Genomic DNA, 57,671 nt, shown 5'->3' with positions numbered 1-57,671 from the left:
CTCCTGCGCATGGCGGTTGCGGCGGCTTTCGTGGTGACGGCGTCGGTCGTCGCCGAGCGCTTCGGTCCTGTGATCGGCGCGCTGGTCGCGACCCTGCCGGTTTCGGCCGGTCCCTCCTACGTTTTCCTCGCGCTCGATCACGACGCGGCCTTCATCGCGCAGAGTGCGCTGGCGAGCCTGCCGGTCAATGCCGCGACGATCGTTCTCGCACTCACCTATGTCGTGCTGGCGCAGCGACATGGCCTTCTCGTCAGTTGTGGATGCGCAGTCGCGGTCTGGATCGTGCTTGCATCGATCATCCGCCAATTCGACTGGTCCCTCGCCGCGGGGCTTGCGGCCAATCTGATCGCGTTCGGCGTCTGCATACCGCTGCTCGCGGGCTATCGTCATGTGAAGATGCCGCTGGTGACGCGCCGTTGGTACGATGTGCCGATGCGCGCTGCGCTGGTCGCAACTCTCGTTGCCATCGTGGTCTCGACATCGAGCTGGGTTGGTCCCCGCATCAGCGGCATCATCGCACTGTATCCAGTGGTGTTCTCCAGTATCATGGTGATCCTGCATCCGCGCATCGGCGGACGGCCGACCGCCGCCGTGTTTGCCAACTCCGCCTGGGGCCTGCTCGGATTCGGCATGGCCATCGCTGTGCTGCACGTTGCAGTCGTATGGTTCGGCTCCGCCGTCGGGTTGTGCCTCGCGCTCGCGACCTGCGTCATCTGGAATTTGACGCTGTGGGCGAGGAGTCGCTGATCGTTGCGTGCGACCGACTCACTCGGCGAGGCCCGCGCTGCTGATATCCGATGAGGATGTTAGAAGTTTATTCGAACTTGTTGCTTACATTGACCTTGGCAATTCCCGTCCAGCGTTCAGTACGTCCGTTTGCGGTCCGTAAGTCTACGGAGCGCCTTTGCACAACCGGGTTGATACGGAGATACTATGTTCAAGCGCAAGTCGAATTCCGACGCATTGACGTTGATGGCGACCAAGGTGGTGAGTGCCAATGTGATGGTCGCGGATAACGACCTCAACATCGTCTACATGAACAATGCCGTCACGGATTTGCTCCGCGAGGCGGAGACAGATCTCAAGAAGGAGCTGCCGCATTTCAATGTGAACACGCTCGTCGGCACCAACATCGACGTGTTCCACAAGAACCCCCAACATCAGCGCCGGATGCTCGCGAGCCTCAGCACGGTGCATCGTGCGATGATCCAGATCGGTGAACGGAAGTTCGATCTCGTCGCAACGCCCGTGAAGAACGAGGACGGCAGCCGCGCCGGAATCGTGGTGGAATGGTCCGATGCCTCGATCCGCCTCCGGAACCTCGACTTTGGCGCGCAGGTGGCAGCTGCGAGCCGTTCGCAGGCGGTCATCGAGTTCAACATGGACGGCACGATCATCACCGCCAACGCCAACTTCCTCGGCGCGCTCGGCTATTCGCTCGACGAGATCAAGGGCAAGCACCACAGCATGTTCGTCGAGCCCAAAGAGCGCGACGGTGCCGCCTACCGCGAGTTCTGGGCCGCGCTCAACCGCGGTGAATACCAGGCTGCCGAATACAAGCGTATCGGCAAGGGCGGCAGGGAAGTCTGGATCCAGGCCTCATACAATCCGGTCTTCGACGAGAAGGGCAAGCCCTTCAAGGTCGTGAAGTTCGCGACCGATGTCTCCGCGCAGAAGCTGAAGAACGCCGATCTCGCCGGTCAGATCGCGGCGATCGACAAGGCCCAGGCCGTCATCGAATTCAACATGGACGGCACGATCATCACCGCCAACGCCAATTTCCTCGGCGCGCTCGGCTATTCGCTGGCCGAGATCAAGGGCAAGCATCACAGCATGTTCGTCGAGGCCTCAGAGCGCGACGGTTCCCGCTATCGCGAGTTCTGGGCCGCACTCAATCGCGGCGAGTACCAGGCGGCCGAATACAAGCGCATCGGCAAGGGCGGCAAGGAGGTCTACATCCAGGCCTCCTACAATCCGATCCTCGATCTCAACGGCAAGCCGTTCAAGGTGGTGAAATACGCCACCGACGTGACCAAACAGGTCCTTGTCCGCATGGGCAACGAACGCGTCCGCGGCATGATGGAATCGGTTGCTGCCGGCTCCGAGGAGCTCAATGCGTCGGTACGGGAGATTTCCGAGGCGATGACCAAATCGCGCGAAACCGCGATGAGCGCGGTCGAGCAGGTGTCTTCGGCCGATGCGCAGGCCCAGCGTCTCACCGAAGCCGCGCAGGCGATGAGCGGCATCGTCGAGATGATCAACAACATCACGGGGCAGATCAACCTGCTCGCGCTCAACGCCACGATCGAGTCCGCGCGCGCCGGTGAAGCAGGCCGCGGCTTTGCAGTGGTCGCATCCGAGGTGAAGAGCCTCGCCAACCAGGCCAAGCAGGCCACCGACAAGATCGGCGAGGAGATTGGCAGCCTCAACAGCATTTCCAGCGATGTCGTCAGCGCGCTTGGTTCGATCAAGCAGGCGATCAACAATGTCAGCGAGTACGTGACGTCGACGGCCGCGGCGATCGAGGAACAGAGCACGGTGACGAACGAGATGTCGACCAGCATGCAGCGCGCCGCCGCGGAAGCCGCGGCGATGGCGGCGCGGGCTTGACCTTGCATAGGTAGCCCGCATGAGCGAAGCGACATGCGGGAACAAACCTCCCGGATGTCGTTGCCCTCATCCGGGCTTCAGCACGATTACGGCTTCGGCAGCTTGGCCTTCAGGGCATAGAGCGCATCGAGCGCCTCGCGCGGCGACATCTCGTCGGGGTGAAGCGCCTTCACCGCCTCCATGAGCTGCTCGGCTTCGCTCGGCGGCGCGGCCTCCGCGGCGGCGCGCGAGGGGACTGCGAACAGCGGCAGGTCGTCCATCAGCGCGCGCGCTGTCTGGCCGCGATCCTGTGCCTCCAGCTTGGACAGCACCGATTTGGCGCGCGTGATCACCGCCGGCGGCAGGCCGGCGAGCTTGGCGACCTGGATGCCGTAGGAGCGGTCGGCCGAGCCCGGCAGCACCTCGTGCAGGAACACGACGTTCCCCTGCCATTCCTTGACGCGCACGGTGGCGTTGAACATCCGCGGCAGCTTGGCCGCCAGCGCGGTTAGCTCGTGATAATGCGTGGCGAACAATGTGCGGCAGCGATTGCTCTCGTGCAGATGCTCGATTGCGGCCCACGCGATCGAAAGGCCGTCGAAGGTAGCGGTGCCGCGGCCGATCTCGTCGAGGATCACGAGCGAGCGCTCGCCGGCCTGGTTGAGGATGGCCGCGGTCTCGACCATCTCCACCATGAAGGTCGAACGGCCGCGGGCGAGATCGTCGGCGGCGCCGACGCGCGAGAACAGGCGATCGACGATGCCGATCCGCGCGCGGGTGGCCGGCACGAAGCTGCCGATCTGAGCCATCAAGGCAATCAGCGCATTCTGGCGCAGGAAGGTCGACTTACCCGCCATGTTCGGACCGGTCAGCAGCCAGAGCTGACCGGACTTCTGCGCTGGCGCAGGCGACAGATCGCAGGCATTCGCAATGAACGGCTCGCCGTTGCGCTTCAGGGCCTGCTCCACCACCGGATGACGGCCGGCTTCGATGGCGAAGCTGAGCGAGCCATCGACCTCGGGCCGCACATAGTTCTCGTCGACTGCCAGCTTGGCCAGCGAGGTCGCGACGTCGAGCAGCGCAAACCCTTGCGCCGCCGCGCGCAGATCGTCGCTGATCGCGAGCGCCCTGGCGCAGAGCCGCTCGAAGATCTCGAGCTCGAGCCCGAGCGCGCGGTCGCCGGCATTGGCGATCTTGGCCTCGATCTCGCCGAGCTCGGAGGTGGTGAAGCGCACCTGTCCCGCCAGGGTCTGGCGGTGGATGAAGGTGGCGTTCAGCGGCGCCGACATCAGCTTGTCGCCATGCTGGGCGGTGACCTCGACGAAATAGCCGAGCACGTTGTTGTGGCGGATCTTGAGGCCCTTCACGCCGGTGTCGTCGGCGTAGCGCGCCTGCATCGAGGCCACCACCAGGCGCGAGGCGTCGCGCAGGTTGCGCGCCTCATCCAGTGCCGGTTCGTAGCCCTGGCGCACGAAGCCGCCGTCGCGCTTGATCAGCGGCAGCTGCTCGTCGAGTGCGCCGGCGAATTCGGATGCGAGAGCGCGCGACGGCCTCTGCAGCGCCGCCATCACCGCTGCGATCTCCTGCGGCGGTCGATCCAGTTCGGAGAGCCGGGCCAGGACCTGGTCCGCAGCGATGATGCCGTCGCGAATGCCGGCGAGGTCGCGCGGTCCGCCGCGGCCGACCGAGAGCCGGGCCAGCGCGCGCGCAATGTCGGGTGCGCCGCGCAGGATGCTGCGAATGTCCTCGCGCGCGGCGGAATCGGCCACGAAGGCCCTGACCGCGTCGAGCCTCCGCGCGATCGCCGGCGCATCCGTCAGCGGGGCCGCCAGGCGCTGAGCCAGCAGGCGCGAGCCGGCCGAGGTCACCGTGCAGTCGATCGCGTCGAGCAGCGAACCACGGCGCTCGCCGGCGAGGGTCCGCGTCAGCTCGAGATTGGCGCGGGTGGCCGGGTCGATCGCCATGGTCGCGCCCGAGGCTTCGCGCGCGGGCGGCGACAGCGGCGGATGCTTGCCGACCTGGGTACGATCGACGTAGGTGACGGCGGCGGCCGCGGCGGTGGCTTCCAGGCGCGTGAGCTGGGAGAGCCCGTCCATGGTTGCGACGGCGAAGTAGTCGCACAGCCGCTTCTCGGCCGTCGCACCGTCGAAGACGTCGCGGGTCAACGGCGTCACCGCCGGCAGCTCGCGCAACGTCTGGCCGAGCTCGTTGTCGTTGTAGAGCGCGTCGGTGACGATCGCCTCGTTCGGGTTGATGCGCGCCAGCGTCGCCGCAAGCTCGCCGCTGGAGCATTCGGTGACCATGAATTCGGCGGTCGATATGTCGATCCAGGCGAGGCCAAAGCGGTCGCCGCCGGCCGAGGAACGGGCGCGCGCGATCGCCAGCAGATAATTGTTGGCGCGCGCGTCGAGCAGCGTGTCCTCGGTCAGCGTGCCCGGCGTGACCAGCCGCACCACGCCGCGGCGCACGACGCTCTTGTTGCCGCGCGCTTTCGCCGCGGCCGGATCCTCGGTCTGCTCGCAGACGGCGACGCGGTGACCGGCCGAGATCAGGCGGTGCAGATAATCCTCGGAGCGCTCGACCGGCACGCCGCACATCGGAATGTCGGCGCCCTGATGCTTGCCGCGCTTGGTCAATACGATGCCGAGCGTCTTCGAGGCGATCTCGGCGTCCTCGAAGAACAGCTCGTAGAAGTCGCCCATCCGGTAAAACAAGAGGAGGCCCTGATGCGCCGCCTTGATCTCCAGGTACTGTTCCATCATCGGCGTGACGCGCGCGGCTGCTTCGGCCTGCGGCGCGGGCGCGGATTCGGCCTCTTGGGCGGAGATGGGCTGCTGTATCGTCATGAGCGGCGCAACCTACAAAATTTCGCCACCTGCTCCTATCGCTTTGGCCGGCAAGGGGAGGTTTTCCACGTTGTCCGCATCGCGGTATGCGCGGCCTGTGTGCGCGTCCCCCGGAACATGCGGGCATCAGTCAATTGACCTGCCGCGGGCACCCTCCTAAAACTCCGCCGACATTGAAGAATTTGGCCGAACCGCGGCATTCAGGGAGAACAACGATGCGTGACGTCTTTATCTGCGATGCCGTCCGGACCCCGATCGGCCGCTTCGGCGGCTCGCTCGCCAAGGTGCGGGCCGACGATCTCGCCGCAGCCCCGATCAAGGCGCTGATGGCCAAGCACCCCAACCTCGACTGGGCGCAGGTGGACGAGGTGTTCTTCGGCTGCGCCAACCAGGCCGGCGAGGACAACCGCAACGTCGCGCGCATGGCGCTCCTGCTCGCAGGTCTGCCGGATTCAGTTCCCGGCCAGACCCTGAACCGGCTCTGCGCCTCCGGCCTCGATGCCGTCGGCGCTGCGGGGCGCGCGATCCGCTCCGGCGAGATCGAGCTCGCGATCGCGGGCGGCGTCGAGTCGATGACCCGCGCTCCCTTCGTGATGGGCAAGGCGCAGGAAGCTTTCTCGCGTTCGGCTGAGATCTTCGACACCACCATCGGCTGGCGCTTCATCAATCCGCTGCTGAAGGCGCAATACGGCGTCGACGCGATGCCGGAGACCGGGGAGAACGTCGCCGAGGAATTCCAGGTTTCCCGCGCCGACCAGGATGCCTTCGCCATCCGCTCGCAGCAGCGCGCGGGTGCGGCGATCACGGCCGGCTATTTCGCCGAGGAGATCACGCCGATCACGATCCCCGGCGGCAAGGCCGGCCCCATCACCATCGACCAGGATGAGCATCCGCGTCCCGAGACCACGCTGGAAGGCCTCGCCAAGCTGAAGCCGATCGTGCGCAATCCCGGCACGGTCACCGCCGGCAACGCCTCCGGCGTCAATGACGGCGCCGCCGCGATGATCCTCGCGTCCGAAGCTGCGGTGAAGAAGCACGGCCTGACGCCGCGCGCGCGCATTCTTGGCCTTGCCTCGGCCGGCGTGCCGCCGCGCATCATGGGCATCGGCCCCGTGCCGGCCACCCGCAAGCTGATGGAGCGCCTCGGCAAGAAGATCAGCGATTTCGACCTGATCGAGCTTAACGAAGCCTTCGCCTCGCAGGGTATCGCATGCCTGCGCCAGCTCGGCGTCAAGGACGATGCCGATTTCGTCAATCCGCATGGCGGCGCCATCGCGCTCGGCCATCCGCTCGGCATGAGCGGCGCGCGGCTCGCCCTCACGGCGGTTCACGGCATGGAAAAGCGTGGCGGCAAGCTGGCGCTCGCCACCATGTGCGTCGGCGTGGGCCAGGGCGTCGCGGTCGCGATCGAGAAGCTGAACTGACCGGGCGCGAAGCGTCCGCCCCGTCCATCTGACGTCATGCCCGGGCTTGTCCCGGGCATGCACGTTCTCGGCGCCCCGGGAACATCGTGGATATGGCCGGACAAGCCCGGCCATGACGGAAGCAGGGAACCGACGCGCTCGAAACCCGCTTCCCCCAATTAGTTATATCCTATAATGATCGGCGAAAGCGCTGACCGGCCGGATTACAATGGCCGGGGAGGAGTTCGCCATGACCTTCATCTACCCCACGGACAGCAACAAGGCGCATCCGCTGCCGCTGTCGCCCGATTACAAGAGCTCGATCAAGCGCGCGCCGAACAAGCCCCTGATCCCGATGCGCCACACGCTCTCGGAGCTGACCGGCCCGGTCTACGGCCACGAGACCGTGCGCGACGGCGACAACGACCTCACCCGCCAGCACGCGGGCGAGCCGCTGGGTGAGCGCATCATCGTCCATGGCCATGTCCGCGACGAGGATGGCCGCGGCGTGCCGCACTCCTTGGTCGAGATCTGGCAGGCCAATTCCTGCGGCCGCTATGTCCATGTCCGTGACCAGCATCCGGCGCCGCTCGATCCGAACTTCACCGGGGCGGGCCGTACCGTGAGCGATGCTTCCGGCTACTACCGCTTCGTCACCATCAAGCCCGGCGCCTATCCCTGGGGCAATCACCACAACGCCTGGCGGCCCGCACACATCCATCTCTCGGTGTTCGGCTATTCCTTCGTCACGCGGCTCGTGACGCAGATGTATTTCCCGAACGATCCCTTGTTCCCCTTCGACCCGATCTTCAATTCGGTCCCGGATGAGAAGGCGCGGGCGCGGATGGTCTCTTCGTTCGATCTCGAGAACACCAAGCCCGAATGGGCGCTGTGCTACCGCTTTGACGTCGTGCTGCGCGGCAAGAACGCCACCCCCATGGAGAATCACTAAGTGCACGAGTCTGTGAAGCCCGACGGGATCACCCCATCGCAGACGGTCGGTCCGTTCTTCAAGTACGGCCTGACGCCCAACGGCGAATACGCGTGGAACGACGCGTTCACTAATTCAACGCTGACCCCGGACGTCTCAGGCGACCGCATCCGCATCGAGGGCCGTGTGTTCGACGGCGACGGCGTCGCCGTGCCGGATTGCATGCTGGAGATCTGGCAGCCGGATGCGCAGGGTCGCTTCGCCGATCCCCAGGACAAGCGTGCGCTGCCGAATGCGAGCTTCCGCGGCTTTGCCCGCTGCGGCACCGACAAGGATGGCAACTACGCGTTCGAGACCATCAAGCCGGGCGCTGTGCCGGATCCCGACGGCAAGCCGCAGGCGCCGCATATTCTGCTTGCGGTGTTCGGCCGCGGCATGCTCAGGCATCTCTACACCCGCATCTATTTCAGCGACGAGGCCGGCAACGCTGCCGATCCCGTGCTGGCGCTGGTGCCGACTGACCGCCGGGCCACGCTCACTGCCGTACGCGAAGCCGGCAAGCCGGTCTACCGGCTCGACCTGCACCTTCAGGGCGAGAACGAGACGGTGTTCTTCGACGTGTAACTCGTCGCGTGCCGCTGACGCGAGTCGGCGGGCACGCGCGCTTCCAGCGCAGTGCGCGTGGCAGGCATCCCATCTGTGCTCTCGCCTGTGTGTCAGCCTTGCTGACCAAACAGCGATCGTTCAGTGCTTTGCTGCCCGTAGTTTTGCGGAGCTTTTCGTCGACGTCCTTTCGAAAGGGCAATCCCGTATTTACGATGTTGATCTAGGCTCCTCGCGGTTTCGGCGCGAGCCCTGGAATATTTCATGAAGTTTCGTCTCTCGTTGTCCTCTGCGATCATTGCATTCGGCATCGTTCTGGCCCTCGGTTTCGCGGCCGTGGTCTCCACCAGCCTTTACACCTTGAAAGAACTCAAGGTCGGCGGCCCGCTCTATTCCGACATCAAGCTCGGCAACGACCTCATCGCCGACATCCTGCCGCCGCCGGAATACATCATCGAGGCTTACCTCGAGGCCACCCTCGCGATGCGTGAGCCGGATCAACTGGCCGCGCATGGCGAGCGCCTAGTCCAGCTCCGCAAGGATTACGACGAGCGCAAGGCGTTCTGGGTCTCCTCCAGTCTCACGGAGGACCTCAAGACCACGCTGGTGTCGAAGTCCGATGAGCAGGTGCAGAAATTCTGGAAAGCATCCGACCAGCTGCTGCCGGCGCTCAAGGCCAAGGACGCGGCTGCGTCCGAGCGCATCTATGCCCAGCTCAAGGACGCCTACACTGCGCATCGCGCCGTGATCGACAGCATCGTCGAGAGCGCCAACAAGCGGAATGCCGCCATGGAGAAGCTGGCCGCGGACCGCGACAGCTCGATGCTCTATATCCTCCTTGGCGTCTCCGTAGCCGTCCTCGGCTTCATTGCCGCTGGCCTGCTCGGCGTTGCCCTCGGTGTCGTGCGCCCGATCGTGCGAATGACCGACACGATGCAGAAGCTTGCGACCGGTGATCTCGCCGCCGACATTCCATTCGCGCGCCGCCAGGACGAGGTCGGCTCGATGGCGGGCGCGCTCCTGGTGTTCAAGCAGGCGGCTATCGAGAATTCCCGCCTGCGCCAGGAACAGTTGCGGCAGGAGCAGGAGGCGGCGCTTGCCAAGCGCGCCGCCCTGCACCAGATGGCCGAAACCGTGGAGCGCGAGACCGGCCGCTCGGTCGACACTGCGGGCGCGGCGACGCAAGGCGTCGAGCGGGCCGCGTCCAGCCTGTCCGAGATTGCGAAATCGCTCTCGGCGCAGTCGCAGGCGGTCGCGGCGGCCTCGACGCAGGCCCTCGGCAGCTCGCAAGCCGTCTCGGCGGCGGCCGAGGAATTGAGCGCCTCGATCCGCGAGATCGCAAGCCAGGTCGCACGGACCAGCACCGTCACCAAATCGGCGGTCGCCGGGCGCGAGCAGGCGCGCTCGACCATTCAGGCGCTGGCGGGATCGGTGAAGAGGATCGCGGAGGTTTCCGACCTGATCGGCGGCATCGCAGGCCAGACCAACCTCCTCGCGCTCAACGCCACGATCGAGGCGGCGCGCGCCGGCGAAGCGGGCCGCGGTTTCGCGGTGGTTGCCGCCGAGGTGAAATCCCTGTCCGACCAGACCGCCAAATCCACCGAGGAGATCGGGCGGCTGATTGCCGAGATCCAGACCTCGACGCAGGCCGCAGTCGACGCCGTGGAGGCCATGGGAGGCCACATCGTCGAGATCGACGGTGTCGCGACCTCGGTCGCCGCCGCGATGGAGGAGCAGGACGCCGCGACGCGGGAGATCACGCGGTCGATTTCCGAATCGGCGTCCGCTGCCAAAGAGGTCTCGGCCAAGATCGGCGATGTCAGCCGCGATGCTGCCTCCGTCAACGAGCGCGCCGCGGAGGTCAGGCAGGCGATCGCCGGGATGGCGGCCAATCTCGAACAGCTGCGGTCGGTCGTCGTCAGTACCGTGCGCGACTCGACCGCGGCGGCCTGAGCCCGGCGGCAACTCGGCCGCTGGTGCCCGGGAGCGTGATTGTGCAGTATGGCGAGGGACAGGGGCATCATGGTTCATGACATCTCCACAATTGCCGGCGGTCGTTGAGCCCGCCCAACTGACGGCCGCCCTGCGCAGGGGCGGCGTGCTGGACGCAGGCGCCGTGCGCGAGGTGAAGGTGCTGCATCAACGCGACACCGTCGTCTCACACATCATCCGTCTCGGCCTGCGCTATGTCGGCGAATCCGCCGGCGCCCCGCATTCGCTGATCGTGAAAATCCCCAATTCCGCGTTCGCGCAGACGCTCGCAGATGGCGGCCGGCGCGAAGTGGACTACTACACCCGGCTCGCACCAAGAATGCCGCCTGGGCTCGTGCCGCGCTGCTTCGACGGACATTTCGACGAGCAGAACCTCGCCTGGCATCTCCTGCTCGAAGATCTCACCGACAGCCATGCGACCGCGGGGCAATGGCCGCTGCCGCCGTCGCGCGATCAGGCGGTCGCGATCGTCACCACGCTCGCACGCTGGCATGCGGCATGGTGGGACCATCCCGACCTCGGCGACACCGTCGGCACGTTTGCGAGCGCCGGGGACAGCGCGGAGCGCATGGAGGCCTTCGCCGGCCACTACGATCGTTTCGCCGACCTGCTCGGCGATCGCCTCAGCGAAGAACGCCGCATCCTCTACCGACGTCTCATCGATCGATCGGACGGGCTGTCCCAGCGCTACCACTCACGCCGTCATCTCAGCATCACCCATGGCGATGCCCATGTCTGGAACTTCCTGCTGCCACGCGCAGGTGTTGCCGACACCGTGCGGATCTTCGACTTCGATCTCTGGAGCATCAACGTTCCGACCCACGACCTCGCCTACATGATCGCGATGCATTGGTATCCGGAGCGCCGGCAGGCGCTCGAACGCCCGCTGCTCAGTCTCTACCATGACACGCTGATCGAGAGCGGCATCACCGGCTATACGCGCGGCGCGCTCGATCGCGATTATCGCTGGGCGGTGCTTTGGCAGATCACGCGGCCGGTCTGGCAGTGGAGCATCAACATCCCGCCGGGGATCTGGTGGAATAATCTGGAGAGGGTGTTTGCGGCAGTGGACGATCTAGGCTGCGAGGAGATGCTGGGCTGATCCATCGTGCCCGGACGTTGCGCAGCACTCCCGGCGATGCCAAGCATCGTCCGGTGTGATGCCCTGCTGAGCCGGGGCCTGGACTCAACAGCAGAATGCGTGTCGGTCCTGCGGCGCATCGCTACGCGCTGCGCCGTGTCCGCGACACCAGGCCGCGCGAAGCCTGCCTACTCGATCACCGCGTGCTCCGGTCCCGCCGCCTGCTTGCGCAGGGTGGCCTTGGTCGAGCCGATCAGCAAGGCGAGCGGCAGGGTGCAGAGGACGAAGATCATCACCAACTGGTAATCGTGGGAGAAGGCGATGATCTGCGCCTGCACGTTGACCATCCTGTCGGCCATGGCGCGGCCGGTGTCGGTGGACAGATTGATCAGGCCGCTGACGCCGGGCATCTGGAGTGCGTGGTTGAAGGGGTTGATGTGCTCGGACAGGATCGCGTAGGTCCACCGCGTGCCCTGCGTCAGTTGCGCGATCACGATGGAAATGCCGACCGAGCTTGCGACGTTGCGCATCAGCGTCAACATCGCGGTGCCGTCGGTCCGGAGTTCGTTCGACAGGGTCAGGAACGCCACCGTCGAGAGCGGCACGAAGACGAGGCCGAAGCCGAAGCCCTGGATGACGCTGACGGTGACGATCTCCGGCACCTGGGTCAGGTCGGTCCAGCCGGTCATCTGAAACAGCGAGCCCGCGGTCAGCGTCAGCCCGGCGACGATCAGCGTGCGTGCCTCGAAATAGCGCATCATGCGGCCGACCAGCATCATGGCGAAGAAGGTGCCGAGCCCCCGGCTCGCCAGCAGCAGGCCGGCGGTGATGATGGGGTAGCCGATCACGTTTTGCATGTAGGGCGAGGCCAGCGCCATGGTCGAGAACAGCACGAGCCCCATCACGATCATGAACACGCAGCCGGTGACGAAATTGCGATCCCGGAACAGTGCGAAGCGGATGAACGGGGTCGAGGTCGTGAAGGAGTGCGCGAGGAAGAAATAGAAGGCGGCGGCCGAGACGATGAACTCCGCCACGATCTCGTTCGATTCAAGCCAGCCCAATTGCTCGCCTCGGTCGAGCGCGAGTTGGAGCGCGCCGATCGCGACCGCCAGCGCGGCGAAGCCGAACCAGTCGAATTTGAGGCTGAAATCCTTCCTGGTCTCGTCCATGAAGACGATCAGCCCGAGCACGGTGATGATCCCGAACGGCAGGTTGACGAAGAACACCCAGTGCCAGGAATAGGTCTCGGTGAGCCAGGCTCCCAGCGACGGTCCCATGATCGGACCCATCATCACGCCCATGCCCCAGATCGCCATCGCCTTGGCGCGTTCCTGGAGCGTGTAATAGTCGAGCATGACCGATTGCGACAGCGGCACCAGCGCCGCGCCGAACACGCCCTGCAGCAGGCGGAACAGCACCATCTGGTTGATGTCCTGCGCGAGGCCGCACAGCACCGACGCCATGGTGAAGCCGGCCGAGCAGATGATGAAGATGCGCTTGCGGCCGAAGCGATTGGCGATCCAGCCGACCGGCGCCGTCATGATCGCGGCGGCGACGATGTAGGAGGTCAGCACCCAGTTGATCTGGTCCTGCGAGGCGGACAGCGTGCCCTGCATGTAGGGGAGGGCGACATTGGCGATGGTCGTGTCGAGCGCCTGCATGATGGTCGCGGTCATGGCGCAGATCGTCACCATGTTGCGGCGCAGGCCGGGGACCATCAGGCTGGCATTGGCGTCGGACATCGGATCGGTCCTGTCGCAGTCTCTGGCTCAGTCTTTGTCGCCGTCCTGGCCCGCGGTCGCCGACAGGCCGAACAGGCCCGCCAGCGAGCGCTTGTGGCCGGTGTCGATGGTGGCGTAGACGCTCATGCCGGCCTTCAGCTTCCGCACATGCCTGTCGGTCTCGTCGAAATAGATGCGGATCGGCACGCGCTGCACCACCTTGACGAAATTGCCCGTGGCGTTCTGCGGCGGCAGGATCGCGAATTGCGCGCCGGTGCCGGGCGAGAGCGAGCCGATCTTGCCCTTGAAGACGTGGTTCGGGAACGCGTCCACGACGAGCGTCACCGGCTGTCCCTCGGTTACGTAAGTGAGATCGCTCTCCTTCGGATTGGCATCGACCCAGGGATGGGCGACGTCGATGATGGAGAACACCGGCGTGCCGGCGGGCACATAGCGCCCGAGCTGAATCTGCTCGACCTGCGTCGCCACGCCATCCATCGGCGCGCGCAAGACGGTGTGGTCCAGGTTGCGCTGCGCGTCATCCAGCTTGGCTTTCGCCTGAGCGTAGGCCGGGAATTGCTCGAGCGGCAGGTCAGGGTTGCCGAGCAGTTGTGTTTTGGCGTTGGAGAGCTGCTGCCTGATGTATTGCGCCTGCGCCCCGGCGGTGACCAGTGCATTCGATGCGTTGTCGAGATCGAGCTGCGAGCCGAAATTGTTCTTCACCAGCGCCTGCTTGCGCTCGACGTCGCGCTGCTTCAGATCGATGCCCTGCTGGGCCAGATTGAGCATGTCGCCGTAGATCTTGATGTTGGCGACCAGGTTGTCATAGGTCGTGCGCGCCTGTGCCAGCTGTGCCTTGGCCTCCTCCACCGCCAGGCGGAACGGAACTGGGTCGATCTCGAACAGTTCGTCTCCCCGCTTGACCGACTGGCCTTCCTTCACGACGACCTTCAGGACCTTGCCGGAGATATCCGGCGTCACCAGCACCTTCTGCGCGCCGACATAGGCATCGTCGGTGCCGACATAGCGTCCGCCATTGAGATAAAACGCGAGGCCGCCGGTGGCGACGACGATTGGTAGCACCACCAGGAGCAGGAAGCGGCGGTAACGCCGCAGGCCCGCGACGAGGCGGCGGCGCGGATCGGTGCCCGCCTTCTTGGCTGGTTTGGCGTTGTCGGTCTTCTGTTCGGTCTGGAACTTGAGGACTTGATCAGCCATAGCGCTGCTCCTTGCGCGCCTGTTCCGCACCGCTGGTCTGGATTGCGGTCCGCACGTTTTCCTTGATGGCTTCGAGCTGAGTGAGAAGGCGATGGGCGTCGGCCGGCGTAATGCCGTCGAGCGCGTTGGCCGTAAGCTCGGACTTCAGCCCGCTCATCCGGCCAAGCAATTGGCGGCCGGCCTTCTTGAGATAGAGGCGCTTGACGCGGCGGTCCGAAGCATCGCTGCGGCGCTCGATCCAGTCATTGTCGCAGAGCTTGTCGATCAGCCGCGTCAGCGTGATCGGCTGCATTTCGAGCAAATCGGCGAGCTCGGATTGCTTCATGCCCTCGCTGCGCTCGACCTTGGCGAGCACCGCCCATTGCGCGCGGGTGATGCCGAAGCGCGAGGCCTCCTTGTCCGCATAGACGCGCAGCAGACGGTAGAGCTCACCGAGCGTGAACAGGAAGTTCTGGTCGACCGACCCTCGGGTCATGAGCTTCATCTCCAATAAGCAACGAATATCATAAGCAAGCTTATGATTTTTTCATGGCTGATTAGCAGGTGGCTGTCCCGCAATGCCAGCATGGCTGGCAGCCGCTGCCAGGGTGGTGCTTTGGGTTCCCCGGATGAAATGCTAGAAGTCGGCCACATGACCCTCGCAAAGCCGGCATTTCCCGCGCCCGATCACGATCACCGCCGCTGCACCGCGGATGCACTGGCGCATGCCGAGGCGGTGTGCGAGCAGCGTGCGCAGAAATTCACGCCAATTCGCCGTCAGGTGCTGGGGGCGCTGCTCTCCAGCCACCGGCCGCTCGGCGCCTATGAGGTGATCGACGAACTCGCCAAGTCGATGGCGCGGCCGGCGCCGATCACGGTCTACCGTGCCCTCGACTTCCTGATGGCCAACGGCCTTGTGCACCGCATCGAAAGCCGCAACGCCTACCTCGCCTGCGCTGCCCACGACCACGACACGACCTCGGCGGTGGCGTTCCTGATCTGCGAGCGCTGTGGCCTGGTCGGCGAGATCTCGTCGGCGCCCTTCGCCAAGGACCTCAACGCCGCCGCGCGCAGTTCAGGCTTCGCTCCCAAATTGTCCGTGGTGGAGATCACGGGCGTCTGCACGCATTGCCAGAAAACTGACTAGAGCAACAACGGCGCGAAGCCGGATTTCGGGAAGACATGCCCTCGCCACAAGCCCTAACGTCCGCCGCACGTCCCCTCAGTGCCGGCGCCATCGCCCTGATGCTCATGCTGTGCCTGACCTGGGGGTTCAACCAGATCGCGGTGAAGCTGGTGCTGCCCGACATTCCGCCGATGCTCCAGGCCACCATCCGCTCGATGGGCGCGCTGCCGGTGCTGTTCATCATTGGCACCCTGCGTGGCGTCAATTTCTTCGAACGTGACGGCACCTGGAAGCCCGGCCTGATCGCCGGGCTGATGTTCGGCATCGAGTTTGTGCTGATCTTCCAGGGCCTGCGCTTCACGTCCGCTTCGCGCGCGGTGGTATTCCTCTACACGGCGCCGTTCTTCGTGGCGCTCGGCTCCTATCAAGTGCTTGGCGAACGTCTTGGCGCCTCGCAATGGCTGGGATTGGCCATCAGCTTTGCGGGCGTCGCGCTCGCTATCGGCGTGCCGCAGCCCAATGTCGATGCGCATGTTCTGCTCGGCGACCTCATGATCGTCGGCGGTGCCGCGCTGTGGGCTGCGACCACGCTGGTCGCCAAGGGCACGCGGCTGCGCTTCGCCGCGCCGGAGAAGGCGCTGGGCTACCAGGTTGCCACCTCGATCCCGATTCTGGGAGCGGCGGCCTGGCTGTTTGGCGAATCCATCACGCACACGCCCAGCCCGCTGTCGCTCGGCCTGATGGCGTTCCAGGCGATCTGGGTGGTTGGAACCACGTTCACGCTTTGGTTCGCGCTGGTGAAGGCTTACTCCGCCAGCAAATTGTCCGCTTTCACCTTCATCACCCCTTTGTTTGGCGTCGTCGGTAGCTATTTCATCATGCACGACACCCTAAGCCTGGCGTTCGGGGCTGCTGCCCTCCTTGTAATTGCTGGGCTTTTTCTAGTTAACCGTCCGAGCCAAGGCGCCGCGGCGCCGCGTGATGCATTGCTGAACGTCACCAAAACCTGATATTTGGACCCCCATGAACAAGCTCGAAAACCCTCTCGATTCCGACATTGCGGGCCCGGCGCCCCGGCATCGGACCACCCAGGTCAAGGTCGGCGACGTCGCCGTCGGTGGCGGAGCACCGATCGTCGTGCAGTCGATGACCAACACCGACACCGCCGATGTCGATAGCACCATCGCCCAGGTCGCAGCGCTCGCGCGCGCCGGCTCCGAAATGGTCCGCATTACCGTGGACCGCGAGGAGGCAGCAGCCGCCGTTCCTTATATCCGCGACGGCCTCGCCAAGCGCGGCATCACCACGCCCCTGATCGGCGACTTCCATTACATCGGCCACAAGCTGCTCGCGGCCTATCCGGCCTGCGCCGAGGCGCTCGCCAAGTACCGCATCAATCCCGGCAATGTCGGCTTCAAGGACAAGCGCGACACCCAGTTCGCCGACATCATCGAGATCGCGAACAAGAACAGCAAGCCGGTGCGCATCGGAGCCAACTGGGGCTCGCTCGACCAGGAGCTCCTGACCAAGCTGATGGACGAGAACGCCGCCTCGCCGAATCCGCGCGACGTGCGCGCGGTGACGCGCGAGGCCATGGTGCAGTCGGCGTTGCTCTCGGCCGCGCGCGCCGAGGAGCTCGGCATGCCCAAGGATCGCATCATCCTCTCGGCAAAAGTCTCGGCGGTGCAGGATCTGATCGCGGTCTACCAGGATCTGGCCCGCCGTTCGGATTACGCCATCCACCTCGGCCTGACCGAAGCCGGCATGGGCTCGAAGGGCATCGTGGCGTCCTCGGCGGCGCTCGGCATCCTGCTGCAGCAGGGCATCGGCGACACCATCCGCATCTCGCTGACGCCGGAGCCCGGCGGCGACCGCACCCGTGAGGTGCAGGTCGGCCAGGAGCTGCTGCAGACCATGGGTTTCCGCACCTTCGTGCCGCTGGTTGCGGCGTGCCCCGGCTGCGGCCGCACCACCTCGACCACCTTCCAGGAGCTGGCCCGCTCGATCCAGGATTTCATCCGCGACGAGATGCCGACCTGGAAAACGAAATATCCCGGCGTGGAAGAGCTCAACGTCGCGGTGATGGGCTGCATCGTCAACGGCCCCGGTGAATCCAAGCATGCCAATATCGGCATCTCGCTGCCCGGCACCGGCGAAGCCCCGGCCGCGCCCGTGTTCGTCGACGGCAAGAAGTTCCGAACGCTGCGCGGTCCGACCATCTCGGCCGACTTCAAGGCGCTGGTGATCGACTACATCGACCAGCGCTACGGTCAGGGCGCCAAGGTGCCGGTCTCTGCGGCGGAGTGATCTCACCCCGCTAGCGCACCACACACCTCCGTCGTCCCGACAAGCGCAGCGGGCCGCAGCGCAGGTCCGGGACGGCGGCTTTGCAGCGCAGATTGCGTATCTGTCGTCGCGCGCTACGATGCGCCCAATCAACAATGATCGGGGCACGCCATGAGATTGCTCGCCGGCAAGCAGGGTCCCAGCAACTCGAGGGACCTGCTTGCGGGGATCCCGGAACGCTTCGGCGGACGTTGCCGGCTTCGTCGATCGTCCCAGGTCGCAGCGGCGGAGTAGCGCTTGAGGCAGCTGCGGAGCTTCATCGTCGGGCTGCTCACGGCGATCCCGCTGTCGTCGCTTGCGGTCGTTGGCAGCAGCGAGGCAGTTCCCGCGCGAAAGGTCGTTGGACCCAAGGCCAAGCAGCTGTCACCTGCCAAATGCGAAATCCCGAAGTTTCGAATCGTCGTCGATGTCGGACACACTCCGGACTCCTACGGCGCGTTGAGTGCGCGCAATGATCCGGAGTTCGGCTTCAACTTCCGCCTCGCCAGCCTGATCACGACGAAGCTCAAGTCCGAAGGATTTGCCGCGACACGCCTGCTCGTCACGGACGGCAAAGCGCGGCCGAGCCTGTTCAAGCGCGTCAGCGCCGCGAACGAAGGCAAGGCCGATCTGTTGCTGTCGGTCCATCATGATTCCGTGCCGGACAAGCTGCTCGAGACCTGGGAATTCGACGGGGCCAAGAGCTATTTCAGCGACCGCTTTTCAGGTCATTCGCTGTTCGTCTCGCGACAGAATCAGCACTTCGCCACCAGCCTGATGCTGGCCCGGATCATTGGCAGGCAGTTGAAGGAGCAGGGCCTGAGCTATGCCAGCCAATACACCCTGCCGGTCATGGGCCGCTACCGGCGCCAGCTGCTCGACAAGGACGTGGGCGTCTATCGCTATGATGGCCTCGTCGTGCTGTCGCGGACGAGGAGCGCCGCGGTGCTGCTCGAGGCCGGCTCGATCATCAATCGCGACGAGGAAATGGAGATGAACTCGCCGGAGCGGCACGAGGCGGTCGCCGGAGCCGTCGCGGCTGCAATGAGGGAGTTTTGCGCGAGGCGGTAGTTTGATCTGCCGGTTCAACAGCAATCATTGCGAGCGAAGCAACAACGAGAAGCTACAGGAGCGCCTCGCGATATTCCCGGTTCGCCAGACTCGCCTCCTCCAGATCGAGATCGCGCTCGATCCGTCGTCGCGTCTCGTCGGTGATCTGGCCTTTCCGCAGGAGATTGTGGATGAATGCTCTCTCGGCGGCGATCAGTTCCCGTGTCAGCGCGGTACCGGCGGCCGAGATGTCGTGATGGTTGGGATCGAGCGCGTCGGGAAGCTGGTTCAAGCGTATCTCGTGGCGAGCGCGCAGCAGCCGCATCACTTCGTCGGAGACGTCCTTCTGCTCGGTCAACGCGTCGAGCGATTTCAGCGCGGCATCGAGCGCCTGACGGCGTGCGGCAATCTCGGCGTCGTGCTCGGCGGCATGCTCATGCCGGCCGGCTTCGGCGACGCCCAGCCAGCGCACGACCGGCGGCAGCGTCAGGCCGACGCCGATCAGCGTGACGAAGATGACACCGAAGGCGACGAACAGGATCAAGTCGCGATATGGAAAGGCCTCGCCGTCCGGCAATGTGAACGGCAGCGCCAGCGCGGCCGCCAGCGACACCGCGCCGCGCACGCCGGTGAAGGCGAGCACGAACGGCCATTGCCATGGTGGCGACGGGTCGCGCTTGCGCAGCGATTTGCTGAGCATCCGCGGCAGATAAGTTGCGGGATAGAGCCATGCGAAGCGCGCGACCACGACGATGACCAGGACCACGGCCGTCGCGATGAGGATGTCGTCGAGCGGGAAGGTCTTCGATTTTTCGTAGAGCGCGCGCATCTGGAAGCCGGTCAGCAGGAACAGCATGCCTTCGATCAGGTAGATCACGAGATCCCAGAAGAAGATGCCTTGCAGGCGCGTTGCGGACGAGATCAGCAATGGCCCGTTCCAGCTCACATAGAGGCCGCAGGCGACGGTCGCGATCACGCCGGAGCCGCCGACGTGTTCGGGCAACCAGTAGGAGACGTAAGGTGTGATCAGCGACAGCGTCAGCTCGACCTGCGGATCTCCGGACCATTTGCGGAAGCGCAATGAGAGCCAGCCGACCCCGACACCGAAGGCGATCTCGCTGGCGATGATGAGCAGGAACTCGCCGGCCGCGAGCGGCAGGGAGAAATTCCCGACCATGATCGCCGCGAGCGCGAAGCGGTAGAGGATCAGCGCAGTGGCATCGTTGGCGAGCCCTTCACCCTCGAGGATGACCAGGAGCCGGCGCGGCATGTTGAGCCGGCGCGCGATCGCGAGCGGTGCCACCACGTCGGGCGGCGCGACGATGGCCCCGAGCAGGAAGGCGACGGTCCAGGGCAGGCCGATCATGTAGTGTGTTGCGGCCGCCACCAGCGCCGCGGTGAAGATGACCGCGCCGACAGCGAGCAGGACGATAGGGCGCAGATTGTTCCTGAATTCGCGCCAGCTCATGGCGACGCTTGCCGAGTAGATCAGCGGCGGCAGCACCATCAAGAGCACCAGCTCCGGCGGCAATTCCACCGGGGGCATGCCCGGCACGAAAGCGAGCCCCACGCCGGAGAGCATCAGCAGAATGGCAGGCGCGATGTTGAAGCGGCGCGCGACGAGAGCGGTACCTGCCAGCACGGTCAGCAGGATGAGGAAAGTCTGAAATTTCGCTTCCATGACGGTCTGTCTTCACCCGGAAGCGATCGCAACGTCAATCCGCGTGGCTTACGCGAGCCGTTCCGTCACCATGCGCCCCATTCGTGCGAACACGGCCGCGATCTGCTCCGCGGTCGGCGAGCCGCCTTGGACATAGGCCGCGATCAGGATCGGCGTCTCGGGCTTCGGCCAAGCCACCGCGACGTCGCCCGCCGCGTCCTTGCCGTTGTAGCCGGTCTTGTCGCCGATCTTCCAGCTCGCGGGGAGCCCGCCACGCAGCCGGTTTGCCCCGGTCTTGCAGTTCACCATCCAGTCGGTGAGCTGGGCACGCGAGCCTGGCGACAGCGCCGCGCCCGTCACCAGCCGCCGCAAATTGCCCGCCATCGCTGTTGGCGTCGTGGTGTCCTGGGGATTGCCGGGCGGTGAACGGTTGAGTTCAGGCTCGTCGTGGTCGAGGCGTGAAATGGTGTCACCGATCGATCGCCAGAATGCGGTCAGGGCGGAAGGGCCGCCGATCCGCGCCAGCAGCAGATTGGCGCAAGTGTTGTCGCTGAGCTCGACGATCGCCTTGCACATTTCAGCGACGGACATCTCGCCGGCCGCGAGGTTTTGCCTCGCCACCGGTGCGTAATCGAGCAGGTCGGTCTGGCCAAAAGGGATCATGGCCGCAAGCTGCTCCTCGCCCCGATCGACCCGCGCCAGCACGCAGGCCGCAAGCGAGGCCTTGAAGGTCGAGCACATCACGAACCGCTCGTCGGCGCGCCAGGCGAGCTTTCTGCCAGTTGCAAGATTCTCCGCATAGAGCCCAACCCGCCCGCCGCTCTCGCGCTCGTAGGCTTCGAGCTCCGGCGGCGCGTCCGCGGCCAGCACGGGGGCGGCAGCCATCCAGCAGAGTGAGGCGAGCAGGGAACGGCGGTCGAGAATCATGGAGAGTTTTCAGACATCGTGATTGCGAGGGAGCGGAGCGACGAAGCAATCCAGCCTGTCTCCGCGGAAAGACTCTGGATTGCGTCGCTTCGCGCGCAATGACGGAAAATGGACAGCGAGTGCGTCCGATTTCGGGCAGCTAAAGGTCGAGCCTTTTCACTCCCTCAGGTCATACCGGTACGATTTCGACACGATCTGCCAGCCGTCGGCGAGCTTCATCGCGACCAGATAGTCGGTGAAATACCGCGGCGGAAGCTGGCATCTGACCTTGATGAAGGCGGTCTTGTCGTCCGACCGGTCGATCGTGACAATGAAATCCTCGCGTGGCTTGCCTTCTGCCTTGGCCGAGGCGCGCTTGCGGACGCGATCGAGCCAGTCAGGCACCGTCAGAACCTGGAGCTCGCCCTTCTCGACCCAGCGCAGATCGGCGGAGGGATGGAAGATGGCGCCGAGCTTTTCGGCGTCGCCCTCATAAAGTCCGTCAAAATAGGATTGCACGACGGCTTCGACGCTCGACCGGTTTGGGCTCATGGGTCATTCCTTTGCATGATGGCTTCGGGCAGTCCTAGTCGTACACATCAAGATGCGACGACACCACCCGCGATGCCCATTGTCGTCGTCCGGCTCGTTGCCCTATTCCTGGCCCGTGAAGGAGGGGCGGTCCCTGTCGTATGGAGCCCTGCTCGATTCTCCCCTCGATCCGCCACGGATGCCCACATTTTCGTGGACTCAAAGCCGCTCTGGCATGAAATTGCGGACGAACTGCCGCAATATCGGGAGCACATCGGGGTTGTCTGAGGGGAACCCGCTCGCCCGCATCTGCCGGCGAACCGCGACAGCACTGGCGCGACAAACCAAAAAGGGGCTGTCGGCCCGTCGTCGGTGGCCTTCGTGACCTCCATCACAAGCGCCTGCGGCGGATGCTGCTAAAGCGGTCCAAGGGGCCCAGCCGGCCCGGAACTATCGGAAGTGGTGTCATGCGCATTTTGCTCAGACTTTGTCCGCTTTTCGTCGCCCTCGGGCTGCTGGTCGGCGCCGGGCCCGCCCTTGCCGGGAAGCGCGTCGCTCTGGTGCTCGCCAATTCGGCCTATCAGCACGCGCCGTCGCTCGCGAACCCCGTCAACGACGGATCCGTGATGGCCAGGACGCTGAAGGAGGCCGGCTTCGACGTCGTCGATTCCCGGCACGATCTGTCGGCGCAGGACACGCGGCGCGTGCTGCGCGACTTCGCCGACGCGACCCGCGATGCCGATATCGCCGTGGTCTACTATGCCGGCCATGGCATCGAGGTCGAGGGCTCGAACTACCTGATTCCGGTGGATGCCAAGCTCGAGCGCGATACCGACGTCTACGACGAGGCGCTCTCGCTCGACCGTGTCCTGGTCGCGGTCGAGCCTGCAAAGCAGCTTCGTCTGGTGATCCTGGATGCCTGCCGCGACAATCCGTTCGGCAAGCGGATGAAGCGCACGATTGCATCGCGTGGCTTCGGCCGGGGCCTCGCCCAGGTCGAGCCGACCAGCCCCAACACGTTGATTGCCTATTCGGCCAAGGCCGGCTTCACGGCGCAGGATGGCGACGGTGTCAACAGTCCATTCACGGTTGCGCTTTCGAAGCATCTGACAACACCCGGTCTCGACGTCCGCCGTGCCTTCGGCTTCGTGCGCGATGAGGTGCTCAGGTCGACGGGCAACAAGCAGGAGCCGTTCGTCTACGGTTCCCTCGGCGGCGAGGACATGCCGCTGGTGCCGGTCAAGGTGGCCGCTATAGCGCCGGCGAATCCCCAAGCCGATATCCGGCGGGACTACGAGCTTGCGCTTCAGGTTGGCAGCAGGCCGGCGTGGGAAGCCTTCCTCGCCCAGCATCCCGACGGCTTCTATGCGAGCCTTGCCAGGCTTCAGATCGAGAAGATCAGCGCCGAACAGGCCCATGCGGCAGCCATCGCGAAGGCGAAGCAGGCCGAGGCGGAGCGCGATCGTCTTGCCGCGCTCGGCGCCCAGAAGGAAGCGCAGGCCAAGGCCGCGGCCGATGCGAAGGCCGCCGAACAGGCGCAGCTTGCCGCGCAGAAGGCCAAGGAGCAGGCGCAGCAGCAGGCGGCTGCGGCCGAGCAGCAGCGTGTCAACCTCGCCGCCGCGGCGCCGAGTGCTGCACCGGCCAGCACAGCGAGCCCCGCAGGCACCAGCGTGGCCTCTCTGACCCCGGCGATCGCACCAGCCGATCTCAACCGCTCGGTGCAGGCCGAACTCGGCCGCGTAGGCTGCTTCTCCGGCCAAGCCGACGGCAATTGGAATACGTCCGCGCAGCGATCGCTGTCGCAGTTCAATCGCTACGCCGGCACCAAGCTCGACGTGAAGGTGGCGAGCACCGATGCGCTCGATGCGGTCAAATCGAAGCCGTCGCGCGTCTGTCCGCTGGTCTGCGAGCATGGCTTCAAGGCTGACGGCGACAAGTGCACGAAAATCGTCTGCCGCCAGGGCTATGCCGTCAACGACGACAATGAGTGCGAAAAGCAGCGTGCGGCCAAGCCGGCCAAGCCCGCGTCGGCCAAGCGCGACGACCGTGATGAGCGTCCTGCACGGCAGCGTCGTCAGGCCGGCGGTGCGGCTGCTGGCGCTGCAGGTGGCTATGGTGCTGCTGCCGGCATCGCCGCTGCCGCTGGCGGCAGCCGCGCCTTGAGTGGCGGGCAGATTTTCTGCAACAGCACCGGCTGTCGTCCGGTCCACCGCGGTTGCCGTCTCGAATATCGCGGCGGCGGCGGCCCCGGCAACGACGCCAATGCCGAGGTCTGCTACTGAAGCGCCCTCGAATGACGTCCCGGCGTCGGCCGGGACGACTGGATCAGTTTGGGATCGCGCTGGCCGCGATATTGACCGTCAGCGCGAGCAACGCGGTGTTGTAGATGAACGACACGATCCCATGCGCCGTAGCGGTGCGGCGGATTGTCTTGTCCGTGATGCCGACGTCGGAGACTTGCGCGGTCATGCCGATCACGAACGAGAAATAGACGAAGTCCCAATAGTCGGCGTGGTCTTTCTCGTCGCCGCTCGGAAATTGCAGGCCGCCCGGCTTGGCGTTGCGGTAATAGTCATGCGCGTAATGCAGCGCGAAGGTCGTGTGCACGGCAGCCCACGACAACGCGATTGTGGTGATCGCGATCGTGAGCTCCAGGACTCCCCGATGCGGGATGCCGAGCTCGGAGACGATCGCCGCGATGCTGGCGAAGGCGCCGGTCGCCGTCATGAGCAGGATCACGAAGCGGCCGTCGTCCTGCATCGCGGCGGCGCGGCGGATGTGCTGGTGGTCATTGCAGACCATCATGGCGTAGACCAGCACGAGATAGACCGCGATCAGCGCATTCCAGCCGAGCAGGAGCCGTGTCACCAGCCGGTACGTCCCCGGCAACAGCAGGCAGACCAGGATGCCGACAGCGAGTGCGACGAAGGTCCGCGGCCGCGCATAGATCAGCCGCACCGGCCGCGACATCTGGCGGAAGCGGACGAGGACGGGATCCTCTTTGCCGCCGGCCGCCATCGTCGCGCGTCAGTTCTTCCGTTCGGCGACGAAGCGCGCCGCAGCCTGCAGTACCGCGGCGCGGTCGCCGAAGATCGACACGGCGCTGTCCGCCCGCGCGAGCAGATCGCGCACGCGCTGCTTGGCGCCTTCGATGCCGAGCTGGGTGACGAAGGTGGTCTTGCCGAGCGCGGCGTCCTGGCCGGAGGGCTTGCCCAGCGCGGCCGCATCGCCCTCGACGTCGAGCAGATCGTCGGCGATCTGGAAGGCCTCGCCCAGCGCGCGGCCGTAATCGTCGAGCGCCTGATATTCCTTCTGCGAGGCCTGGCCGAGGATGGCGCCCGCGATGCAGCCGTAGCGCAGCAGCGCGCCGGTCTTCATCTGCTGAATGCGGGCGACATCGATCGGCTCGTTTCCGCCGAAGCGGCCCTCGCCGGCGAGATCGAGGATCTGCCCGCCTACCATGCCGCCGATGCCGGCGCAGCGCGCCAGCGCGCGCGTCAGCAACAGCCGCACATTGGCGTCGCGATGGACCTCGTCGCGGGTGATGATGTCGAAGGCGAGCGTCAGGAGGCCGTCGCCGGCGAGGATCGCGGTGGCATCATCGGTCTTCTTATGCAGGGTGGGGCGACCGCGACGCAGGTCGGAATTGTCCATTGCCGGCAGATCGTCATGGATCAGCGAATAGCAGTGGATGCATTCGAGCGCGGCGCCTACCAGCAGGGCCGCCTCGCGCGGCACACTGAACACCGCGGCACTCTCGACCACCAGGAACGGCCGCAGGCGTTTCCCGCCATTCAGGGTCGAATAGCGCATTGCGTCCATCAGTCGCTTGGGCCGGGCGATCTCGTCGTGCAGGATGTCGTCCGACAGCAGGCGCCCGAGCAGGGCTTCGGTGTCATCAGCGGTCTTGTCCAGACGTTTGGCGAAATCGGACGGGGACGTGCCGGTCATCAAGAAAGGCTCCAGAACTAAAATTCGGCGGGACAATCCTTTATGAACCGGCCCCAGTCAATCGTTTGGAAGGCCTAAAAAGTGCTGGAAAAGGTCCGGATTATCACAGACTTAATGGCTCAGCCCATGGCCGCGTTTCATCGAGCGCCGGAAAGGTCGATTTGCGCATCGTCAAGATCCTTCTCCTGGTGCTCGCAGTCGCAGCTCTTGCGCCCTATGTCATTGCGCCGTTCTACCGCACCGGGCATCCCGTTTCGACGCTGATGGCCTGGCGCGCGCTTCGCGGCGCGCCGATGCACCGAGAGTGGATCGATCTGGCGAACATGTCGCCCTACCTGCCGCGCGCCGTGGTGGCGGCCGAAGACGCCCATTTCTGCAAGCATCACGGCATCGACTGGGGTGCGCTGCGCGAGGCGATCGACGATGCGCAGGAGGACGGCACCCCGTTCCGGGGCGCCTCCACCATAACCCAGCAGGTCGCAAAAAACCTGTTCCTCTGGCAGGGGCGGGATTTCGTCCGCAAAGCACTGGAATTCCCGCTGGCGCTCTGGATCGATCTCGTCCTCCCGAAGCCGCGGATTCTCGAAATTTACCTCAACATCGCCGAGTTGGGCCCGCAGGGGCAATTTGGTGTCGAGGCGGCCAGCGCCTATGCCTTCGGCAAGTCGGCCGGAAGCCTCTCTCCACGCGAGGCCGCGCTTCTGGCCTCGATCCTGCCGAATCCCGTCAAGCGCAGTGCCCGGAGCCCTGGCCCAGGTGTCCGGCGGCTGGCGGCCACCTATATGGCGCGGGGGCAGGCAAGCTCGCTTGCGACCTGCTGGCGGGAAAATCGCTGATTTCGGACCCATTCCGGGCGTATTTTCCGGCCCAAGAGCCTAGCTTTACGGCCTGCCTTCCTCTATAAGCCCGGCCTTGATCGGCATTCAGCTCGCCTCGTATTGCGGGTGCTGAGCCGTCCTTCGCGGACGATGCCCTGAACACCAATCCCTAGAGGATATTGAAATGGCCGTTCCGAGAAGAAAAACCTCGCCGTCGCGCCGTGGCATGCGCCGCTCGGCAGACGCCATCAAGAAGCCGACCTATGTGGAAGACAAGGACTCCGGCGAGCTCCGTCGTCCGCACCATCTCGACCTCAAGACCGGCATGTACAAGGGCCGTCAGGTCCTGAAGAAGAAAGAGTCCTGAGGGCAGGATCTTTCTTCAGGCGGGAGGATTAGGCCCGCCTGATTTCGGCCAACCCATGAGCTAGACGGTGACGGCGGCGGAGCGAATGCTTCGCCGCTGCATTGTTCTGTCCGGATATCTTGATCGAGAAGGCATCTCGCCGATGGTCGGTTTCCCGCTGCTTCTGATTCCGCTCGCGGTCTACAACATCATCGCCTTCCTGATGCCGACCGTGTCCTTTACGGACGTGCTGTTCACGGTGCCGATGATGTCCGGCGAGACCTGGCCGGTCACACTCGCCGACCTCCTGCTCGCATTGGGCGTGGTGTTGCTGCTGCTCGAAGTGGTCAAGGGCGCGCGGCCCGGCTCGAAATTCCTGATGGATCACTTGCTGTCGCTGATCGTGTTCGGTGCTGCTGCGGCCGAATTCGTGATGTGGCCCAAATTCGGCAACTCCACCTTTTTCCTGCTGGTGCTGCTGGCGATGGCCGACTTCCTCGGCGGCATTGCCCAGCGTACGCGCCGGCGCGTCACCTATGTCGCCGAGACGACAGTACCCGCGCCACGCAAGGTCAAGCGCAAGGCGGAGACGCCGGCGGATGATGCGGAGGCTCCCTCCAGGTTCGAGCCGGTGATCGCGCCGCAACCGGCGCCGGCACCGGTAGAGCCGCCCGCCCCCTCGGCGCAATCCGTCGCCGAGTCCGTGCTGATGGATCATCCCGCACCGAAGCCGGCGCAGGGCGCTCCCTCGCCGGAAATACCCTCGCCCCATCTTCAGCCGGGCAACGGTACGCCACCCGCGTCTGATACGCCGCCGCGCTGATCGGCCTCAGGCCACCTGCCGGGTTCGTGCGGCGACACTTCCGAGCGGACGCTTGCTGCCATACGCCGTCCGCGCATCCTCGGAAGAGGCACGGCGGAATCGGCTCGTCTGGGGCGGACATTCGGCGTTGGCGATGAGCTGAGTGATGAAGCTGGGGTCGGGCCGCGGCAGGGGCGCCTTGTGAACCCATTGCAACGTCGGCATCACCGCCACCAGAGCCGTGCCCGTGCCGTTGTCCGCCGCGTCAGACCCATCGGTACTCAACATCGCATTCACCGTTGACCCGGCGAGATTGTCGCGTTTCGGGACGCGAGCGCCGGTGCGAGTCCTGTACTCGCAAGGCCTATGCCGGCCGGGCCGGCTTGGTTCCCCACGCCGGGGAAACGTGGTTTCCAAATTGTTTATCAACTTTGCCTAGGGTCGGGGGCGAATCTGGCTCTATCCTGTGCCGGCTCAGGACTTCTCCACTGTCCCGAAACGAGGCGATTTTGATCCCCACACTGCCGCAAGCCTCAGACATCCTGGCCGCGCTTGGCCAGGCCGTGTTCGCCTGGGACATCGCCAGCGATTCCATCGCCTGGGGCGAGCAGGTCACCAGCATCTTTCCCGGTATTCCGGCCGAGCGGCTGGCGACCGGCGCCGAATTCGCCAAGCTGATCGAGCCCGCGCAAACGCTGCGGAGCGCAGCTCTGGCGCAGACCTCCGCCGTGCACGGCGCCGATGGCACGCCGTACCGGGTTGAGTATGGCGTACGCATGAACGCCTCCGACCCCGTGGTCTGGGTGGAGGAGACCGGCCGCTGGTTCGCAGGCCCCGATGGCCGCCCCACGCGTGCGATCGGTGCTGTCCGCATCAACAACGAGCGTCACGCCCGCGACGAAGAACTGGCCAAGCTGGCCCGGCTCGATCCGTTGACCGGCGAGCTCAACCGCTCCCATCTGCTCGGCGCGCTGGCAGAGGCGATCGAGGAGGCGACCCGCTTCCGTTCGACCGCCGCCTTCATGCTGGTCGGGATCGATCATCTCGCCCGGGTCAACGATGCCTTCGGCTTCGATGTCGCCGATGCCGTGATCCTCGATGTCGCCAAGCGGATTCGCGCGCGTCTGCGCGGCGGCGACGTGCTTGGTCGCTTCTCAGGCAACAAGTTCGGCCTGATCCTCAAGAACTGTACCGTCGACGACATGAACGTTGCGGCGGAGCGCTTCCTCGCCGGCATCCGCACCGACGTGGTGCCGACGAAATCAGGCCCGGTCTCGGTCACCGCGTCGATCGGCGCGGTCAGCCTGCCGCGCTATGCCCGCAACACCGATGAAGCCGTCAATCGCGCCCATGAGACGCTTGACGCTGCCAAGCGCCGCCGCGCCGGCTCGTTCGCGGCATGGCGTCCGGATGCTGCGCGCGACGCGCAGCGCCGGGTCAACATCCGCGTCACCGACGAGATCGTCACTGCGCTCAACGAGCGGCGCATCAGGCTCGCCTATGAGCCCGTGGTCTCGGCCGTCTCGCGCGAGCGCGCATTCCATGAATGCCTGGTGCGGATGGACCAGGGCAACGGCCAGGTGCTGCTCGCGCCCGACATCGTGCCGGTCGCCGAGCGGCTCGGCCTGATCCGCCTGGTCGATCATCGCGTGCTCGAACTCGTGGTCGCCGAGCTCGCAGCCGCACCCGACGTCTGCCTCAGCCTCAACATCTCGCCTGATACGACGATGGATCCGGACTGGTGGGCGGGGATCGAATCGCTGATGCTGGCCCATCCCGGTGTTGCCGAGCGGCTGATCATCGAGATCACGGAGACGGTCGCGATCCAGGACATCGACGATGTCCGTGCCTTCGTCAGCCGCCTCAAGCATTTCGGCAGCCGTATCGCCATCGACGATTTCGGTGCCGGCTACACCTCGTTCCGCAATCTGCGCAAGCTCGGCGTGGATATCGTGAAGATCGACGGCGCATTCGTGCAGAACATCACCCATTCCGCCGACGACCGCGCCTTCGTGCAGACCCTGATCGATCTCGCCCGCCGCCTCGACATCAAGACCGTCGCCGAATGGGTGCAGGATGAAGAAGCAGCGAGCATGCTGCGCGACTGGGGCTGCGACTACATCCAGGGCCGTCTGATCGGGCTTGCCTCGGCCGACCGCCCATGGGGCGCTCCGCCGGACAGCGCGCTGCCTGCGGCGGGGTAAGAGCCGCAAGTGGCTTCGCCGAAGGCGTAACGCACCGCGTTGGCCTCCTTGGAGGGAGAGGTGGACTACGCCTTCGGCTCATCCACCCTGCAGGTTCCTCACGCCCCCTCGTCCAGCGCAACGAGCTCGCGCTTCTTGCGCAGCGCGGGCAACAGCGGCGCGATCAGCAGCACCAGCGCGAACGCAAGACACGCCCCCGAGATCGGACGCTGCACGAAGGTCCAGAGATCGCCCTGCGACAGGATCAGCGACTTGCGCAGATTGTTCTCCATCATCGGCCCCAGCACGAAGGCGAGCACCAATGGTGCCGGCTCGAAGCCGAGCTTGCGCATGAAATAGCCGATGATCCCGAACGCGATCATCACATAGACGTCGAACACGTTGTTGCTCGAGCAGTACACGCCGAGGATCGTGAACAGGATGATCAGTGGGAACAGGATGTTGTAGGGCAGCTTGAGCAGCTGCACCCACATGCCGATCATCGGCAGGTTCAGGATCAGCAGCATGACGTTGCCGATATACATGCTGGCCACGATGCCCCAGAACAGGCCGGGGTTTTGCGTGATCAGCAGCGGTCCGGGCTGCAGCCCGTGAATGACGAACGCCCCGAGTAGCAGTGCCATCACCACATTCGGGGGGATGCCAAGCGTCATCAACGGAATGAAGGCGCCGCCCGCCGCGGCGTTGTTGGCCGACTCGGGCCCGGCGACGCCCTCGATCGCGCCATGGCCGAAACGCTCGGGCGTCTTCGACAGGCGCTTCTCCAGCGCGTAGGAGGCGAATGAGGCCACCACCGCGCCGCCGCCCGGCAGGATGCCGAGGAAGAAGCCGAGGACGGTGCCGCGGCCGACCGGACCCGCGCTCGCCTTCCAGTCCTTCCTGGTGGGCAAGAGATGAGTGATCTTGGTGTTGATGATGTCGCGCTTGATCGCCTGCTCGGTGTTGAGCAGCACCTCGGCAACACCGAACAGGCCCATCACCACCGGCACCAGGCCGATGCCGTCGATCAGCTCCATGCGGCCGAAGGTCAGCCGCGGCTGCGCGGTGATGCTGTCGAGCCCTACCAGCCCGAGCACGACGCCGATGCATGCCATCAACAGTGCCTTAGGCATCGAGCCCTGCGTCAGGAAGGTGAGCACGACGAGGCCGAGCACCATCAGGCTGAAATACTCGGCCGGACCGAATGCGATGGCAACGCTGGCAAGCTTCGGCGCGACCAGCATCAAGGCGATCAGCGCAAACGTGCCGGCGGCGAAGGAGCCGAAAGCGGAGATGCCGAGCGCGGGACCGGCACGCCCCTGCTTCGCCATCTGGTGGCCGTCGATGCAGGTGACGACGGAAGCCGCCTCGCCGGGGATGTTGACCAGGATCGAGGTGGTTGATCCGCCATACATTGAGCCGTAATAGATGCCGGCCATCATGATGATGCCGGATTCGGGCGTCCCGGAGAGCGTCACCGGCAGCAGCAGCGACATCGCCGAGATCGGCCCGATGCCTGGCAGCACGCCGACCAGAGTGCCGATGAAGACGCCGATGAAGCAATAGAGCAGGTTGATCGGCAGCAGCGCGACGCCGAAACCATGGGCGACGTTGACGAGCGTATCCATGGGTCAGCCGATCCCGAACAGGCCTGAGGGCAACTGGATCAAGAGCAGGCGCTTGAGCACCCACCACATGCAGACCGGCACCAGCACGGCGATCGGAACCGCCAGCGTCCAGCGCACGGGATCGATCAGGCGCAACAGCAGCAGCATCAACGGGATCGACGACAACAGGAAGCCCAACGGCTCAAGGGCGAGGGAGAATGCGATGAGGCAGGCGATGAGGAGAAGCGGCTTGCTCCAGCGCACATTCTCCCAGCGTGAGGCCAGTGTCGGCCCGCCCTCGGTGATCGCCGAGACGATGATGGCGCTCGCGAACACGCACATCAGGATTCCGGTGTAGAACAGCACGTAGCCGGAGCCGGGATCGTTGATGGTGCCGAGCCTGAGCTTCAGCCCCGACCAGATCACGAAGCCGCCGAGTGCAAGCCCGATCAGCCCGCCCCAGAGCTCGGAGTTGCTGAGGCGGAGTTTGACATTGGTGTCGTTGTTCATATGACGAACCTTATGGGTCACCGTCACCCGAACGCAGCGGCGAAGCCGTTGTCCTTGAGGTGGCGGGTCGTAGCGAGGCCCTCGAAGGGGCGACCGTGCCCGGTCCATCCTTCGAGGCGAGCCGCCAGTGCGGCTCACCTCAGGATGACGTCAGCATCTGTGGCAGGCAGCCGAACCCTACTTCTTCGCCAGCCCGAGCGTGTTGATCACCTTGCGCTCGGAATCCGTGACCTCGACGACGAACTTCTTGTAGTCCTCAGTGTTCTTGTAGTTCGGCACCATGTCGTATTTGGCGAGCGTCGCGATCACCGCGGGGTCCTCGAGGGCCTTCTTGAAGGCATCGTGCAACTTGCCGACGATCTTGGGATCCATGCCCTTCGGGCCGGCGATGCCGAACGGAGAATCATAGACCATGGGATAGCCGAGCTCCTTCAGTGTCGGCACATCGGGGTAATTCGGCGAGCGGGCGCCGGTCCACACCATCAGCAGCCGCAGCTTGCCCGCGTCGACCAGCGGTCGCCATCCCGTGGAATCAGCCTGAAGCATGGTATGCTTACCGAGCACGGCGGCATTGGTCTCTGCACCTCCCTTGAACGGCACCTGCGTCAGCTTGATGCCGGCCATCCCGGCGATCTGCTCCATCCCGATATGCAGCGAAGTGCCGGCGCCGGGCGTGGCGTAGGTCACCTTGCCCGGATTCGCCTTGGCGAACTCGACCACGTCCTTCCAGCTCTTGAACTGCGATTCCGCGCTGGTCGTCACACCGAAGGTGTAGCCGGTGAGATGGACGATGTAGGTGAAATCCTTCGCTGGATCCCACGACACCTCCTGCATCAGCGGAAGACGGAATACCGTGATTGGGATTTGCGAGATGGTGTAGCCGTCCGGCTTCGCCGCCGCCGCCATGGTCGCAGGTCCGACCGTGCCGCCGCCGCCCGCCTTGTTGTCGATGACGATCGGCTGCCCCAGGGTCTTCGAAGCACTGTCGGCGATCGCGCGCATCGAGATGTCGGTCGATCCGCCGGCCGGCCACGGCACGATCAACGTGATCGGCTTGGTGGGATAGTCCTGCGCGCTGACCGCAGTGGGGAGCAATGCGCCCATCACAGCGTACAGCGTGGCAAATGCGATCGTCTTCAGCCCGTGTCCCGACATTGAAACCCCTCCCTCGCAGCAGCGTCTCTGGCACCGCCGCCTCTCGTTCTTGTGAGGCGATTGTTCCTGAAATCAAGAGAGAAGAAAAGCACATTGCGCACGCCCTGTGAGGAAGCCGGTGGGGCAATGTCGGCAAAGCCGGTCTGTGCGACAATTCGTCGTCAGGCTTCGTGCCGAGTGACGGAATTTGGCGCCGGGAAGCGGTCAGGCCACGCGCCGGACCATGCTCAGTGTCTCGATGGTGCGGCCGACGTCGGATGCGAGACATGGCTTGCCGAAATAATAGCCTTGGACGGCGGTGCAGCCGCATTCGCGGACGAAGTCGAGTTGCTCTTCCGTCTCCACCCCCTCCGCCGTGGTCTCGACGCCCAGCACTGAGCCGAGGCTTGCGATGGTGCGGACGATCGCAACGCTCTCCGGGCTCTCCCCGAGCGTGCCGACGAAGGAGCGGTCGATCTTGATGCGGTCGAAAGGAAATTTTCGTAAGTAGCTCAGCGATGAATAGCCGACGCCGAAATCGTCGAGGCTGACGCGCACTCCTAGCGCGCGAAGCTGGTGCAGGATCTCGATCGTCGCCTCGCTGTCATCGAGCAGCGCCGTCTCGGTCACCTCGAGCTCGAGCCGTTGCGGCGGCAGGCCGGCTTCTGCAAGCGCGCTGGTGACCATCCCGACCAACCCGCGCGAGCGGAACTGCACCGGAGACAGGTTCACCGCAACGGCGACGCCGGGCCAGGACGCGGCGACCGCGCAGGCCGTGCGCAGCACCCATTCGCCGATCGGCACGATCAGCCCGTTCTCCTCCGCAATCGGAATGAACTCGGCGGGAGAAACGATGCCGCGTGAGGGATGTCTCCAGCGCAGCAATGCCTCGAAGCCGGTGAGCTCGGAAGAATCGAGCCGCATCTGCGGCTGGAACACCAGGTGGAACTGACGACCTTCGAGCGCGCCACCCAGATCCTGCTCGAGCGCGTGCCGGCTGCGTGCTTTTTCCTCCATCTCGGGCTCGAACAGCTGATAGATTCCGCGTCCCCTGGCCTTGGCCTGGTACAGCGCGAGGTCGGCGCACTTCATCAGCTCGTCCGCGTCGAGCCCGTGGTCAGGTGCGATCGCAATACCGACAGACACGCCGACATGGACTGATTGACTTTCCAGCGGCGGAGGATGACCGATGATGTCGACGAGACGGCGGGCGAGCTCCTCAGCCGATTGCGGCTGTGGTCCGCGCTGCAGGACGGCGAACTCGTCGCCGCCGAGGCGCGCGACGGTATCGTGTTCGCCGACGTTCGCTTTCAGCTGCGCTGCGACCCAGCGCAGCAGGCGATCGCCTGCGGCGTGGCCGAGGCGGTCGTTGACGGTCTTGAAGTTGTCGAGGTCGAAGCAAAGCACGGCCATGGCGCCGCCGGCGACCGCAACCTGGTTCAGTCCCTCAGCCATCTTCTCGCGGAACAGCGTGCGATTGGGCAGGTCGGTGAGCGAATCGTGCCGCGCCATGTGCGCCACCCGGGCCTGGGCCTTGTGGCGCTCGGTGACGTCCTCGTAGGTGACGACCCAGCCGCCGTGCTCCATCCGTTTGTGATTGAGCTTGATGATGCGGCCGTCGCTCAAGTGCCGATGCAGCGTGTGCTCGCCCTCGCGCAACCGCTCGACATAGTCGGCATAGAGCTTGGCGCCGGTCGTGTTCGGGTGGATGCCGAGCTCGCAGCTGTAGTCCATGATCTCTCGCATCGAGACGCCGGGCTTAACGATCTCCGGCGACAGTCCGTACATCTCGAGATAACGGCGATTGCAGACGATCACGCGCAGGCTCGAATCGAGCATGCACAGGCCCTGGCTCATGTTGTTCAGCGCGGCGTCGAAGCGGCGATATTGTTCGCTGAGCTGCTCGATGGCACGCTCGCGCTCGGTTATGTCCTCGTAGGTGGCGACGAAGCCGCCTTCGGCCAGCGCGCAATAGCGTACCGAGATCATCGTGTCGTCCGCCATGTGCCGGCGCATCGGCGATGAATCGCGGTTCGCAATGCTCGTCCTTGCGGCTTCCAGCAGCTGTTGCGGACTGTATTCGGACGAGAACGCGCCGTTTGCCATCGAGCGCTCGATCAGCTCGGCGAGATGCGTCCCGGGCCTGGTCTCCTCCGGCGCCAGACGGTAGATCTTCCGGTAGGTGGTATTGCAGACGCGAAGGCGCATATCGCTGTCGAAGAAGGCGAGCCCGTGCGCCATGTTCTCCAGCGCCGCATCGAGAATGAAGTTCTGCTGCCTCAGCGTTTCCTCGTATTGCAGCCGCTCCGTGACGTCCTCGTGCACGGTCACCCAGCCGCCGTCGGGCAGGAAGCGGGAGATCGTCTGCACCATGCGTCCGTCGTAGCGCATCACCAGCAGGGATTTTTCTCTTTTGGCGCGCACGTCCTCCATTCTCGAGCTGTGAAACTCGTCGGCCGGCATCCCCGGCAGGTTGCCGCGCGATATCCAATGGTCGAGCACCGCGCGGTGCGAGACGCCCGGCTTCACGATTCCAGGATCGAGATTGTAGAGGTTGAGGAAGCGCTCGTTGCAGACGACCACGCGGCTGTCGGCGTCGTACATGATGAGACCGTGCGACATGTTCGCAAGCGCGTGCTGGCTGCGCTCCGTTTGCACGCGCAATTCCGCCTCGAGCCGGGCGAGGCGGGTGACGTCGTCGCAGATCGTCATCCAGCCGCCGCCGGGGAGAGGCTTCAGCTCGAGCGACATGACAAGGCCGCTCGCCAGCCGCTGCTCGGTGCGGAACGGCTTTCCGGCCGCGATCCGCGCGATCCGCGCCGAATAGAGCGCGTCGAGCTCGCTTTCCGGGAAGTTGCCGCGCCTGGCGCTGTGCGCGAGCACCTCTCGATAGCTCGTGCCGACGCGCACGATGTCGGCGGACATGTTGAAGAAGGAGAGGTAACGCTGATTGACCAGCAAGATGCGATTGTCGGCATCGTAGACGCAAACACCCTGCTCCATATGGTCGAGCGCGAGTTGGCTCAGCGCGACCAGGGCGTCCGGGCCCTGCTCGCGGCGTGCACCAAGCTCTTTGTCGCGGGTCGACGTCATCGGGCGGGACTCGGCAGGCAACAGACTTAACGCAACCTAATTCAGCTGCCGAGGCTAGCGAAGAGGCCGGAAAAATCCCTTAAGCGCAGTAGTTTACGGAGGATGACCGGCGATGCGTGGATGCGTACGAAGTAAGAGGTGCCGGCGAGGACTGGCCAGATATCGTGCGTCGCCGGCACGGCAGCCAACTCTCGGCCGTGCCCTCTACGGCCCGTAAAGCACGAGCTCCGTGTCGGTGAGGTCGCCCAGAAGTGGCTGGTGCGGCCCCTTGAAATATTTGCGACCCCGCCGCTCGGTATAGATACCAACAAGGCCGGGAATTGGGCCATTGGAATCGACGGCGACCGAAATCTTGCCGAGCCGCAACAGCAACCGGCCGATTCGGCCCGCGCATTCGGCGTATTCCGTCATGCTCCGGCAATAGATCAGCTTCATGGCGGGCGGGGCGATGAAGCCGCGGCGGATGCGCACCGGTTGCAGGATGAAGGGGAAGGTTCCTTTCGGCGTGCGGCAGACGAGGCTGAGACAATTGTAGCGCGCATGCCGCCTCAAGAGCTCGGTCTCGGCGGCGGAAAGTCCCTTGATCTCCTTGGCATGCGGCGGGATGACCTCGATCTCGCTCCACCGCGGCGCGCGCGCCAGCGCAGGGATCGAGAAGAATATCCCGCGGCAATAGGCGCGAAAGCCCTGCGTCTCGATGATCGGCCAGGTCCACGGCGCCGGGCTGATGTTGAAATAGGTGACGTCCTTGTGCCGCTGGGCGATCTTGGTTAGCAGCGGCGCGTAGTTGCGATAGGCCGGATCGACATACCAACTCGACAGGTTGCACTGGACAGCCGTCTCCTCGCCACGCTGGCGTGCCGTGTAGATCAGAAGCAGCACGCCGACCGGCGTGCCGTCATCGTCGAGCATGTAGCCGAAGCGCGGATAGCCCTCCGGCACCGCTCGGAAGGCTTGCCGGCGCAGGCCCTGAATCCAGTATTCGCGTGAACGGCCGACGAAGCCGCGCGTCAGCAAGTCCGCGATCTTATCGACATCGGACTCCGTGATCTCGCGGCATCGGACCTTGGTATGGATCACGCTCGTCTTGCCCGTGGAAATGGTCAGCCTCGTGAGTTGCGTTAGCGCCAGCCTTCGCCGTGAGCGCCGGCCGCAACATGCGGCTGCAAGCCCAGGACGTCCTGCACCTTGGCGGGCCAGGCGGAAAGATCGGTGCCGTGGGTGTGGAACATGGCGACGGCCAGCCGGTCCATGCCAAAGGCAACGCAGCCGGTATGAGCCGGCTCGCCATTGGCGTCCTGGATTCCCCAGGTCGTGCAGAAATGTTCGCGGTGATAATTGAAGCTCATGCAGGCCGTCGGCTGCTCGTCCGAGCGCAGCGGAATGAGGAGCTCGAACTTGAGTTGCTGCTGCTTCTGGCTCACCGCCTTCATCTGGCCGACCCGGCCGAAGAATGGATCGCTGGCATAGTCGACGCGGAAGGTGAGGCCGAGGTCACGCGCGATCGCCTGCGCCCGCACCATCCAGCGCTCGCGGAAGTCGGCGACGTCGTCGGGGCTGCCGATGCAGACATATTCGCGCATCCGGAACGATTGCAGGCGATCGAGATGCTTCGACGGCTCGCGGCGGAAGCAGTCGGCAGCGACATCGAAACGCAGGCCGCCCTTCGGCAACGGTCCGCGGCTCGCCGCGATCGGATAGACGGGATAGCAGGCGGCAGGCGACAGCACGAGGTCGGCTGGCGACAGTGAAGAGGTCCAGTCGCCGCCAGCATCGAAGCGGCTCACCGCGGCGTTGATCTCGCGTTCGGTGCCGTGCAGTCCGCAAACGCAGCCGAGCAGGTTCGGAAAGCTCTTGAGGTAGCCGGATTTCTCCAGCTGGGCGCGGCTCATCACCGGTGGAAAGCGCATCACTTCGGTGCCGGCTTCGCGATGGCTCGTGATCAGTGCGGCCAGCCGCTCGACGATGCCTTCATAAAGCGCGGTGCGGGCATAGACGCCGTCGGCGCCCATGCGGTGGAACAGCTTGTCGGCAAGATGATCGAGCGGATCGATCATCTGCGGCGCGGTATCGGGCGAATTGGGGAGGACGGCAATGCTCATAGGTCGGTGTCCTGCTATATGAAAAAAATTCTTCTTCTTGGTTCAGTCGCGAAGGCTCGTCGGCACGCCGCTCATCAGCGTCGATGTCGCGGCGTTGGAGAGAATACGGTCATTGTTGATCATGATCGGTGACGACAGCACGTCGCGCAGGTGGCGGCCCATGGTGAACTCGCCGTCGTTGCGGTAGCCGGAAAGACCCGCGGTGCGCATCGCATGCATCACCGTCTCGACCGCGAGCTCGGAAGCTTGCACCTTGAGCAGCGTGATCGCGGACTGGAAGTCGAGCGAGCTCAGCGCACGCTCGTCATGCTCGGCGCGGGCGAAAGCGTCAGTGTTGGCAGAGATCAGCGCGCGCAGCTTGGCAAGCGACATCTTGGCGGCGGTGAAGTGGGCCGCGGCCGGGGGCATCTGGCCGCCGGAAGAGCGCGCCGCCTTGCGGATGAAAGCCTGCGCGCGGGTCACGGCCGCAGCGGCGATGCCGGCCCAGGCCGACGACCAGCACAGATGTGCGAACGGGGTCATGGTCTGGGCGTGGATCTTGTCGTAGGATTCCGGGAAGACGCGGTCGGCAGGGCAATCGACCTTCAGCTCGAAGCCGGTCGAGCAGGTGCCGCGCATGCCGAGCGTTTCCCAGCCGAGCGTCCGCTTCAGCGAATAATCGTCCTTGGCGAGCGCCATCAGAACCTGGTCGGAGGCTGCGGCATCGGTGGCGCGGCGGGCGATGGTGACGAGGCCGTCGGCCTCGGCGCCGTAGGAGATCACGGTGGCATCGCGAACCAGGGAGACGGTGTCGCCAGCATGATCGACCGCGGCGGCGCTGGCGCGGATATTGCCGCCATTCTGGCCCTCGGTGGTGGAGGAGGCGAGCAGCCACTGGTCGCGGGCGACCCGGCGCATCATGGTCTCCATCCAGGGAATGCCATGGCCGTGCCTGATGACGCAGGCGACCTTGGTCTGATGCATCGCGTAGATCATCGCCGTGGAAGCGCAGGCGCGTCCGAGTGTGTAGCAGATGTCAGTAACGTCATAGATCGAGGCGCCGAAGCCGCCGAACTCGACCGGGATCATCACGCCCAGCAGCTTCTGCTCACGCGCGACGTCGAAGGCCTTGTGCGGGAAGCGGGCGTCGCGATCGACCCCGTCTGCGTCGGCCGCTGCCGCTGCGGCGGTCCGGGCGGCGCGCTCGGTCAGGGACGGGCCCTGCTCGAGAAAGCTCGCCTGCATTTCGTCGACAGTGAGGACTGCTTCACGCACGTTCATACTCGTCCGCCTCCGGTTTGCCGTTCGAGATCGCCAGCATCAGTCGCGATGCCGCCTGAAGCGATCTTCCGGCCATCTTTGCTTGTGAGACGAGGCTAGGGATTTAATTCAAATTCGTCGATGAAATAGAGGGTAAACAAAACCCAATTCCGAACGAACAGTTAAAGGCGGGTTGTTTGCATCACCAGATTTTCCAGCACCGCGTTAGGACTTTGGAAGAATCCCGGATTCCGGACAATCTGAGTCATCGTTTACTAAGAAACGCGAAGTATTGCTGCCGCCCATTGCAGGACCGGCAGGCCGTGCCCATCGTAGCCGGCAGTCCGATCCGACCTCGATAGACACATGGGAATTTGCCGATGCAGGCCTTCGATACCGATTTGCGCAATCGCATCATCAAGCTGGTGAAGGGTATCCTTGAGCAGAACTCGCTCACTGCCGACGTCACGCCGGAGGCAAAGCTCGTCGACGTCGGCCTGACTTCGATGGACATGGTCAATCTGATGCTCGGCGTCGAAGCCGAGTTCGACTTCACCATCCCGCAGTCCGAGATCACGCCGGAGAATTTCCAGTCGGTCGAGACGCTGGAGCGGATGGTCGCGACGCAGCTGCAACTCGCGAACGCGGCTTAAGCCGGGCGCGCCTCTTTCTCCGTCATCGTCCCCGCGTATGCGGGGACCTATACCGCGGAATCTCGATCACTGACGATCGGAGTGCCCAACGACTGGTCTTCGCCTGCCTGTGGTTATGGGTCCCTGCGTTCGCGGGGGCGACACCAAATGTGAGGCTCGCCCCTCCGTCCCTCACACCACCGGCATCACCCGGCCACCCCGTTCCAAAACCGCCGCAAAACTGGCATAGCTCAGCCGTGTCACACGTGGCGGACAGGGTGGAGCAGGCATGACGCAGGCGATATTGGGGATCATCGGCGGCTCGGGCATCTATGACCTGCCGGGCCTCGAGGGGGCCCACGAAGAGGTGATCGCTAGTCCGTGGGGGGAGCCGTCAGCACCATTGCGGCGCGGCTCCATCGCCGGTCTGCCGATCGTGTTCCTGCCGCGGCATGACAAGGGTCACCGGCTTTCTCCCTCCGATATCAACTATCGCGCCAATATCGACGTGCTGAAGCGCGCCGGCGTCACCGACCTGATCTCGCTTTCGGCCTGCGGTTCCTTCAAGGAGGAACTGCCGCCCGGCACCTTCGTTCTCGTCGACCAGTTCGTCGACCGGACCCACAAGCGCGAGAGCTCATTCTTCGGCCGCGGCTGCGTCGCACATGTGTCCATGGCGCACCCGGTCTCGCCGCGGCTGCGGCTCCATCTCGCGGCGGCGGCTGACGCCGAGGGCATCGCGATCGCCCGCGGCGGCACTTATGTCTGCATGGAGGGGCCGCAATTCTCTACTTACGCAGAGAGCATGACCTACAAGACCCTTGGCTATTCCGTGATCGGCATGACCAATATGCCCGAAGCGAAGCTCGCGCGTGAGGCGGAGATCTGTTACGCCACCGTCGCGATGGTGACGGATTTCGATTGCTGGCATCCCGATCATGACGCCGTCACCGTGCAGGACATCATTCGCGTGTTGACGTCGAACGCCGACAAGGCGAAGGCGCTGGTGGCGCGGCTGGCAAGGGATTTTCCGCGCGAGCACGAGCCGTGCCCGATCGGCTCCGACCGGGCGCTCGACACCGCGCTGATCACGGCGCCTGAGGCGCGCGATCCGGAGCTTCTGAAGAAGCTCGATGCGGTGGCGGGGCGCATCCTGCGCGGCTGAGGCGCAAGGCGAAGCACAAGAAGGCAGAATGCCATGAAGGTCGACGGCAAACATTTTCGCAGCATCTGGCGCGAGCGCGACGGCTGGTCCGTCGGCGCGATCGATCAGCGCCGGCTGCCGCATGAGTTCGTCATCGCGCGCCTGACCTCGTGTGAAGACGCGGCCGTTGCGATCCGCGACATGCTGGTACGCGGCGCGCCGCTGATCGGGGCGACTGCCGCCTACGGCATGGCCCTCGCGATGCGCGAGGACGCTTCCGACGCCGGTCTGAAACGGGCCTACGACACGCTCGTGGTCGCACGGCCAACCGCGATCAATCTGAAATGGGCCCTGGACGAGATGCGCAGGACGCTCGCGCCGGTCGATCCCGTTGAAAGGGCGGAAGCTGCCTACGCGCGCGCCGACGAGATCGCCGAGCAGGATGTCGAGATCAATCGCGGCATTGCCGGCAACGGTCTGAAGCTGATCGAGGCGATTGCGGCGAAGAAGCCGGGCGAGACGGTCAACGTCCTCACGCACTGCAATGCCGGTTGGCTCGCCACCGTCGACTGGGGCACCGCGACGGCGCCGATCTATCTCGCGCACGAACGCGGCATCAACGTCCATGTCTGGGTCGACGAGACCCGCCCGCGCAACCAGGGCGCCTCGCTCACAGCCTGGGAGCTCGGCCATCACGGCGTGCCGCACACGGTCATCCCGGACAACACCGGCGGACACCTGATGCAACATGGCATGGTCGATCTCGTCATCGTCGGCACCGACCGCGTCGCCGCCAATGGCGACGTCTGCAACAAGATCGGCACCTATCTGAAGGCGCTGGCCGCGCATGACAACGGGGTGCCGTTCTATGTCGCGCTGCCATCGCCGACGATCGACTTCGCCGTCCACGACGGCATCCGCGGCATCCCGATCGAGCAGCGCAGCGGCACCGAGGTGACCGACATGACCGGCCGCACCGCGGACGGAAGGCTGGAGACGGTGCGCATCGTCCCGGAGGGGTCGCCGGTCGCGAACTACGCCTTCGACGTGACGCCGGCACGGCTCGTCACCGGCCTGATCACCGAGCGCGGCGTGCTGAAGCCGGATCGAGCCTCGCTGGCGGCTGCGTTCCCGGAGCGGGTCGCAGATGCTGCGGAATAGTGCAGTTTACCAGGCGAGATGTTGCCACGTCATTGCGAGGAGCTCTTGCGACAAGCAGCAATGACCAAGAGTGACGCGCCAGCTAGCCCAGCTTGAGGCCCGTGGCCTTCTCGAGCTCGGCGATGGCCTGGGCGCCGCTCGTCACTTTTATCGTCGTCATGCCCATCTCGCGCGCGGGCTTCAGGTTCACACCGAGATCGTCGAGATAGACGCAGTTGTTCGGATCGACCTTTAGCGTCTCGACCATCAATTGATATATCCGCGGGTCGGGCTTGCGCAGGCCAATCTTGGCGGATTCGATCACGTGGTCGAACAGCACCATGACCTCGGCGATGTAGAGGGAACGTCCGGTCATGCTCCCGATGGCGTTGGCCGGAAGGTTGTTGGTGATGCAGCCGGTCTTGAATTGCGCCTTGATGCGCTTCAGGGCTTCGACCATCTCTGGACGTAGACTGCCCTGCAGCAAGGGCAGCACATCGCGTCCGCGTACCTCCGCGCCCAGTGCAAGCGATTCCGTGGCGAATAGTTCGTCGAAAGTGTCGATGTCCACCTCGGCCCGCTCGAACTTGGCCCAGGCGTTCTCCAGGTGGTTGGCGGCGTTGGTGCGCCGGATGATGTCGGCGGGCAGTCCGCGCTCGATCTCGAACCGCGTGAAGGCCTCGAATGGTGAGCTCGTCAGCACGCCGCCAAAATCAAAGATCACAGCCTTGATCGCCAATGTCCTGCCCTCGTCAATTCCTTTCCAAGAGGGCTAGCATGCGCTATCGGCAAGAGCCAGTCCGAAGCCGTCCTCCTCCTCACCGGTGCTGTCGCCGGAGCGTGTTCCCATGACGAAGCTTGCCATGTTCATCGCTGCAGCGCTGCTGCTCGCCACGCCTGCCCGTGCCATCGTCGGTGGCGGCACGCCACAGGCCGATGGTGTCGCGCGTGCCGTCGTCACCATCGTCGGTTCGCGCGGCAATTTCTGCACCGGCAGCTTGATTGCACCACGCGTGGTCCTGACGGTCGCGCACTGCGTGCAACCCGGCGCCGACTACAAGATCGTTGATCGCGGTGCTGACGGCCAGCCGCAATTGTTGAACGTGCGTACGGTCGCGATTCACCCGAACTTCAACATGCAGGCGATGCAGGCGCACCGCGCCACCGCCGACGTGGCGCTGCTGCAACTGGAAATTCCACTCAAGGGAAAATCCACGGTGACGGTCGGCATGCCGACGATTCCAATCCAGGTCGGCAGCCGCTTCGTCATCGCCGGTATCGGTGTCACCGTTCGTGGTGACGGCAAGAGCGGCGGCATGACGCGCGTTGCCGGCCTCGTTGCGACCGGGCGGCCCGGTACGCTCCAGGTTCGCCTGGTCGACCCCGTAACCAACGGTGTTCGCGACGGAATTGGCGCCTGCACCGGCGATTCCGGCGGCCCGGTATTCGAGGACAGGCCGGGCGGTCCCGTGCTTGTCGGCCTCATCAGCTGGTCCACTGGGCCGAACGGCACGGCTGGTTGCGGCGGATTGACCGGCGTGACGCCGCTGACGCTCTATCGCGAGTGGATCTTGCAGGCCGCGCGGAGCTGGGGTGCGGCACTGTGATTTGACCGCGATTTGATCTATGTCATTTTGAAGCGGAAGCGCGGCGGGTGATCATGCCCGCTGCGGAGGAAACGCGCCGCCCAGTCAAGGGCGGCCACAAAAACAAGCAAGGCATAGAAGCAACAATGAATGTCGCTGTTCGCAGTCACGCCACGGCCAAGCAGGTTTCTGAACATTTCGACGTGTTGATCGTCGGCGCCGGCATCTCCGGCATCGGCAGCGCCTATCATCTCACAAAGCAGCTTCCGGGAACGAGCTTCGTCATCCTGGAAACCCAGGCGACGTTCGGGGGCACCTGGACCACGCATCGCTATCCAGGCATCCGCTCGGACAGCGATCTCCATACCTTCGGCTATCGCTTCAAGCCCTGGGTCGGCCCGCCGATCGCGACCGCCGAGGAGATCCTCGCCTACATGAACGAGGTGATCGAGGAGAACGATCTCGCCAAGCACATTCGCTACAAGCACAAGATCAATTCCGCGAGCTGGTCGAGCGAGCAGAACCTCTGGACCATCGAGGCGGTGACGACCGACACCGGCGAGCCCAGGACCTTCACCGCCAACTTCCTCTGGATGTGCCAAGGCTACTATCGCCATTCCGAAGGTTACACGCCGGAATGGAAGGGCATGGATCGCTTCAAGGGCCGCATCGTCCATCCGCAGACCTGGCCGGATGATATCGACTTGACGAACAAGAAGGTGGTGGTGATCGGCTCGGGCGCCACGGCGGCGACGCTGGTGCCGAACATCGCGGACAAATGCGCGCATGTCACCATGCTGCAGCGCTCGCCGACCTACTTCCGTCTCGGCCGCAACGCCATCGAGATTGCGGAAGAGCTGCGCCGGCTTCAGGTCGATGAGGCCTGGATCCACGAGATCGTGCGGCGGAAGATCCTGTTCGAGCAGGATGCGTTCACGAAGCTCTGCGTATCCAAGCCCGAGCAGGTCAAGAAGGAGCTGATCGGCCAGATCAGCGCCGTCCTGGGTCCCGATTACGACGTCGAGACGCACTTCACGCCGAAATACCGGCCTTGGCGGCAGCGCATCGCCTTCGTGCCGGATGCCGACCTGTTCAAGGGAATCGCCAGCGGCAAGGCCTCGGTCGTGACCGACGAGATCGAATGTTTCGTCGAGAATGGCATCCAGCTCAAATCGGGCAAGCTGCTGGAAGCCGATGTCGTCGTCACCGCGACCGGTTTCAATCTTGCGGCGCTCGGTGACATCGCGTTCGAGATCGACGGAAAACCGCTCGCCTTCGGCGACACCGTCACCTATCGCGGCATGATGTTCACGGGCGTGCCCAACATGGTCTGGGTGTTCGGCTACTTCCGTGCCAGCTGGACCCTGCGCGTCGACCTCGTCGCCGATTTCGTCTGCAGGCTGCTCGGACACATGAAGGCCAAAGGTGCGAAGAAGGTCGAGGTCCAGCTGCGCCCCGAGGACCACAACATGCCGATCCTGCCCTGGATCGATCCGGAAAACTTCAATCCCGGCTACATGATGCGCAACATGGACCTGTTGCCCAAGCGCGGCGACAAGCCCGAGTGGCAACACAGCCAGGATTACTGGACCGAGAAGGACGAGATTCCGAAGACGGATCTGGACGACAAGGCGTTCGTCTACGGGTGAGGACGTTGTCGGTGTAGCGGGGGGAGCGCTCGCTACACACTGTCGTCCCGGGGCGCGAAGCGAACCCGGGACCATAGCGACAGGGACTGGTTACGAAGCGAGCGGGTCACTCAGGTCTTCGCCAAACCTCTTCCTGTGGCTATGGGGTCCGGATTTGCGCTTCGCTTGTCCGGGACGACAGCGGTTGTTGGACCAGCGGCGTCTCAACCCATTCAGACCACAGCTCACGAATTCCTCCGCGTCGCATTCGTCGCAATCGCCGCTGCAGCCGTCCGGTTTTCCACGCCGAGCTTGGCGTAGATCTGCTCGAGATGCTTGTCGACCGTGCGCGGGCTGAGGCCCAGAATTTGCGCGATGTCGCGGTTGGTCTTGCCCTTGCTGAGCCAGGCCAGCACCTCGCCCTCCCGGGTGGTGAGGCCCAGCTCGCTGGTGAATTCGGGCGGCAGCGCGGTGCCGGATTCCCGGGAGAGCCGCAGCAGGAACTCGTTTGGCGCGGTTTCGCCCATGTAGTAGAGCCGAAGCTGCGGATTGTCGGGCAACGAAGCTCCCGGAGACTTCGCGCTGCCCTTGGCCTTGGCCTGCTCGAGCCATTGCAGCAGCGCCGGCGGCAGCACGAAGTCGTCCGCTTGCGCGCCGTGATGATCGGACAGCAGCTTCTGAGCCTGCGGCGTCGCCCAGAGCACGTGGCCCTGGCGGTTGACCGCGAACAGAAATCGGCCGGAGACGTCGAGTGCGGCGCGTGCGCTCTGGGTCAGCCGGGCATTGCCGAGATGGACCCGAATGCGCGCCAGCATCTCCTCGATCACGATCGGCTTGGTCACGTAGTCGACACCACCGGCCTCCAGTCCACGCACGATATGCTCGGTCTCGGCAAGACCAGTCATGAAGATCACGGGGACATTGGCAAGACCGGCATCGCGCTTGAGCCGGCGGCAGGTCTCGAATCCGTCGATGCCAGGCATTACGGCATCGAGTAGCACGATGTCCGGCGTGATCTGATCGATGATCCGCATCGCGGCGGCACCGTCGAGCGCCACCATGACCGTCATGCCGGCGCCGTCGAGCGCGTCTGTGAGCAGCCGTAGCGTCTCCGGGGAATCGTCGACAACGAGCGCGACGTCGCGCTTCTTCGACTCAATGTTCATGCGCGTGCAACGTCTTCAATGTAGCCATATATCGATCGAGATCGAAGCGATCGACCAGCGAGCGCATCTGTGCGACGAAGTCGGCATGCTCCGGATGCTCGGTGCCGATCTCGTCCAGCTTCAATTGGATGCCCTTGACATAGCCGAGCTGACCGAGCCCGATCAGCGCCTCGATGTGCCGCGCCGGCGGCTTTGACCCGGTCTCGGCACGCCATAGCGGCATCGGAACCTCATACGAACCGTATTGCCACTCAATCTTGAGGAGCTGGCGGATCGTCTCCAGGAGGCGTGGGATGTCGATCGGCTTCATCAGGTAGCCGTCGTGGAAGGGCTGCGCCAACGGCGCTCCGTGGGCCTCCAACGCACTTGCCGACACCATCAGGATGCGCGCCTGGTGATGGCCGCTCTCGCGCAACGCCTCGGCAACGGCCCAGCCGTCCATGGTCGGCATCGAGATGTCGAGCAGGAACAGATCGGGGCGGCAATGCTGCGCCAGCGCAAGACAGCCCGCACCATCGGGCGCGCTGAGCAGGATAAAGCCGAGCGGCGTCAGCACCTCGCGCAGGAGATCGCGATGCACGGGGTCATCGTCGGTGACGAGGATGGTCTTGCGGGCGCCGTGATAGCCGGAGACCGGCGCCTCCACCGGCGCGATGCGTTGGGGATTGGTGACCTCGGAGAGCAGGATCTTGACCTTGAACGTCGAGCCGGCGCCGACGGTGCTCGTCACCTTGATGTCACCGCCCATCACGCCGGCGAGCAGCCGGCTGATGGTTAGTCCAAGGCCGGTGCCGGTCTGCGGCTGCGAGACGCCAATCTCGCCGCGTTCGAAGGGCGCGAAGATGCGTTCGAGATCGTCGCCCCGGATGCCGGGGCCGGTGTCGATTACCTCGAATTCTGCGACCGGACTGCGGTAGTGCACCACGAATTGCACGCTGCCCGACTGCGTGAACTTGATGGCGTTCGAGAGCAGGTTGATCAGCACCTGACGCAGCCGCTTCTCGTCGGCATAGACCACGCGCGGCAGGTGCGGCGGCCGCCTGAACACGAAGTCGATGCCCTTGGCTGCGGCCTGGAGGCGGAACATGCCGACGAGCTGGTCGAGAAATTCGCTGAGCCGCACCTCGTCGCGCGACAGATACAGCCGCCCTGCCTCGATCTTGGAGATGTCCAGGATGCCGTCGATCAGGCCGGAGAGATGGTCGGCGCTGCGGCGGACGACGCGGACCTGGTCGCGCGGCTTGGCGCCAAGCGTCGTGTCCTGCTCGAGCAGCTGGGCATAGCCGCTGATCGCGTTCAGCGGTGAGCGCAGCTCGTGGCTCAGGCCCACCACGTACCGGCTCTTGGCGAGGTTGGCGGATTCGGCAACCTCCTTGGCCCGCTGGAGCTCCGCATCCGTGCGCTTGTGCGCGTCGATCTCCTGGATCAGCAGCGCGGTCTGACGCCGCGTCTCGGCTTCTGCGGCCCGGCGGCTCTGTTGCGCCAGCACGAACAGCCATGCAACCACGCCGATGATGATGCTGAGTGAGAAGAACACCTTCCAGAGCACGTCGGAAACCAGCGCATTCTCGCCATGCACGCTTGCTGAAGTCTGCAGATAGATCAGCCCCAGCACCAGCGCGACCAGGCCGGCTGAGATCACGAACACGCCGATATAATGGCCGACCTGCGAGTTGATCCGGGCGTAGATCGGCTGCGGCATCAGCTTTCCCAGCGCTTCAGACACCTGCGCCTGGAACCTCGCGTGAGGCTTGCAAAGGTCGTGGCAGCGCGCGTCCAGCGAACAGCAGAGCGAGCAGATCGGCCCCGCATAGGCTGGACAGGAGGCCATGTCCTCCGGCTCGAATGAGTGCTCGCAGATGCAGCACTGGATCGCTTCGATATTCTGCCAGCTCCGCTTCGGCTTGCGTGCAATGTAGTACCTGCCGTCTGTCGCCCAGGCGATCAGCGGCGCGGCGAAGAAGGCGGCCGCAAGTGCGATGAAGGCCGACAGCGCCTTCGCGGTGGGTCCGAACAGGCCGTAGAACGCGCTGATGGAGACGATGGTCGCCAATGTCATCGCGCCGACGCCGACCGGATTGACGTCGTAGAGGTGCGCGCGCTTGAACTCGATCTGCTGTGGTCGCAATCCAAGCGGCTTGTTGACGACGAGGTCGGCGACCAGCGCGCCGACCCAGGCGATCGCGACGTTCGAATAGAGCGCCAGAGTTTGCTCCAGCGCCTTGTAGACGCCGATCTCCATCAGCAGCAGCGCCACGATGACGTTGAAGACCAGCCAGACCACGCGTCCGGGATGGCTGTGGGTCAGGCGCGAGAAGAAATTCGACCAGGCGATCGAGCCGGCATAGGCATTCGTGACGTTGATCTTGACTTGCGACAGGATCACGAACGTGCCGGTCAACGCCAGCGCGAGCTCGGGCTGCGACAGCACATAGCGGAACGCTTCGAGATACATGTGCGCCGGCTCGGCGGCCTCCTCGGGCGGCACGCCGTGGCTGAGTGCGAAGAAGGCCAGAAACGAGCCGGCCAGGAGCTTCAGCGCGCCAAGTACGATCCAGCCCGGTCCTGCGCTCATCAGCGCGATCCACCAGGAGACCCTCGAAGCGCGGCGATCGCGCGGCAGGAAGCGCAGGAAATCCACCTGTTCACCGATTTGCGCGACCAGCGAGAACACGACCGAGGCGGCAACGCCGAACAGCAACAGGTCGAAATGTCCGTTGAGGTCGCCGTGGTCGCCCGAGAACTTGCGCCACTCCGTAAATGAGTTCGGGTTATGCCAGGCGATAGCCGCGAACGGGATGATGTGAAGGATCACCCACAGCGGCTGCGTCCACAATTGGAAGCGGCTGATCAGCGTGATGCCGTAGGCCACCAGCGGTATGATCACGACGGCGCTGACGAGATAGCCGACCGGCCGCGGAATCCCGAAGCACATCTCGAGCGCGGATGCGAGAATCACGGCTTCGATGGCGAAGAAGATGAAGGTAAAGGACGCGTAGATCAGCGAGGTGACGGTCGAGCCGATATAGCCGAATCCGGCCCCTCGCGTCAGCAGGTCGATGTCGATGCCGCATTTGGCGGCATAGTACGCGATCGGCACGCCGCAGCAAAAGATGATCAGAGAGACCACGAGGATGGCGGCGGTCGCATTGGTGACGCCATAGTTCAGGGTGATGGTGCCTCCGATCGCCTCCATCGCCAGGAACGAGATCGCGCCCAGCGCGGTGTTGGCGACCCGGGCGGCGGACCAGCGGCGCGCGCTCTTCGCCGTGAAGCGCAGCGCGTAGTCTTCCAGCGTCTGGTTGGCGACCCATTGGTTGTACTGGCGCCTGACGCGGTCTATTCGCTGCCGCCCTGCCACGCTTTACCCCACTTCCGATACCGGCCCGGAGCCCTCGCAAATTCCGTACCAGAAGCCTACGTCGGCATTTTGCGGTGCAGTATACGCGATCTTGCGTATGCTTGAGCTGCATGAATTCGAGCCATCCTCACGGCACCAAACGCGTGTTCTCGAACAAAAGTGGGGGTGCTCATGTCAGACGAAGCAAACAAAGGCCCGTTGTCGCCGCTCCGGCGCAAGTTGCTGATGGGGATGGCGGCCGTGCCGGCCATCACGATGCTGCCGCGGGCGTCCTTTGCACAGGCGCCGGCGACCTCGGCGGTCAACACCACCGGCCTTGCCGTCACCGACACCGAGGTCACGGTCGGCATCCTGCATTCGGCGACCGGCACCATGGCGATCTCCGAGACCGGCTCGATCCAGGCCGAGAAGCTCGCGATCGAGCAGATCAATGCCGCGGGCGGCGTGCTCGGCCGCAAGATCAAGTTCATCCAGGAGGACGGCGCTTCAGACTGGCCGACCTTCGCCGAGAAGGCGAAAAAGCTCCTCGTCAACGACAAGGTCGCGGCGATCATGGGCTGCTGGACCTCGGCCTCCCGCAAGGCGGTGCTGCCGGTCGTCGAGCAATATAACGGCATGCTCTACTACCCGACCTTCTACGAAGGCCTCGAGCAATCCAAGAACGTGATCTACACCGGCCAGGAAGCGACCCAGCAGATTCTGGCGGGTCTCAACTGGATCGCCAAGGAGAAGGGCGCCAAGTCCTTCTTCTTCATCGGCTCGGACTACATCTGGCCGCGCACCTCCAACAAGATCGCCCGCAAGCATGTCGAGAACGTGCTCAAGGGCAAGGTCGTCGGCGAGGAATATTATGCGCTCGGCTCGACGCAGTTCAACTCGGTCATCAACAAGATCAAGCTGACCAAGCCGGACGTGATCTTCACCGACGTCGTAGGCGGCTCCAACGTCGCGTTCTACAAGCAGCTCAAGGCGGCCGGCATCGACCTTTCGAAGCAGCCGCTGCTCACGATCTCGGTGACAGAGGACGAGATCGACGGTATCGGCGGCGAGAACATCGCAGGCGCGTATGCCTGCATGAAGTACTTCCAGTCGCTCGACAACCCGAACAACAAGGCTTTCGTCTCGGCGTTCAAGAAGATGTGGGGCGAGAAGACCGTGATCGGAGATGTCACCCAGGCTGCGTATCTCGGCCCGTGGCTGTGGAAGCTCACCGTCGAGAAAGCCGGCTCCTTCGACGTGGACAAGATCGCCGCCGCCTCGCCGGGCGTCGAGTTCAAGGGGGCGCCGGAAGGCTATGTGCGCATCCACGAGAACCATCACCTCTGGTCGAAGACGCGGGTTGGCCGCGCCAAGCTCGATGGCCAGTTCGAGCTGATCTACGAGACCGCCGACCTGGTCGAGCCGGATCCGTTCCCGAAGGGCTACCAGTAAGGGCCGCGGCTTCCGCCGCACTTTCCCTCACGACAAGACCGCTCCCTGGCGTGGATCGCAAGTCCATGCCCAAGACCCCGCGTCGCGACTCTGCATCGCGACGCGGGACCCTTACCCCCGACGGAGGACATCGATGTTCGGCGACTACTCGCTTGGTGATCTTGGCTCGATCTTCGTCATGCAGGGCTTTGCCGGGCTGATCCTGTTCTCGGTCTACGTGCTGATGGCGCTCGGTCTCGCGATCATCTTCGGCCAGATGGGCGTCATCAACATGGCCCATGGCGAGTTCATGATCCTCGGGGCCTACGTCACCTGGATGACTTCGAATTTCTTCCAGTCCTATTTGCCGAGCCTGTTCAGCGGCTACTTCTTCCTCGCGATGATTCTGGCCTTCTTCGCCTCCGGCGCGTTGGGGATGTTGGTGGAGTGGGTGCTGATACGGCACCTCTACAAGCGGCCGCTCGATACGCTGCTGGCCACCTGGGGTCTCAGCCTGATGCTGCAGCAGGCCTATCGCTCCGTGTTCGGCGCGCGCGAGGTCGGCGTCGAGCTGCCGCAGTGGATGCTCGGCTCGCTGCGCGTCACCGACAGCATCGAGGTGCCCATCAACGGCATATTCGTGATGGGCCTCACCGTGCTGATTACCATTTCCGTCGCCTACGTTCTCTACATGTCGCGCTGGGGCCGCCAGGTGCGCGCGGTCGTGCAAAACCGCATCATGGCCGGCGCGGTCGGCATCAACACCGAGAAGGTCGATCGCTACACTTTCGGGCTCGGCTGCGGCATCGCGGGCGTCGCCGGCAGCGCCTTCACCATGATCGGCTCGACCGGGCCGACGTCGGGACAGCTCTACATCGTGGACACATTCCTGGTCGTCGTGTTCGGCGGCGCCGCCAGCCTGCTCGGCACCATCGCCTCCGCCTTCTCGATCTCGCAGACGCAATCGACCCTCGAATTCTTCATGTCGGGCTCGATGGCCAAGGTGCTCACGCTGCTCGCCGTCGTCGGCATCCTGATGCTGCGGCCGCAGGGTCTCTTCGCCCTCAAAGTCCGCAAATAACGAGAAGCAGTCATGATCATCAACTCACGCTTCTTCAATCGATCCGAGCTCATGGGCTTCATTGCCCTGGCGGTGGTGCTGTTCGTGATCCTGCCGCTGACCCTCGACGTGTTCCGCCTCAATCTGGTCGCGAAATACCTGACCTACGCCTTCGTCGCGATCGGCCTCGTGCTGTGCTGGGGCTATGGCGGCATCTTGAGCCTGGGGCAGGGCGTGTTCTTCGGCCTCGGCGGCTATTGCATGGCGATGTTCCTCAAGCTCGAGGCCTCCAGCGTCGAGAACACCAAGATCCAGTCGACGCCCGGCATCCCCGATTTCATGGACTGGAATCAGATCACGGCACTGCCCTTCTTCTGGCAGCCGTTTCACAGCCTCACCTTCACCATCCTCGCCATCATCCTGGTGCCTGGCCTGTTCGCCCTGATCATCGGCACCGCGATGTTCAAGCGTCGCGTCGGCGGTACCTATTTCGCGATCATCACCCAGGCCGTCGCCGCCATTCTCACCATCCTGATCGTCGGCCAGCAGGGCTATACCGGCGGCATCAACGGCATGACCGACCTGCGCACGCTCAAGGGTTGGGACATCCGGCCCGACCATGCCAAGATCATCCTCTACTTCGTCGAGGTGGTGCTGCTGTTCGCCTGCATCGGCATCGCGCAGTTCATCCGCCTGACCAAGCTTGGCCGCATCCTGGTCGCGATGCGCGAGCAGGAAGACCGTGTCCGCTTCTCCGGCTATAGCGTGGCCAACTTCAAGATCTTCGCTTTCTGCATGGCCGCGGTCTTCGCCGCGATCGGCGGTGCCATGTTCGCGCTCAATGTCGGTTTCATGTCGCCATCCTTCGTCGGCATCGTGCCGTCGATCGAGATGGTGATCTACACCGCGGTCGGCGGACGGATGTCGATCTTCGGCGCGATATGGGGGGCGATCCTGGTCAACTTCGCCAAGACCAGCCTCTCTGAATCCTTCCCGCAGCTCTGGTTGTTCGGCCTTGGCGCGCTGTTCATCGCGGTCGTGCTCGCCTTCCCGAACGGCCTGTCCGGGCTGTGGGCAGACTACGTGCAGCCCCGCATCGACCGGCTGTTCGCCTCGCGCAAGGCGAAGGCGGGCTGGAACGGCAATTCGGTCGCCGACAGCGCACCGGCAGAGTGAGGAGATCGTCATGCTCGTCGGACATCAGCCCAAGGATTTCCTGCTCGCGGTCTCCGGACTGACCGTCTCGTTCGACGGGTTCAAGGCGGTCAACGATCTCTCCTTCTACGTCGAGGAGAACGAGATCCGGGTCATCATCGGCCCCAATGGCGCCGGCAAGACCACGGTGCTCGACCTGATCTGCGGCAAGACCAAGGCGACCTCGGGCTCGATCCAGTTTCGTGGCAAGGAGCTCACGAAGATGAAGGAGAACGAGATCGTGCAAACCGGCGTCGGACGCAAGTTCCAGACGCCGTCGGTGTTCGAGGACCTCACCGTGTTCGAGAACCTCGAGATCTCGTTCCCGCGCGGTCGCACCGTGTTCGGTTCGCTGACCTTTCAGCGCGATCAGTTGGTGAAGGACCGGGTCGAGGAGGTCGCCGAGATGATCTTCCTCAAGGACAGGCTCAACACCTATGCCGACGAGCTCAGCCATGGCCAGAAGCAGTGGCTCGAGATCGGCATGCTGCTGATCCAGGATCCGGACTTGCTGATGCTCGACGAGCCCGTCGCCGGCATGAGCGTGTCCGAACGCGCCAAGACCGCCGAGCTGCTCAACCGCATCATCAAGAACCGTTCGGTGCTGGTGATCGAGCACGACATGAAATTCGTCGAGGATATCGCGCACAAGGTCACCGTGCTGCACCAGGGCCAGATCCTTTCGGAGGGGACGATGGAGAAGGTCAAGAATGACCCCAAGGTCGTCGAAGTCTATCTGGGGCACTGAGAGATGGCGAAATCGAGTGAGCTAGTCGCGGCTCGGACGGTGCACCTCTCTCCTTGTGGGAGAGGTCGGATCGCGCAAGCGATCCGGGTGAGAGGTATCTCTCCGCGCATCAGACTGCCGTTCGTATTCGTAGATGTGGACCCCTCATCCGTCGCGGGCTTCGCCCGAGCCACCTTCTCCCACAAGGGGAGAAGGAAGGCATACCGAGCCTAGGAGCGCACCGATGCTGGCAATTTCCGATCTCCACGTCGCCTACGGCCAGAGCGAGGTGCTGCACGGGCTCAATGTCAAGGTCGCGCCCAACGAGATCGTCGCGATCATGGGCCGCAACGGCATGGGCAAGACCACGCTGATGAAGTCGCTGATGGGCATTCTGCCCGCGAAGAGCGGCTCGGTGAGCATGGATGGCGCCGAGCTCGGCAATCTCAAGAGCTACGAGCGCGTCGCCAAGGGCCTCGCCTATGTGCCGCAGGGTCGCATGATCTTCTCCACCATGACGGTGAAGGAGAACATCGAGACAGGCCTCGTCGTGTCCGGTGGATCGGAGGTGCCGGACGATATCTACGAACTGTTCCCGGTGCTGCTGGAGATGAAAGGCCGCCGCGGCGGCAATCTCTCCGGCGGTCAGCAGCAACAGCTCGCCATTGCCCGCGCACTCGCGACCAAGCCGAAGGTGCTGCTGCTGGACGAGCCGACCGAAGGCATCCAGCCCTCCATTATCAAGGAGATGGCGCGCACCTTGAAGCGCATCCGCGACGAGAAGGGTCTTTCGATCGTCGTGTCCGAGCAGGTGCTGAGCTTTGCGCTCGATATCGCCGACCGCGTGCTGGTGATCGAGAACGGCGAGATCGTGCGCGACGATCCGCGCGACGCCGTCGATGCCGCACAGGTCTCGAAATATCTGTCCGTCTAACCAACCGTAGTCAAAGGGGAGCCTCTCGATGCCAGAGACACTGATCAAGGTCGATCTCACCAAGTCGGCCTATGAAAACGACATGGTGCACAACCGCTGGCACCCCGACATTCCGATCGTGGCGTGGGTCAATCCCGGCGACGATTTCATCATCGAGACCTATGACTGGACCGGCGGCTTCATCAAGAACAACGATTCCGCCGACGACGTCCGCGACATCGATCTGTCGATCGTGCACTTCCTCTCGGGTCCGATCGGCGTCAAGGGTGCCGAGCCCGGCGACCTTCTTGTCGTCGATCTGCTCGATGTCGGCCCGCTCAAGGAGAGCCTGTGGGGGTTCAACGGCTTCTTCTCCAAGCAGAACGGCGGCGGCTTCCTGACCGATCATTTCCCGCTGGCGCAGAAGTCGATCTGGGACATCAAGGGTCTCTATACCTCCTCCCGCCACGTGCCCGGCGTCAATTTTGCCGGCTTGATCCATCCCGGTCTGATCGGCTGTCTGCCCGATCCGAAGATGCTGGAGACCTGGAACAAGCGCGAGGCCGAACTGATCTCGACCAATCCGACTCGCGTGCCTGGTCTGGCCAATCCGCCCTTCGCGGCAACTGCCCATGGCGGCCGCGCCAAGGGAGACGTGAAGGCCAAGATCGGCGCCGAAGGTGCGCGCACCGTCCCGCCGCGCGAGCATGGCGGCAATTGCGACATCAAGGACCTCTCGCGCGGCTCGAAGATCTACTTCCCGGTCTACGTGCCCGGCGCCGGCCTCTCGATGGGCGATTTGCACTTCAGCCAGGGCGACGGCGAGATCACCTTCTGTGGTGCGATCGAGATGGCCGGCTGGCTGCACCTGAAGGTCGAGGTGATCAAGGATGGCATGTCGAAATACGGCATCAAGAATCCGATCTTCAAGCCGTCGCCGATCACGCCGAACTACAAGGATTATCTCATCTTCGAAGGCATCTCGGTCGACGAGGCCGGCAAGCAGCATTACCTCGACGTCCATATCGCCTATCGCCAGGCCTGTCTCAACGCCATCGAGTATCTGAAGAAGTTCGGCTATTCCGGCGCCCAGGCCTATTCGATTCTCGGTACTGCGCCGTGCCAGGGCCACATTTCCGGCGTGGTCGACGTGCCCAACGCCTGCGCCACGCTGTGGCTGCCGACGGAGATATTCGACTTCGACGTCATGCCGTCGGCGGCGGGCCCGATCAAGCACATCACCGGCGACATCCAGATGCCGATCTCTCCGGACAAGTAATCCCTGCGCGAGGGGATGCGGGACGGCCGGCGTTTCGTCCGTCCTGCATCAACCGCCAGGTGTGTTGAACAGGCAAGATGCGTGGGGATGATGCGATGCCGGTCTACGAATATCTCTGTGACGATTGCGGACCTTTCAAGGACCTGCGTCCGATGGCGGAGTGCGACGATCCGCAAGCCTGCCCGCATTGCGAGACGCTGGCGCCACGGGTGATCCTGACCCCACCGAATTTCTTCTGCATGCCGGCCGACAGGCGCAAGGCGCACGCGGTCAACGAGCGCAGCACGCACGCACCGCAGACGCTGGCACAATACAAGGCCTCGCATGGCCCCGGTTGCGGCTGCTGCTCGACGGGCAAGACCGTCAAGGACAAGGGCGCGACGGACAGGAAAAAGCCCGCGCGGTTGGTGACCAAGACCAGGAGCGGCGCCAAGGGTTTTCCGACGGCGCGGCCCTGGATGATCAGCCACTAACCAGACGCGATGACCTCACACGGATAGAAGACAGGAGCGGTCAACATGCTTCACGGCGACATTTCCAGCAGCAATGACACGGTCGGCGTCGCGGTGGTGAACTACAAGATGCCCCGGCTGCATACCAAGGCCGAGGTGCTCGAGAACGCCCGCAAGATCGCCGACATGATCGTGGGCATGAAGGTCGGCCTGCCCGGCATGGATCTCGT

49 protein-coding genes (2 of these 49 running past the window's edge) are annotated in these 57,671 nt (G+C 64.4%); 29 read left to right on the top strand and 20 right to left on the bottom strand.

Annotated elements, in window-relative coordinates; all coding sequences use genetic code 11:
* Together K408_RS0104880 and K408_RS0104875 are read left to right on the top strand one after the other, a co-directional pair.
* A protein-coding gene (locus K408_RS0104880) for a hypothetical protein (protein WP_028145800.1) crosses the window boundary here: on the top strand, positions 1-747 show its 3' portion. The gene continues 33 nt to the left of window position 1, outside the view; the window shows 747 of its 780 coding nt (coding positions 34-780); its start codon lies beyond the left edge, outside the window; it ends in the stop codon at positions 745-747.
* Positions 748-933: 186 nt separating this feature from the next.
* Positions 934-2,610 carry a methyl-accepting chemotaxis protein gene (locus K408_RS0104875; RefSeq protein ID WP_024336938.1) on the top strand — a complete coding sequence of 559 codons (1,677 nt, stop codon included), beginning with the start codon at positions 934-936 and terminating at the stop codon, positions 2,608-2,610.
* Between the two features lie 86 nt (positions 2,611-2,696).
* Here K408_RS0104875 and mutS read toward each other — a convergent pair whose 3' ends face one another.
* Positions 2,697-5,435, bottom strand: coding sequence for a DNA mismatch repair protein MutS (gene mutS, locus K408_RS0104870; protein ID WP_024336939.1), 2,739 nt, complete (start codon positions 5,433-5,435; stop codon positions 2,697-2,699).
* Positions 5,436-5,650: 215 nt separating this feature from the next.
* On the opposite strand from mutS, the gene pcaF reads away from it, so the two are divergent.
* The 5 genes from pcaF to K408_RS0104845 all read left to right on the top strand — a co-directional run bounded on the left by pcaF (position 5,651) and on the right by K408_RS0104845 (position 11,466).
* Positions 5,651-6,859 carry a 3-oxoadipyl-CoA thiolase gene (gene pcaF, locus K408_RS0104865; protein WP_024336940.1) on the top strand — a complete coding sequence of 403 codons (1,209 nt, stop codon included), beginning with the start codon at positions 5,651-5,653 and terminating at the stop codon, positions 6,857-6,859.
* Between the two features lie 229 nt (positions 6,860-7,088).
* Positions 7,089-7,790 (top strand): protocatechuate 3,4-dioxygenase subunit beta, encoded by a 702-nt coding sequence (gene pcaH / locus K408_RS0104860; protein WP_024336941.1) that lies wholly within the window; start codon positions 7,089-7,091, stop codon positions 7,788-7,790.
* Positions 7,791-8,393, top strand: coding sequence for a protocatechuate 3,4-dioxygenase subunit alpha (gene pcaG, locus K408_RS0104855; RefSeq protein ID WP_028145799.1), 603 nt, complete (start codon positions 7,791-7,793; stop codon positions 8,391-8,393).
* Between the two features lie 243 nt (positions 8,394-8,636).
* Complete coding sequence (locus tag K408_RS0104850) at positions 8,637-10,325, top strand: methyl-accepting chemotaxis protein (protein WP_024336943.1); 1,689 nt, start codon at positions 8,637-8,639, stop codon at positions 10,323-10,325.
* Positions 10,326-10,401: 76 nt separating this feature from the next.
* A complete protein-coding gene (locus K408_RS0104845) occupies positions 10,402-11,466 on the top strand; it encodes a phosphotransferase (RefSeq protein WP_028145798.1) in 1,065 nt (354 codons plus the stop codon).
* Positions 11,467-11,633: 167 nt separating this feature from the next.
* Here K408_RS0104845 and K408_RS0104840 read toward each other — a convergent pair whose 3' ends face one another.
* Genes K408_RS0104840 through K408_RS0104830 form a run of 3 tightly spaced genes read right to left on the bottom strand, consistent with a single transcriptional unit; the run spans position 11,634 to position 14,862 of the window.
* Positions 11,634-13,190, bottom strand: coding sequence for an MDR family MFS transporter (locus tag K408_RS0104840; RefSeq protein ID WP_024336944.1), 1,557 nt, complete (start codon positions 13,188-13,190; stop codon positions 11,634-11,636).
* Positions 13,191-13,217: 27 nt separating this feature from the next.
* On the bottom strand, positions 13,218-14,387 hold the full coding sequence (locus K408_RS0104835; RefSeq protein ID WP_024336945.1) for an HlyD family secretion protein: 1,170 nt from the start codon (positions 14,385-14,387) through the stop codon (positions 13,218-13,220).
* Positions 14,380-14,862, bottom strand: coding sequence for a MarR family winged helix-turn-helix transcriptional regulator (locus tag K408_RS0104830; RefSeq protein WP_024336946.1), 483 nt, complete (start codon positions 14,860-14,862; stop codon positions 14,380-14,382). Before K408_RS0104830 ends, K408_RS0104835 begins: the two co-directional genes overlap by 8 nt.
* Positions 14,863-15,018: 156 nt before the next feature.
* Between K408_RS0104830 and K408_RS0104825 the strand changes: the two genes are divergently transcribed.
* The 4 genes from K408_RS0104825 to K408_RS0104810 all read left to right on the top strand — a co-directional run bounded on the left by K408_RS0104825 (position 15,019) and on the right by K408_RS0104810 (position 18,888).
* Positions 15,019-15,513 (top strand): Fur family transcriptional regulator, encoded by a 495-nt coding sequence (locus K408_RS0104825; RefSeq protein ID WP_024336947.1) that lies wholly within the window; start codon positions 15,019-15,021, stop codon positions 15,511-15,513.
* 35 nt (positions 15,514-15,548) lie between these two features.
* Complete coding sequence (locus K408_RS0104820; RefSeq protein WP_024336948.1) at positions 15,549-16,502, top strand: DMT family transporter; 954 nt, start codon at positions 15,549-15,551, stop codon at positions 16,500-16,502.
* 13 nt (positions 16,503-16,515) lie between these two features.
* On the top strand, positions 16,516-17,799 hold the full coding sequence (ispG, locus tag K408_RS0104815) for a flavodoxin-dependent (E)-4-hydroxy-3-methylbut-2-enyl-diphosphate synthase (protein WP_024336949.1): 1,284 nt from the start codon (positions 16,516-16,518) through the stop codon (positions 17,797-17,799).
* Between the two features lie 276 nt (positions 17,800-18,075).
* Positions 18,076-18,888, top strand: a complete 813-nt coding sequence (locus tag K408_RS0104810; protein WP_024336950.1) for an N-acetylmuramoyl-L-alanine amidase — start codon at positions 18,076-18,078, stop codon at positions 18,886-18,888.
* Positions 18,889-18,940: 52 nt separating this feature from the next.
* Here the strand turns inward: K408_RS0104810 and K408_RS0104805 are convergent, their stop codons facing one another.
* The 3 genes from K408_RS0104805 to K408_RS0104795 form a co-directional block, all read right to left on the bottom strand.
* Positions 18,941-20,548, bottom strand: coding sequence for a Na+/H+ antiporter (locus K408_RS0104805; RefSeq protein ID WP_024336951.1), 1,608 nt, complete (start codon positions 20,546-20,548; stop codon positions 18,941-18,943).
* 48 nt (positions 20,549-20,596) lie between these two features.
* Positions 20,597-21,454, bottom strand: coding sequence for a class A beta-lactamase (bla, locus tag K408_RS0104800; protein WP_024336952.1), 858 nt, complete (start codon positions 21,452-21,454; stop codon positions 20,597-20,599).
* A gap of 156 nt (positions 21,455-21,610) precedes the next feature.
* A complete protein-coding gene (locus tag K408_RS0104795) occupies positions 21,611-21,985 on the bottom strand; it encodes a nuclear transport factor 2 family protein (protein ID WP_024336953.1) in 375 nt (124 codons plus the stop codon).
* 446 nt (positions 21,986-22,431) lie between these two features.
* On the opposite strand from K408_RS0104795, the gene K408_RS0104790 reads away from it, so the two are divergent.
* Positions 22,432-24,246, top strand: a complete 1,815-nt coding sequence (locus K408_RS0104790) for a caspase family protein (RefSeq protein ID WP_024336954.1) — start codon at positions 22,432-22,434, stop codon at positions 24,244-24,246.
* A gap of 43 nt (positions 24,247-24,289) precedes the next feature.
* On the opposite strand, the gene K408_RS0104785 is transcribed toward K408_RS0104790, so the two are convergent.
* The gene (locus tag K408_RS0104785; protein WP_024336955.1) at positions 24,290-24,982 is read right to left on the bottom strand and encodes a DUF1345 domain-containing protein; all 693 of its coding nucleotides are present in this window, start codon (positions 24,980-24,982) and stop codon (positions 24,290-24,292) included.
* 9 nt (positions 24,983-24,991) lie between these two features.
* Positions 24,992-25,915 carry a polyprenyl synthetase family protein gene (locus tag K408_RS0104780; RefSeq protein WP_024336956.1) on the bottom strand — a complete coding sequence of 308 codons (924 nt, stop codon included), beginning with the start codon at positions 25,913-25,915 and terminating at the stop codon, positions 24,992-24,994.
* A 161-nt stretch (positions 25,916-26,076) separates the two neighbouring features.
* Here K408_RS0104780 and mtgA point away from each other — a divergent pair, with 161 nt between their 5' ends.
* From mtgA to K408_RS0104765, 3 genes are all read left to right on the top strand, one after another.
* Entirely contained in the window at positions 26,077-26,751 is a 675-nt protein-coding gene (mtgA, locus tag K408_RS0104775) for a monofunctional biosynthetic peptidoglycan transglycosylase (RefSeq protein ID WP_024336957.1), read from the top strand.
* A gap of 166 nt (positions 26,752-26,917) precedes the next feature.
* Positions 26,918-27,100: a 50S ribosomal protein L32 gene (gene rpmF, locus K408_RS0104770; protein WP_007598106.1), complete on the top strand. Its 183-nt coding sequence runs from the start codon at positions 26,918-26,920 to the stop codon at positions 27,098-27,100.
* Positions 27,101-27,242: 142 nt separating this feature from the next.
* Positions 27,243-27,902: a hypothetical protein gene (locus tag K408_RS0104765; protein ID WP_024336958.1), complete on the top strand. Its 660-nt coding sequence runs from the start codon at positions 27,243-27,245 to the stop codon at positions 27,900-27,902.
* Positions 27,903-27,908: 6 nt separating this feature from the next.
* Here K408_RS0104765 and K408_RS0104760 read toward each other — a convergent pair whose 3' ends face one another.
* Positions 27,909-28,169, bottom strand: a complete 261-nt coding sequence (locus K408_RS0104760) for a hypothetical protein (RefSeq protein ID WP_024336959.1) — start codon at positions 28,167-28,169, stop codon at positions 27,909-27,911.
* A 221-nt stretch (positions 28,170-28,390) separates the two neighbouring features.
* Between K408_RS0104760 and K408_RS0104755 the strand changes: the two genes are divergently transcribed.
* Positions 28,391-30,085, top strand: coding sequence for a bifunctional diguanylate cyclase/phosphodiesterase (locus K408_RS0104755; RefSeq protein WP_024336960.1), 1,695 nt, complete (start codon positions 28,391-28,393; stop codon positions 30,083-30,085).
* A 98-nt stretch (positions 30,086-30,183) separates the two neighbouring features.
* Here the strand turns inward: K408_RS0104755 and K408_RS0104750 are convergent, their stop codons facing one another.
* From K408_RS0104750 to K408_RS0104720, 7 genes are all read right to left on the bottom strand, one after another.
* Positions 30,184-31,692 carry a tripartite tricarboxylate transporter permease gene (locus K408_RS0104750; RefSeq protein ID WP_024336961.1) on the bottom strand — a complete coding sequence of 503 codons (1,509 nt, stop codon included), beginning with the start codon at positions 31,690-31,692 and terminating at the stop codon, positions 30,184-30,186.
* 3 nt (positions 31,693-31,695) lie between these two features.
* A complete protein-coding gene (locus tag K408_RS0104745; protein ID WP_024336962.1) occupies positions 31,696-32,181 on the bottom strand; it encodes a tripartite tricarboxylate transporter TctB family protein in 486 nt (161 codons plus the stop codon).
* A 177-nt stretch (positions 32,182-32,358) separates the two neighbouring features.
* Positions 32,359-33,336 carry a tripartite tricarboxylate transporter substrate binding protein gene (locus tag K408_RS0104740; protein ID WP_024336963.1) on the bottom strand — a complete coding sequence of 326 codons (978 nt, stop codon included), beginning with the start codon at positions 33,334-33,336 and terminating at the stop codon, positions 32,359-32,361.
* 204 nt (positions 33,337-33,540) lie between these two features.
* On the bottom strand, positions 33,541-36,408 hold the full coding sequence (locus K408_RS0104735) for a PAS-domain containing protein (protein WP_024336964.1): 2,868 nt from the start codon (positions 36,406-36,408) through the stop codon (positions 33,541-33,543).
* 204 nt (positions 36,409-36,612) lie between these two features.
* Entirely contained in the window at positions 36,613-37,488 is an 876-nt protein-coding gene (locus K408_RS0104730; protein ID WP_024336965.1) for an acyl-CoA acyltransferase, read from the bottom strand.
* Between the two features lie 41 nt (positions 37,489-37,529).
* Positions 37,530-38,510 (bottom strand): amino acid--[acyl-carrier-protein] ligase, encoded by a 981-nt coding sequence (locus K408_RS0104725; RefSeq protein ID WP_024336966.1) that lies wholly within the window; start codon positions 38,508-38,510, stop codon positions 37,530-37,532.
* Positions 38,511-38,552: 42 nt separating this feature from the next.
* Positions 38,553-39,770: an acyl-CoA dehydrogenase family protein gene (locus K408_RS0104720; protein WP_024336967.1), complete on the bottom strand. Its 1,218-nt coding sequence runs from the start codon at positions 39,768-39,770 to the stop codon at positions 38,553-38,555.
* Positions 39,771-40,129: 359 nt separating this feature from the next.
* Between K408_RS0104720 and K408_RS0104710 the strand changes: the two genes are divergently transcribed.
* The 3 genes from K408_RS0104710 (at position 40,130) to mtnA (ending at position 42,686) form a co-directional block, all read left to right on the top strand.
* Positions 40,130-40,402 (top strand): phosphopantetheine-binding protein, encoded by a 273-nt coding sequence (locus K408_RS0104710; protein ID WP_024336968.1) that lies wholly within the window; start codon positions 40,130-40,132, stop codon positions 40,400-40,402.
* Positions 40,403-40,670: 268 nt separating this feature from the next.
* Positions 40,671-41,546: an S-methyl-5'-thioadenosine phosphorylase gene (locus K408_RS0104705; RefSeq protein ID WP_024336969.1), complete on the top strand. Its 876-nt coding sequence runs from the start codon at positions 40,671-40,673 to the stop codon at positions 41,544-41,546.
* A gap of 33 nt (positions 41,547-41,579) precedes the next feature.
* Positions 41,580-42,686, top strand: coding sequence for an S-methyl-5-thioribose-1-phosphate isomerase (gene mtnA / locus K408_RS0104700; protein WP_024336970.1), 1,107 nt, complete (start codon positions 41,580-41,582; stop codon positions 42,684-42,686).
* Positions 42,687-42,768: 82 nt separating this feature from the next.
* Here the strand turns inward: mtnA and K408_RS0104695 are convergent, their stop codons facing one another.
* Positions 42,769-43,404, bottom strand: a complete 636-nt coding sequence (locus K408_RS0104695; RefSeq protein ID WP_024336971.1) for an HAD-IA family hydrolase — start codon at positions 43,402-43,404, stop codon at positions 42,769-42,771.
* Positions 43,405-43,513: 109 nt separating this feature from the next.
* Between K408_RS0104695 and K408_RS0104690 the strand changes: the two genes are divergently transcribed.
* Positions 43,514-44,272: a S1 family peptidase gene (locus tag K408_RS0104690; RefSeq protein ID WP_024336972.1), complete on the top strand. Its 759-nt coding sequence runs from the start codon at positions 43,514-43,516 to the stop codon at positions 44,270-44,272.
* Between the two features lie 125 nt (positions 44,273-44,397).
* Positions 44,398-45,900 carry a flavin-containing monooxygenase gene (locus K408_RS0104685; protein WP_024336973.1) on the top strand — a complete coding sequence of 501 codons (1,503 nt, stop codon included), beginning with the start codon at positions 44,398-44,400 and terminating at the stop codon, positions 45,898-45,900.
* Positions 45,901-46,124: 224 nt separating this feature from the next.
* On the opposite strand, the gene K408_RS0104680 is transcribed toward K408_RS0104685, so the two are convergent.
* Entirely contained in the window at positions 46,125-47,045 is a 921-nt protein-coding gene (locus K408_RS0104680) for a response regulator (RefSeq protein WP_024336974.1), read from the bottom strand.
* Complete coding sequence (locus K408_RS0104675; RefSeq protein ID WP_024336975.1) at positions 47,035-50,406, bottom strand: hybrid sensor histidine kinase/response regulator; 3,372 nt, start codon at positions 50,404-50,406, stop codon at positions 47,035-47,037. Before K408_RS0104675 ends, K408_RS0104680 begins: the two co-directional genes overlap by 11 nt.
* A 171-nt stretch (positions 50,407-50,577) precedes the next feature.
* Here K408_RS0104675 and urtA point away from each other — a divergent pair, with 171 nt between their 5' ends.
* The 8 genes from urtA to K408_RS0104635 all read left to right on the top strand — a co-directional run.
* Entirely contained in the window at positions 50,578-51,837 is a 1,260-nt protein-coding gene (gene urtA / locus K408_RS0104670; RefSeq protein ID WP_024336976.1) for an urea ABC transporter substrate-binding protein, read from the top strand.
* Between the two features lie 133 nt (positions 51,838-51,970).
* On the top strand, positions 51,971-52,897 hold the full coding sequence (urtB, locus tag K408_RS0104665; protein WP_024336977.1) for an urea ABC transporter permease subunit UrtB: 927 nt from the start codon (positions 51,971-51,973) through the stop codon (positions 52,895-52,897).
* 12 nt (positions 52,898-52,909) lie between these two features.
* Complete coding sequence (gene urtC, locus K408_RS0104660; protein ID WP_029673837.1) at positions 52,910-54,052, top strand: urea ABC transporter permease subunit UrtC; 1,143 nt, start codon at positions 52,910-52,912, stop codon at positions 54,050-54,052.
* 10 nt (positions 54,053-54,062) lie between these two features.
* Positions 54,063-54,818: an urea ABC transporter ATP-binding protein UrtD gene (urtD, locus tag K408_RS0104655; protein ID WP_024336979.1), complete on the top strand. Its 756-nt coding sequence runs from the start codon at positions 54,063-54,065 to the stop codon at positions 54,816-54,818.
* A 223-nt stretch (positions 54,819-55,041) separates the two neighbouring features.
* Positions 55,042-55,731 carry an urea ABC transporter ATP-binding subunit UrtE gene (gene urtE, locus K408_RS0104650; RefSeq protein ID WP_024336980.1) on the top strand — a complete coding sequence of 230 codons (690 nt, stop codon included), beginning with the start codon at positions 55,042-55,044 and terminating at the stop codon, positions 55,729-55,731.
* A 28-nt stretch (positions 55,732-55,759) separates the two neighbouring features.
* Positions 55,760-56,989, top strand: a complete 1,230-nt coding sequence (gene fmdA / locus K408_RS0104645) for a formamidase (protein ID WP_024336981.1) — start codon at positions 55,760-55,762, stop codon at positions 56,987-56,989.
* Between the two features lie 95 nt (positions 56,990-57,084).
* A complete protein-coding gene (locus K408_RS0104640; protein ID WP_024336982.1) occupies positions 57,085-57,462 on the top strand; it encodes an FmdB family zinc ribbon protein in 378 nt (125 codons plus the stop codon).
* Positions 57,463-57,507: 45 nt separating this feature from the next.
* Positions 57,508-57,671, top strand: the 5' portion of a protein-coding gene (locus tag K408_RS0104635; RefSeq protein WP_024336983.1) for an aliphatic amidase. The gene runs 877 nt beyond the window's last position; only the first 164 of its 1,041 coding nucleotides appear in the window; it begins with the start codon at positions 57,508-57,510; the stop codon falls past the right edge of the window.

The sequence above is a fragment of the Bradyrhizobium sp. in8p8 genome (genome assembly GCF_000426845.1).
Classification (GTDB): Bacteria; Pseudomonadota; Alphaproteobacteria; order Rhizobiales; family Xanthobacteraceae; genus Bradyrhizobium; species Bradyrhizobium japonicum_C.
The sequence above is the reverse complement of the archived record's forward strand: the minus strand, read 5'-3'. Positions and strand labels throughout refer to the sequence as shown.

What these genes read in the sequence shown, in the direction of transcription:
- urtA (WP_024336976.1), top strand. Translation starts at nt 50,578, where the DNA reads ATGTCAGACGAAGCAAACAAAGGCCCGTTGTCGCCGCTCCGGCGCAAG.
- pcaH (WP_024336941.1), top strand. Translation starts at nt 7,089, where the DNA reads ATGACCTTCATCTACCCCACGGACAGCAACAAGGCGCATCCGCTGCCG.
- K408_RS0104830 (WP_024336946.1), bottom strand. Translation starts at nt 14,862, where the DNA reads ATGACCCGAGGGTCGGTCGACCAGAACTTCCTGTTCACGCTCGGTGAG.
- K408_RS0104640 (WP_024336982.1), top strand. Translation starts at nt 57,085, where the DNA reads ATGCCGGTCTACGAATATCTCTGTGACGATTGCGGACCTTTCAAGGAC.
- K408_RS0104805 (WP_024336951.1), bottom strand. Translation starts at nt 20,548, where the DNA reads ATGGAAGCGAAATTTCAGACTTTCCTCATCCTGCTGACCGTGCTGGCA.
- K408_RS0104845 (WP_028145798.1), top strand. Translation starts at nt 10,402, where the DNA reads ATGACATCTCCACAATTGCCGGCGGTCGTTGAGCCCGCCCAACTGACG.
- K408_RS0104785 (WP_024336955.1), bottom strand. Translation starts at nt 24,982, where the DNA reads ATGGCGGCCGGCGGCAAAGAGGATCCCGTCCTCGTCCGCTTCCGCCAG.
- mtnA (WP_024336970.1), top strand. Translation starts at nt 41,580, where the DNA reads ATGAAGGTCGACGGCAAACATTTTCGCAGCATCTGGCGCGAGCGCGAC.
- K408_RS0104840 (WP_024336944.1), bottom strand. Translation starts at nt 13,190, where the DNA reads ATGTCCGACGCCAATGCCAGCCTGATGGTCCCCGGCCTGCGCCGCAAC.
- K408_RS0104685 (WP_024336973.1), top strand. Translation starts at nt 44,398, where the DNA reads ATGAATGTCGCTGTTCGCAGTCACGCCACGGCCAAGCAGGTTTCTGAA.
- urtB (WP_024336977.1), top strand. Translation starts at nt 51,971, where the DNA reads ATGTTCGGCGACTACTCGCTTGGTGATCTTGGCTCGATCTTCGTCATG.
- K408_RS0104740 (WP_024336963.1), bottom strand. Translation starts at nt 33,336, where the DNA reads ATGTCGGGACACGGGCTGAAGACGATCGCATTTGCCACGCTGTACGCT.
- urtE (WP_024336980.1), top strand. Translation starts at nt 55,042, where the DNA reads ATGCTGGCAATTTCCGATCTCCACGTCGCCTACGGCCAGAGCGAGGTG.
- bla (WP_024336952.1), bottom strand. Translation starts at nt 21,454, where the DNA reads ATGATTCTCGACCGCCGTTCCCTGCTCGCCTCACTCTGCTGGATGGCT.
- K408_RS0104680 (WP_024336974.1), bottom strand. Translation starts at nt 47,045, where the DNA reads ATGAACATTGAGTCGAAGAAGCGCGACGTCGCGCTCGTTGTCGACGAT.
- K408_RS0104725 (WP_024336966.1), bottom strand. Translation starts at nt 38,510, where the DNA reads ATGAGCATTGCCGTCCTCCCCAATTCGCCCGATACCGCGCCGCAGATG.
- K408_RS0104710 (WP_024336968.1), top strand. Translation starts at nt 40,130, where the DNA reads ATGCAGGCCTTCGATACCGATTTGCGCAATCGCATCATCAAGCTGGTG.
- K408_RS0104835 (WP_024336945.1), bottom strand. Translation starts at nt 14,387, where the DNA reads ATGGCTGATCAAGTCCTCAAGTTCCAGACCGAACAGAAGACCGACAAC.
- K408_RS0104820 (WP_024336948.1), top strand. Translation starts at nt 15,549, where the DNA reads ATGCCCTCGCCACAAGCCCTAACGTCCGCCGCACGTCCCCTCAGTGCC.
- K408_RS0104780 (WP_024336956.1), bottom strand. Translation starts at nt 25,915, where the DNA reads ATGACCGGCACGTCCCCGTCCGATTTCGCCAAACGTCTGGACAAGACC.
- ispG (WP_024336949.1), top strand. Translation starts at nt 16,516, where the DNA reads ATGAACAAGCTCGAAAACCCTCTCGATTCCGACATTGCGGGCCCGGCG.
- K408_RS0104765 (WP_024336958.1), top strand. Translation starts at nt 27,243, where the DNA reads ATGGTCGGTTTCCCGCTGCTTCTGATTCCGCTCGCGGTCTACAACATC.
- K408_RS0104690 (WP_024336972.1), top strand. Translation starts at nt 43,514, where the DNA reads ATGACGAAGCTTGCCATGTTCATCGCTGCAGCGCTGCTGCTCGCCACG.
- K408_RS0104790 (WP_024336954.1), top strand. Translation starts at nt 22,432, where the DNA reads ATGCGCATTTTGCTCAGACTTTGTCCGCTTTTCGTCGCCCTCGGGCTG.
- K408_RS0104745 (WP_024336962.1), bottom strand. Translation starts at nt 32,181, where the DNA reads ATGAACAACGACACCAATGTCAAACTCCGCCTCAGCAACTCCGAGCTC.
- K408_RS0104750 (WP_024336961.1), bottom strand. Translation starts at nt 31,692, where the DNA reads ATGGATACGCTCGTCAACGTCGCCCATGGTTTCGGCGTCGCGCTGCTG.
- K408_RS0104705 (WP_024336969.1), top strand. Translation starts at nt 40,671, where the DNA reads ATGACGCAGGCGATATTGGGGATCATCGGCGGCTCGGGCATCTATGAC.
- pcaF (WP_024336940.1), top strand. Translation starts at nt 5,651, where the DNA reads ATGCGTGACGTCTTTATCTGCGATGCCGTCCGGACCCCGATCGGCCGC.
- K408_RS0104875 (WP_024336938.1), top strand. Translation starts at nt 934, where the DNA reads ATGTTCAAGCGCAAGTCGAATTCCGACGCATTGACGTTGATGGCGACC.
- K408_RS0104760 (WP_024336959.1), bottom strand. Translation starts at nt 28,169, where the DNA reads ATGTTGAGTACCGATGGGTCTGACGCGGCGGACAACGGCACGGGCACG.
- K408_RS0104735 (WP_024336964.1), bottom strand. Translation starts at nt 36,408, where the DNA reads ATGACGTCGACCCGCGACAAAGAGCTTGGTGCACGCCGCGAGCAGGGC.
- urtC (WP_029673837.1), top strand. Translation starts at nt 52,910, where the DNA reads ATGATCATCAACTCACGCTTCTTCAATCGATCCGAGCTCATGGGCTTC.
- K408_RS0104795 (WP_024336953.1), bottom strand. Translation starts at nt 21,985, where the DNA reads ATGAGCCCAAACCGGTCGAGCGTCGAAGCCGTCGTGCAATCCTATTTT.
- K408_RS0104850 (WP_024336943.1), top strand. Translation starts at nt 8,637, where the DNA reads ATGAAGTTTCGTCTCTCGTTGTCCTCTGCGATCATTGCATTCGGCATC.
- K408_RS0104825 (WP_024336947.1), top strand. Translation starts at nt 15,019, where the DNA reads ATGACCCTCGCAAAGCCGGCATTTCCCGCGCCCGATCACGATCACCGC.
- urtD (WP_024336979.1), top strand. Translation starts at nt 54,063, where the DNA reads ATGCTCGTCGGACATCAGCCCAAGGATTTCCTGCTCGCGGTCTCCGGA.
- fmdA (WP_024336981.1), top strand. Translation starts at nt 55,760, where the DNA reads ATGCCAGAGACACTGATCAAGGTCGATCTCACCAAGTCGGCCTATGAA.
- K408_RS0104720 (WP_024336967.1), bottom strand. Translation starts at nt 39,770, where the DNA reads ATGAACGTGCGTGAAGCAGTCCTCACTGTCGACGAAATGCAGGCGAGC.
- mutS (WP_024336939.1), bottom strand. Translation starts at nt 5,435, where the DNA reads ATGACGATACAGCAGCCCATCTCCGCCCAAGAGGCCGAATCCGCGCCC.
- rpmF (WP_007598106.1), top strand. Translation starts at nt 26,918, where the DNA reads ATGGCCGTTCCGAGAAGAAAAACCTCGCCGTCGCGCCGTGGCATGCGC.